This window comes from Ruegeria sp. CDSC068, from assembly GCF_059610545.1.
This window is the reverse complement of record NZ_JBXWNV010000011.1, coordinates 56571-113847: the sequence shown is the minus strand read 5'-3', so window position 1 is coordinate 113847 and position 57277 is coordinate 56571. Positions and strand designations below refer to the sequence as shown.

General features: G+C 57.7%; 56 protein-coding genes and 1 riboswitch (2 of these 57 only partly in view). Of the genes, 20 read left to right on the top strand and 36 right to left on the bottom strand.

What is annotated here, in order from left to right; translation table 11 throughout:
• From AC2FID_RS19590 to AC2FID_RS19580, 3 genes are all read right to left on the bottom strand, one after another.
• On the bottom strand, positions 1-374 hold the 5' portion of the coding sequence (locus tag AC2FID_RS19590; RefSeq protein ID WP_496838300.1) for a DUF1007 family protein. It extends 226 nt beyond the left edge of the window; only the first 374 of its 600 coding nucleotides appear in the window; its start codon is at positions 372-374; its stop codon lies beyond the left edge, outside the window.
• Between the two features lie 122 nt (positions 375-496).
• Entirely contained in the window at positions 497-1300 is an 804-nt protein-coding gene (locus tag AC2FID_RS19585) for a thioesterase family protein (RefSeq protein WP_496757552.1), read from the bottom strand.
• A gap of 11 nt (positions 1301-1311) precedes the next feature.
• On the bottom strand, positions 1312-2547 hold the full coding sequence (locus tag AC2FID_RS19580; RefSeq protein WP_282170775.1) for an acyl-CoA dehydrogenase family protein: 1236 nt from the start codon (positions 2545-2547) through the stop codon (positions 1312-1314).
• Between the two features lie 127 nt (positions 2548-2674).
• On the opposite strand from AC2FID_RS19580, the gene AC2FID_RS19575 reads away from it, so the two are divergent.
• Entirely contained in the window at positions 2675-3610 is a 936-nt protein-coding gene (locus tag AC2FID_RS19575; protein WP_496838297.1) for a 2-hydroxyacid dehydrogenase, read from the top strand.
• A 7-nt stretch (positions 3611-3617) separates the two neighbouring features.
• Here the strand turns inward: AC2FID_RS19575 and AC2FID_RS19570 are convergent, their stop codons facing one another.
• Positions 3618-3974, bottom strand: coding sequence for a hypothetical protein (locus AC2FID_RS19570; protein ID WP_058273195.1), 357 nt, complete (start codon positions 3972-3974; stop codon positions 3618-3620).
• 175 nt (positions 3975-4149) lie between these two features.
• On the opposite strand from AC2FID_RS19570, the gene AC2FID_RS19565 reads away from it, so the two are divergent.
• The 3 genes from AC2FID_RS19565 to AC2FID_RS19555 all read left to right on the top strand — a co-directional run bounded on the left by AC2FID_RS19565 (position 4150) and on the right by AC2FID_RS19555 (position 6437).
• Positions 4150-4983, top strand: a complete 834-nt coding sequence (locus tag AC2FID_RS19565; protein ID WP_496838295.1) for a bifunctional allantoicase/(S)-ureidoglycine aminohydrolase — start codon at positions 4150-4152, stop codon at positions 4981-4983.
• Between the two features lie 89 nt (positions 4984-5072).
• Entirely contained in the window at positions 5073-5396 is a 324-nt protein-coding gene (locus AC2FID_RS19560) for a hypothetical protein (protein ID WP_058273193.1), read from the top strand.
• 54 nt (positions 5397-5450) lie between these two features.
• Complete coding sequence (locus AC2FID_RS19555; RefSeq protein ID WP_496838293.1) at positions 5451-6437, top strand: type I glyceraldehyde-3-phosphate dehydrogenase; 987 nt, start codon at positions 5451-5453, stop codon at positions 6435-6437.
• A 94-nt stretch (positions 6438-6531) separates the two neighbouring features.
• Here AC2FID_RS19555 and AC2FID_RS19550 read toward each other — a convergent pair whose 3' ends face one another.
• Entirely contained in the window at positions 6532-7020 is a 489-nt protein-coding gene (locus AC2FID_RS19550) for an ureidoglycolate lyase (RefSeq protein WP_496838291.1), read from the bottom strand.
• Positions 7017-8435, bottom strand: a complete 1419-nt coding sequence (puuE, locus tag AC2FID_RS19545) for an allantoinase PuuE (RefSeq protein WP_496838334.1) — start codon at positions 8433-8435, stop codon at positions 7017-7019. The genes AC2FID_RS19550 and puuE overlap by 4 nt, the downstream gene beginning before the upstream one ends.
• 161 nt (positions 8436-8596) lie before the next feature.
• Between puuE and uraH the strand changes: the two genes are divergently transcribed.
• A complete protein-coding gene (gene uraH / locus AC2FID_RS19540) occupies positions 8597-8953 on the top strand; it encodes a hydroxyisourate hydrolase (protein ID WP_058273190.1) in 357 nt (118 codons plus the stop codon).
• 33 nt (positions 8954-8986) lie between these two features.
• Here the strand turns inward: uraH and AC2FID_RS19535 are convergent, their stop codons facing one another.
• Complete coding sequence (locus AC2FID_RS19535; RefSeq protein WP_496838290.1) at positions 8987-9910, bottom strand: LysR family transcriptional regulator; 924 nt, start codon at positions 9908-9910, stop codon at positions 8987-8989.
• A gap of 96 nt (positions 9911-10006) precedes the next feature.
• Here AC2FID_RS19535 and AC2FID_RS19530 point away from each other — a divergent pair, with 96 nt between their 5' ends.
• The 3 genes from AC2FID_RS19530 (at position 10007) to AC2FID_RS19520 (ending at position 17270) form a co-directional block, all read left to right on the top strand.
• On the top strand, positions 10007-11230 hold the full coding sequence (locus AC2FID_RS19530) for a urate hydroxylase PuuD (protein ID WP_113791601.1): 1224 nt from the start codon (positions 10007-10009) through the stop codon (positions 11228-11230).
• 215 nt (positions 11231-11445) lie between these two features.
• A complete protein-coding gene (locus AC2FID_RS19525; RefSeq protein WP_496838288.1) occupies positions 11446-13194 on the top strand; it encodes an autotransporter assembly complex protein TamA in 1749 nt (582 codons plus the stop codon).
• Positions 13191-17270 (top strand): translocation/assembly module TamB domain-containing protein, encoded by a 4080-nt coding sequence (locus AC2FID_RS19520; protein WP_496838286.1) that lies wholly within the window; start codon positions 13191-13193, stop codon positions 17268-17270. Before AC2FID_RS19525 ends, AC2FID_RS19520 begins: the two co-directional genes overlap by 4 nt.
• 12 nt (positions 17271-17282) lie before the next feature.
• On the opposite strand, the gene AC2FID_RS19515 is transcribed toward AC2FID_RS19520, so the two are convergent.
• From AC2FID_RS19515 to ychF, 7 genes are all read right to left on the bottom strand, one after another.
• Positions 17283-17804, bottom strand: a complete 522-nt coding sequence (locus AC2FID_RS19515; protein WP_496838284.1) for a thioesterase family protein — start codon at positions 17802-17804, stop codon at positions 17283-17285.
• On the bottom strand, positions 17788-18594 hold the full coding sequence (locus AC2FID_RS19510; RefSeq protein WP_496838282.1) for a cyclase family protein: 807 nt from the start codon (positions 18592-18594) through the stop codon (positions 17788-17790). The genes AC2FID_RS19515 and AC2FID_RS19510 overlap by 17 nt, the downstream gene beginning before the upstream one ends.
• A 111-nt stretch (positions 18595-18705) precedes the next feature.
• Positions 18706-21489 (bottom strand): formate dehydrogenase subunit alpha, encoded by a 2784-nt coding sequence (fdhF, locus tag AC2FID_RS19505; protein ID WP_496740177.1) that lies wholly within the window; start codon positions 21487-21489, stop codon positions 18706-18708.
• Positions 21490-21502: 13 nt separating this feature from the next.
• Positions 21503-23206 (bottom strand): NAD(P)H-dependent oxidoreductase subunit E, encoded by a 1704-nt coding sequence (locus tag AC2FID_RS19500; RefSeq protein WP_496838280.1) that lies wholly within the window; start codon positions 23204-23206, stop codon positions 21503-21505.
• An 85-nt stretch (positions 23207-23291) separates the two neighbouring features.
• Entirely contained in the window at positions 23292-24173 is an 882-nt protein-coding gene (locus AC2FID_RS19495) for a LysR family transcriptional regulator (RefSeq protein ID WP_282170763.1), read from the bottom strand.
• A 69-nt stretch (positions 24174-24242) separates the two neighbouring features.
• Entirely contained in the window at positions 24243-24752 is a 510-nt protein-coding gene (locus tag AC2FID_RS19490) for a GNAT family N-acetyltransferase (RefSeq protein WP_496757577.1), read from the bottom strand.
• 7 nt (positions 24753-24759) lie between these two features.
• Complete coding sequence (gene ychF, locus AC2FID_RS19485) at positions 24760-25857, bottom strand: redox-regulated ATPase YchF (RefSeq protein ID WP_108860977.1); 1098 nt, start codon at positions 25855-25857, stop codon at positions 24760-24762.
• A 199-nt stretch (positions 25858-26056) separates the two neighbouring features.
• Between ychF and AC2FID_RS19480 the strand changes: the two genes are divergently transcribed.
• From AC2FID_RS19480 to hmuQ, 8 genes are all read left to right on the top strand, one after another.
• Positions 26057-26542: an acyloxyacyl hydrolase gene (locus AC2FID_RS19480; RefSeq protein WP_496838277.1), complete on the top strand. Its 486-nt coding sequence runs from the start codon at positions 26057-26059 to the stop codon at positions 26540-26542.
• Between the two features lie 78 nt (positions 26543-26620).
• On the top strand, positions 26621-27412 hold the full coding sequence (trpA, locus tag AC2FID_RS19475) for a tryptophan synthase subunit alpha (protein WP_058279481.1): 792 nt from the start codon (positions 26621-26623) through the stop codon (positions 27410-27412).
• A gap of 153 nt (positions 27413-27565) precedes the next feature.
• On the top strand, positions 27566-28732 hold the full coding sequence (locus tag AC2FID_RS19470) for an alpha-hydroxy acid oxidase (RefSeq protein WP_496838275.1): 1167 nt from the start codon (positions 27566-27568) through the stop codon (positions 28730-28732).
• Between the two features lie 267 nt (positions 28733-28999).
• Positions 29000-29656 carry a 50S ribosomal protein L25/general stress protein Ctc gene (locus tag AC2FID_RS19465; protein ID WP_058279479.1) on the top strand — a complete coding sequence of 219 codons (657 nt, stop codon included), beginning with the start codon at positions 29000-29002 and terminating at the stop codon, positions 29654-29656.
• Between the two features lie 256 nt (positions 29657-29912).
• On the top strand, positions 29913-30593 hold the full coding sequence (pth, locus tag AC2FID_RS19460) for an aminoacyl-tRNA hydrolase (RefSeq protein ID WP_109312568.1): 681 nt from the start codon (positions 29913-29915) through the stop codon (positions 30591-30593).
• Between the two features lie 82 nt (positions 30594-30675).
• Complete coding sequence (locus AC2FID_RS19455) at positions 30676-31839, top strand: serine hydrolase domain-containing protein (protein ID WP_496838273.1); 1164 nt, start codon at positions 30676-30678, stop codon at positions 31837-31839.
• A gap of 9 nt (positions 31840-31848) precedes the next feature.
• A complete protein-coding gene (locus AC2FID_RS19450) occupies positions 31849-32226 on the top strand; it encodes a DUF2237 family protein (RefSeq protein ID WP_109312566.1) in 378 nt (125 codons plus the stop codon).
• Positions 32227-32311: 85 nt separating this feature from the next.
• Entirely contained in the window at positions 32312-32632 is a 321-nt protein-coding gene (gene hmuQ, locus AC2FID_RS19445) for a heme-degrading protein HmuQ (RefSeq protein WP_058273175.1), read from the top strand.
• A gap of 31 nt (positions 32633-32663) precedes the next feature.
• Here hmuQ and AC2FID_RS19440 read toward each other — a convergent pair whose 3' ends face one another.
• From AC2FID_RS19440 to AC2FID_RS19405, 8 genes are all read right to left on the bottom strand, one after another.
• Positions 32664-33287, bottom strand: coding sequence for a class I SAM-dependent methyltransferase (locus AC2FID_RS19440; protein WP_496838271.1), 624 nt, complete (start codon positions 33285-33287; stop codon positions 32664-32666).
• A gap of 50 nt (positions 33288-33337) precedes the next feature.
• Positions 33338-34585 (bottom strand): tryptophan synthase subunit beta, encoded by a 1248-nt coding sequence (trpB, locus tag AC2FID_RS19435; protein WP_058273173.1) that lies wholly within the window; start codon positions 34583-34585, stop codon positions 33338-33340.
• Between the two features lie 67 nt (positions 34586-34652).
• Positions 34653-34988, bottom strand: a complete 336-nt coding sequence (locus AC2FID_RS19430; protein ID WP_282170754.1) for a hypothetical protein — start codon at positions 34986-34988, stop codon at positions 34653-34655.
• 46 nt (positions 34989-35034) lie between these two features.
• Positions 35035-35676, bottom strand: a complete 642-nt coding sequence (locus AC2FID_RS19425) for a phosphoribosylanthranilate isomerase (RefSeq protein WP_496735412.1) — start codon at positions 35674-35676, stop codon at positions 35035-35037.
• A gap of 9 nt (positions 35677-35685) precedes the next feature.
• A complete protein-coding gene (locus AC2FID_RS19420) occupies positions 35686-36036 on the bottom strand; it encodes a lipopolysaccharide assembly protein LapA domain-containing protein (protein WP_058279540.1) in 351 nt (116 codons plus the stop codon).
• Between the two features lie 7 nt (positions 36037-36043).
• Entirely contained in the window at positions 36044-36328 is a 285-nt protein-coding gene (gene ihfB, locus AC2FID_RS19415; protein ID WP_037310872.1) for an integration host factor subunit beta, read from the bottom strand.
• Between the two features lie 271 nt (positions 36329-36599).
• Positions 36600-38276 carry a 30S ribosomal protein S1 gene (rpsA, locus tag AC2FID_RS19410; RefSeq protein WP_058279471.1) on the bottom strand — a complete coding sequence of 559 codons (1677 nt, stop codon included), beginning with the start codon at positions 38274-38276 and terminating at the stop codon, positions 36600-36602.
• Between the two features lie 248 nt (positions 38277-38524).
• Positions 38525-38800, bottom strand: a complete 276-nt coding sequence (locus AC2FID_RS19405) for a DUF6525 family protein (RefSeq protein ID WP_496838269.1) — start codon at positions 38798-38800, stop codon at positions 38525-38527.
• Positions 38801-39015: 215 nt separating this feature from the next.
• Between AC2FID_RS19405 and AC2FID_RS19400 the strand changes: the two genes are divergently transcribed.
• Positions 39016-40491, top strand: coding sequence for a sulfatase family protein (locus AC2FID_RS19400; protein ID WP_496838268.1), 1476 nt, complete (start codon positions 39016-39018; stop codon positions 40489-40491).
• Positions 40492-40586: 95 nt separating this feature from the next.
• On the opposite strand, the gene AC2FID_RS19395 is transcribed toward AC2FID_RS19400, so the two are convergent.
• Both AC2FID_RS19395 and AC2FID_RS19390 read right to left on the bottom strand, forming a co-directional pair.
• Positions 40587-42275, bottom strand: a complete 1689-nt coding sequence (locus AC2FID_RS19395) for a tryptophan halogenase family protein (protein WP_282120713.1) — start codon at positions 42273-42275, stop codon at positions 40587-40589.
• A gap of 306 nt (positions 42276-42581) precedes the next feature.
• Positions 42582-43106, bottom strand: coding sequence for a hypothetical protein (locus AC2FID_RS19390; protein WP_496838265.1), 525 nt, complete (start codon positions 43104-43106; stop codon positions 42582-42584).
• Positions 43107-43324: 218 nt separating this feature from the next.
• Here AC2FID_RS19390 and AC2FID_RS19385 point away from each other — a divergent pair, with 218 nt between their 5' ends.
• Positions 43325-43804, top strand: coding sequence for a YHS domain-containing (seleno)protein (locus AC2FID_RS19385; RefSeq protein WP_496757597.1), 480 nt, complete (start codon positions 43325-43327; stop codon positions 43802-43804).
• A 30-nt stretch (positions 43805-43834) separates the two neighbouring features.
• Here AC2FID_RS19385 and cmk read toward each other — a convergent pair whose 3' ends face one another.
• From cmk to miaB, 10 genes are all read right to left on the bottom strand, one after another.
• Positions 43835-44461 carry a (d)CMP kinase gene (gene cmk / locus AC2FID_RS19380; RefSeq protein WP_496838263.1) on the bottom strand — a complete coding sequence of 209 codons (627 nt, stop codon included), beginning with the start codon at positions 44459-44461 and terminating at the stop codon, positions 43835-43837.
• Between the two features lie 5 nt (positions 44462-44466).
• A complete protein-coding gene (aroA, locus tag AC2FID_RS19375) occupies positions 44467-45819 on the bottom strand; it encodes a 3-phosphoshikimate 1-carboxyvinyltransferase (protein ID WP_282170746.1) in 1353 nt (450 codons plus the stop codon).
• Positions 45820-45887: 68 nt separating this feature from the next.
• Positions 45888-46598 (bottom strand): tRNA (guanine(46)-N(7))-methyltransferase TrmB, encoded by a 711-nt coding sequence (gene trmB, locus AC2FID_RS19370; RefSeq protein ID WP_496838262.1) that lies wholly within the window; start codon positions 46596-46598, stop codon positions 45888-45890.
• A gap of 103 nt (positions 46599-46701) precedes the next feature.
• Complete coding sequence (gene metK / locus AC2FID_RS19365; protein ID WP_496838260.1) at positions 46702-47883, bottom strand: methionine adenosyltransferase; 1182 nt, start codon at positions 47881-47883, stop codon at positions 46702-46704.
• A gap of 5 nt (positions 47884-47888) precedes the next feature.
• Positions 47889-47937: riboswitch (SAM-SAH riboswitch) on the bottom strand.
• A gap of 42 nt (positions 47938-47979) precedes the next feature.
• Positions 47980-49476, bottom strand: a complete 1497-nt coding sequence (gene lnt, locus AC2FID_RS19360; RefSeq protein ID WP_496838259.1) for an apolipoprotein N-acyltransferase — start codon at positions 49474-49476, stop codon at positions 47980-47982.
• Positions 49473-50360: a hemolysin family protein gene (locus AC2FID_RS19355; protein WP_108860955.1), complete on the bottom strand. Its 888-nt coding sequence runs from the start codon at positions 50358-50360 to the stop codon at positions 49473-49475. The genes lnt and AC2FID_RS19355 overlap by 4 nt, the downstream gene beginning before the upstream one ends.
• A 36-nt stretch (positions 50361-50396) precedes the next feature.
• Positions 50397-50891 carry an rRNA maturation RNase YbeY gene (gene ybeY / locus AC2FID_RS19350; RefSeq protein ID WP_282170742.1) on the bottom strand — a complete coding sequence of 165 codons (495 nt, stop codon included), beginning with the start codon at positions 50889-50891 and terminating at the stop codon, positions 50397-50399.
• A gap of 39 nt (positions 50892-50930) precedes the next feature.
• Positions 50931-51953 (bottom strand): PhoH family protein, encoded by a 1023-nt coding sequence (locus AC2FID_RS19345; protein WP_058273235.1) that lies wholly within the window; start codon positions 51951-51953, stop codon positions 50931-50933.
• Between the two features lie 154 nt (positions 51954-52107).
• Complete coding sequence (locus AC2FID_RS19340; protein ID WP_496838258.1) at positions 52108-52863, bottom strand: outer membrane protein; 756 nt, start codon at positions 52861-52863, stop codon at positions 52108-52110.
• A gap of 193 nt (positions 52864-53056) precedes the next feature.
• A complete protein-coding gene (gene miaB, locus AC2FID_RS19335; RefSeq protein WP_058273157.1) occupies positions 53057-54376 on the bottom strand; it encodes a tRNA (N6-isopentenyl adenosine(37)-C2)-methylthiotransferase MiaB in 1320 nt (439 codons plus the stop codon).
• A 120-nt stretch (positions 54377-54496) separates the two neighbouring features.
• Between miaB and AC2FID_RS19330 the strand changes: the two genes are divergently transcribed.
• The gene (locus AC2FID_RS19330) at positions 54497-55360 is read left to right on the top strand and encodes a hypothetical protein (protein WP_496838256.1); all 864 of its coding nucleotides are present in this window, start codon (positions 54497-54499) and stop codon (positions 55358-55360) included.
• Between the two features lie 29 nt (positions 55361-55389).
• Here the strand turns inward: AC2FID_RS19330 and AC2FID_RS19325 are convergent, their stop codons facing one another.
• The gene (locus tag AC2FID_RS19325) at positions 55390-56187 is read right to left on the bottom strand and encodes a phytanoyl-CoA dioxygenase family protein (RefSeq protein WP_496838254.1); all 798 of its coding nucleotides are present in this window, start codon (positions 56185-56187) and stop codon (positions 55390-55392) included.
• A gap of 86 nt (positions 56188-56273) precedes the next feature.
• On the opposite strand from AC2FID_RS19325, the gene AC2FID_RS19320 reads away from it, so the two are divergent.
• A complete protein-coding gene (locus AC2FID_RS19320; protein ID WP_496838252.1) occupies positions 56274-57164 on the top strand; it encodes a LysR family transcriptional regulator in 891 nt (296 codons plus the stop codon).
• Position 57165: 1 nt separating this feature from the next.
• Here the strand turns inward: AC2FID_RS19320 and irrA are convergent, their stop codons facing one another.
• Positions 57166-57277: the 3' portion of an iron response transcriptional regulator IrrA gene (gene irrA, locus AC2FID_RS19315; protein ID WP_058273233.1), read on the bottom strand. Its footprint extends 305 nt past the window's final position; only the last 112 of its 417 coding nucleotides appear in the window; the start codon falls outside the window, past its right edge — the gene reads right to left on this strand; it ends in the stop codon at positions 57166-57168.

Below are 57277 nucleotides of genomic sequence, written 5' to 3'. Positions count from 1 at the left end.
TATGCTTTGGCGACGACCTCGGTTGCCGGCACTCCACCGCCTTCCACCGCGCGCAGGTGGGTTGTCACGATACGGCCATCCTCGGTGGTCGCTTTGGCCTCCATCGGCCCTGACAAATCGACCGGCGCGCCATCGGCGAACACCACGATATCGCCATTATATCCTTCGACCCACTGGGCATCAAAGCCGGACAGAAACTTTTCTTCGCTCTCGGTCAGAATGCCATCAGAATCCTGATCCAGTTTCATGTCTTCCAACTGAAACAAAGAGAAAAGCTCATCATACGCCCAGGTTACCCTGACATGGGTCAACTGGCCGCTGTCGTCCACAATGAATTCCAGCCCGGTGTCGATAAAGACATGCGGGTGGGCCAATGCCGGAACCGGCAGGCAACAGGAGAAAAGGGTAATGAGCCATCGCATAGGCGAAAGATAGGGGCTTGGCCCGTGCCCGGCAACGTGTTTCGGCGGGCCTATGCAGGAACTGGCCAAACCAATCACTTCGGCGGGAACAAAACCAGTGTCTGCAACGCTGTTCCAACCGGGCCTTCGGTGTCGAACAGAACCGATTGCGACATCCCTATTCCTGACGGTTGCCAATGAGATACGGACTGCGAGGCCAACCAGTCCGATTTGGGTTCACGATGAATCTGCACCGTCAGGTCGGTGTTCATGAACCCCATCTCAGACGTCGGTGCATTCCACGAGATCCCGTTGCCACAATCCGCCAGCGGGCATAGCGCCTGAATCGGCGATTGCGCCTCGCCCTCCAACAGCTTCGGGGTGCGCATCCAGATCGTCTTTGGACCGGCTTTCTGGTTGCCACCCTTGGGGTAGAGAATGTCCGAATGGTTTGCGAACCCCGGCAAGTCGTGACGCGTTTCGCCAATCGGAAACGGGCCCGTCACCGCGTCCTCAAAGCCGGGTGTCGCAAGCGAGACGTTGGGAACCGCCCCCAAATCGCGACGCACCATATGCATCGTGGTGGCCGTAGCGCATAGTGTATCGTCCAGATCGTGCACAGTGACGCGGGTTGTGGCTAGCGTCTTGGTGTGTCGCGTCGTCTCCGCCGCCACACGCAGACCTGTCAGCGGCAGAGGGCGCAGCAAGTCCACGGTCAGCCGTGTCAGCATCTTTTCCGGCCCAACCTCTGTTTCAGCTGAACGAACGATCAGCCCCGCGACCGGGCCCGCATGACAATGATCCGCAGACCACGGCCCGCGTGCGGGATCATTGCCGACAAAAGCGCCGTCAGCCCGAACGTGGAAATAGGTCTGTTCCTTCAGATCCGGTTTCAACACCACCTAAAACCTCAGACTTTTTCCTGCGTGTGCTTTTTCAACTCGGCCCGCGCCACCTGACGGCGGTGTACCGCATCAGGCCCATCGGCCAACCGCAAAGTACGCACATGGGTCCAGGCCGTCGCCAGCGGCGTGTCCTGACTGACCCCCTGCCCGCCGAACATCTGAACGGCCTCATCGATGACTTTGAGTGCGACACGCGGGGCGACGACCTTGATCTGGCTGATCCAGGGTGCCGCTGCACGGGCATCGCCTTGATCCATGTACCAGGCAGCCTTCAGGCACAGCAAGCGCGCCATTTCAATCTCCATCCGGCATTCGGCAATGATATCGAAATTGGCCCCGAGTTGCGCCAGTTTCTTGCCGAAGGCTTCGCGCTGCAGCGACCGTTTGCACATCTGTTCCAGCGCCGATTCAGCCTGCCCAATTGCGCGCATACAATGGTGGATACGACCGGGCCCGAGACGGCCTTGCGCGATCTCGAACCCGCGGCCTTCGCCCAACAGGATGCTCTCAGCTGGCACCCGGACGTTGGTAAAGCGGATATGCATGTGGCCGTGCGGGGCATCATCGTGGCCGTAAACCTGCATTGGGCGCAGAACCTCGATCCCCGGCGCATCAGCAGGCACAACAATCATCGACTGCCGCTTGTGTTTGGGTTGCTCGTCGCCTGCCGTCTTGACCATGACGATATAGACCTTGCACCGTGGATCACCCGCCCCCGATGACCACCATTTTTCTCCGTTCAGAACAAAATCATCCCCATCTTGCAAACAGGACATCGACACGTTCGTGGCATCCGATGACGCCACATCCGGTTCCGTCATTAAATACGCGGACCGGATATCGCCGTTCAGCAGGGGTTTCAGCCACTGCTCTTTCATCTGGTCCGTGCCGTAGCGCTCGAACACTTCCATATTACCGGTATCGGGGGCCGAGCAGTTGAACACCTCGGCCCCAAGAGGCGTTTTGCCCATCTCTTCGGCGAAGTAAGCATACTCGACCGTGGTCAAACCGAAGCCCTTGTCGCTGTCGGTCAGCCAGAAGTTCCATAATCCGGCAGCCTTGGCCTTGGTTTTCAGCCCTTCCAGGATTTCAGCCTGACGTTCGGTGTATTGCCAGCGGTCGCCTTTATCGATTTCGGCCTGATATTCTTCTTCCAGCGGCATGATCTCATCCCGGATCATATCTGCCACACGTTGCAGCAGCGCGCGGTTTTCTTCGCGCAGACCGAATGACATGTTCATGAGCTTTCCTCCTCAGGCCCAAAGAGCGGGCTTTACCTTTGAACAGAGAATGACTTAGCTGCCGATAGAATGTCTAGCTGTGTGACGGAACGTCAACTCAATCAAAATGAAATTGCGAGGGTGATTCATGGCGCTACTGATCGAAACCGGTCTAACCGACTGGATAAGCGATGATGACATCGCCAAAACGATCCGAAACATAAACCCCGGTGCGGATGTGCGCACCCGGGAAACGATTGGAGATGCAAGCGAAATCACCATGGTCGCTGTTGTCGGCCTGAACAACGACCACCCCAAACGGCTGCCGAACCTGCAACTGGTCCAGAAACTGGGCGCGGGCGTTGAAACGATTGTTGGCAACCCGAGCCTGCCCGATCACGTCCGTATCGCACGACTCAAGCCCGATGCGCCGGCGCAAGGTATTGCCGAGTGGTTCGTCGCCTATGTCCTTCACCACCAACGGAATATGGCCTTTCACGAAGCCGCCCAGCGCAAGGCAGAATGGGTACCCAAAGCGCCGGTATTCACGCCGGACACCGTAGTGGGCGTTCTGGGTCTGGGCCATATCGGCGCCCGCAGCGCCAGAATGCTGCGCGCCATCGGTTTTCAGGTCATGGGATGGAGCCGATCCCCGAAAGAGATCGAGGGCGTGACCTGCCTGCATGGCGAGGATGCGCTGCCGAGGTTGCTAGGCCAATGCGACCACGTTTGCGCCATTCTGCCTTCCACGCCGCAAACACTCGGCTTGTTCGATGTGCAGATGCTGGCAGCCATGAAGCCCGGCAGTCAGCTGTTGAACGCAGGGCGTGGTGATCTGATTGACGAAAATGCGCTGATCGAAGCCTTGGACCGTGGAACGCCCGGCCACGCCGTTCTGGACGTAACCAGTACAGAACCCTTACCGTCAGACAGTCCGCTCTGGGCACACCCGGGCGTCACAATCACTCCGCATGTTTCTGGCTGGCACTTAGGTGAAGCATTGGCCGACGTTGCCGAGAATTTCCAACGGTTGTCCGCAGGGAAGCCCTTACTGCACGAAGTCGACCGCACACGCGGCTACTGAGTCGAAATCAGGGCGTCAGAACCCAGTTCCCGCCGGCGTCCCGGCAGTTGCGGGTTCTGACTTCGCGTGATTGTTCGGCCCCGGCGGGCACGATGAAATGCTGGAGATGCACGCAATTGTCCCGGACCTCGCGCACTCGGACAGTGCCTTTTGATCCGGTGTCGTCGTTCGACCAGTTGCGTTCGGTTCCGACCTGAGGCGTTCCATCTGCCAACATCGCATTGGTCGTGGCGTTGACGACACTGTAGTCCTCGGGGCTCAACCCCATTTCAGCGATGATTCTCGAAAGTGGCTTGGCCTGTGCCAGTGAAATCGCGCCGATCACAACGGCTGCTGCAAAAAAGGGTGAAATCCAGGCTTTCATGATCTTCTCGCCTTGCTGAAATAAGTTTGGTCACAAGACTATACCGCCGGGGAACGGGGGCCAAGCCCCTCTGGCCGACCTTCAAATAATACCGAACAAACCTATCGCGACTCGGGTGCTAGGACCGCCGCGCCAATCGCCTCATAGTGCCTCAAACACGAACCAGAGGCATGAAATGGCACAGCCCACCTATTACGCGCCCACAGGCGGACACCCCGGACAAGACCAACTGTTGACCGACCGCGCCATGTTTACCGACGCCTATGCGGTTATCCCTAAAGGCACCATGCGCGACATCGTAACCAGCAACCTGCCGTTCTGGGAAGGCACCCGGCTTTGGGTCCTGTCCCGCCCCCTCAGCGGATTTGCCGAGACGTTTTCGCAATACATCATGGAGGTCCAGCCCGGTGGCGGCAGCGACCACCCAGAAACAGACGCCAAGGCGCAGGGTGTTCTCTTTGTGGTCGAAGGCGAGGTGACCCTGACATTAGGTGGCACTATTCATGTTCTCGAAACCGGCGGATACGCCTATATCCCGCCCGGATCAGATTGGACCTTGCGCAACCGCGCCGAAAAAACCGCCCGATTCCACTGGGTTCGCAAAGCCTATGAAGCCGTTCCCGGCCTGCCCGCACCAGATCCGATCATCACCAACGAACGTGATGTATCGCCCGTCGAGATGCCCGGCACCGAGGGGCGCTGGTCCACAACTCGCTTCACAGATCCGCAAGATCTGCGTCATGACATGCATGTCAATATCGTCAATTTCGAACCCGGCGGCGTGATTCCCTTTGCCGAAACCCATGTCATGGAACACGGTTTGTACGTGCTGGAAGGCAAGGCGGTCTATCGGCTCAACCAGGATTGGGTCGAGGTAGAGGCCGGCGATTACATGTGGTTGCGCGCCTTCTGCCCGCAGGCCTGCTATGCGGGTGGGCCGGGGCGCTTTCGCTATCTGCTTTACAAGGATGTGAACCGGCACATGCCGTTGACACTGTCCAAACGCTAGGCTTTTAAACGCTTTATTTCGGTCAGGGGTTCACAGAAGCCTGTGAATCTGGTGAAATAACAGCAGTTTTTAGCACTGGAGATTGTTCAATGGTACTGCGTGTAACGATGCTGGCACTGGCAGCTGCAATTGGTTTGACGGCATTTGATGCAACACCTGTCGCCGCGAAGGAAGAAACAAAACAGGTTTCTGTCATGAGCCGTACCTGGGCGGTGACACAGGTCTCGGACGCTCCGGTCGTGTACCGTGCGACGCGCGACAACAACAACCTGAACCCCTTTGGCCCACCGCCGCGCTTGCGCACCATTCAGGCCATAGCCGCCTTTCAGCAAGCGACTGGGTGCAGACCGATCGTGGCCAGCATGTACCAGAACATTTCGGGTCAGTTCTTTTCGCAGGTCAGCTGCAACTGACCATAGGTCACAACGGGCATTGAGCTATTGGCAGCGCGCTGCCATAGCTTGCGCATGAAACTTGCAATCAACGGATTCGGCCGTATTGGCCGCACAATCCTGCGGCAGCTGCTGGCTTTGCCGCAGGATACAGATATTGAGCTGGTTCTGATCAACGACATCGCCCCGCTTGAGACCTGCGCCTACCTGTTCAAATATGACAGCACCTTTGGCCCCTTCGCCGGAGCAGTAGAACAGGGCGACGCGGCGATCGTCGTCGATGGGCGCAAAATCCCAATGACACACAGCCCCAATCTGGCACATGTCGATCTATCCGGTGTCGACGTTCTGATGGATTGCACTGGCGTTGCTCGTACCTCGGATGTGGCCAGTCAGGGCCTGACCGCCGGGGCTCGCAAGGTGCTGATCTCTGGCCCCTCGCCCGCGACCGAAATCACTATTGTTCTGGGCGCCAACGAAGATCAGTTGGGCAATGCTCGCATCGTGTCCAACGCGTCTTGCACAACCAACGGGCTTGCGCCCTTGGTCAAAGTGCTGGACCAGATTGGCGGGATTGCGTCAGCCCATATGACAACAATTCACTGCTATACGAACAGCCAGCCTATGGTGGACGCGCCACGCGGCGATTTGGCCCGTTCGCGCGCGGGCGCGCTGTCTATGGTGCCGACCACGTCAAGCGCCACTCATCTGATAGACGAAGTCATGCCGCATTTGGCCGGCCGCATCTCGGGCGCTGCTGTTCGGGTCCCGACAGCCAGTGTATCCGCCATTGATCTGGTGTTGACGCTGGATCGCGGAATGTCGCCTGGGTTGTTCGAAGCCGAACTGCGCGCGGCCGTCCAGACATCGCCTGTGCTGGGCTGGACCGATTCCCCTCTGGTCTCGTCAGACCTGCGTACACGCCCAGAGTCGCTGGTTATAGCGGGACCCGAAACACGCATGGTCGGCGAACATCAGGTCCGTGTTTTCGGCTGGTATGACAATGAATGGGGATTTTCGGCACGCATGTTGGATGTTGCCCGCCTTATGACAGATGGCTGAATTTGCGCGGGCGCAGCGGGCGGGCTTGCCCGCGCGCTGCTTGGCCAAACGGTTCACAAGCATCTTTGATGCGCATTGACCGGGCGGGATAGCCCTATCCGCCTATGATCTCAAACGAGGTGTCAAACCAAAACTCCTCCAGATTAGCCCCCCCACCAATCCGATCAATCACAGCGAATAAGCCGGGCCCGTGCAATGGGGTCAGCACCCCATGCCATGTGCCGCGAAAATAGTTCACACCCTGTCCGGGCTTGGTCACAAATGCCCGCGGATGTCCGGGCCGCCCGCCCTCATCCGGGGCCACGACAACCAGAAAGGGCTGGTGTGTCATCGGTATGAATGCCTGACTGCCCTCGGGGTGACGCTCAACCATATCCAGTTGATAGGGCAAGGATCGCGGATTGGCGTTGAAAAGGCTGATACCGGCGCGCCCGTCTGTGAAATCCAGTCGCGCCAGATCATGGTAGCGACCACATTGCCCCTGATTGATGATCTTGTCCGGATCACCGGTCACTTCGATGACATCACCAAACGGGGCAAATGCCTTGGCCGTCAATGGCGCAGTTCTGACTTGCGCGCTCATGAGGGTAAAACGTCCCGCAACCGGAATTCGGCGATTCGCTCGACCTGACGGCAAGCCTCGGCGAATTCGGTGTCCTTATCCTGATCGCTCCGCCGTTGAAACGCCTGAAGGATAGACGTTTTGTCGTGATCACGTACGGCGATGATAAACGGAAAGCCGAATTTCTCAGTGTATTTCTGGTTCAACTCGGTGAACGTCACACGCTCTTCATCTGTCAGGGCATCCAACCCGGCCGAAGCCTGCTCGGACGTGCTTTCCTGTGTCAACCGTTTGGCCTGCGCCAGCTTTCCGGCAAGATCCGGGTGCGCGGTCAGGACACCCATCCTTTCGTCCGCAGAGGCGGAACGGAACATGCGGGTCAGTGCATTGTGCAGCCCACCTGCCGTGTCATTGGCCGGTCCCAATTCCAGCTCATACGCCCGTTCGGCAATCCAGGCGGAATGCTCGAAGATGCCGCCATACGTCGCGACAAACGCGTCCCGATCCATCTGAGCAGGCTTCGGATGCGGCACCGCCGGATGGTGTTCCGCCCAGTGTTCGGCGATCTGCAACCGTGTCGCAAACCAGACATCGGAAAAGCCGCGCGCGTATTCCAGGAAACGTTTCAACGCCATCACCCGGCCAGGTCGTCCGATCAGGCGGCAGTGCAAGCCGATCGACAGCATCTTGGGCGCTCCGCCCTCGCCCTCGGCGTATAGCGCATCAAAGCTGTCTTTCAGGTAGGAATAGAACTGGTCACCCGCATTGAATCCCTGCGGCGTGGCAAAGCGCATATCGTTGCAATCCAACGTGTAGGGTACGATCAACTGATCCCGCCCACCCGCTTGCACCCAATAGGGCAAGTCGTCCGCATATGTATCGGCCACATAGGCAAATCCGCCCTCTTCTGCCACCAACTGAACAGTATTCTCGGAACAGCGCCCTGTGTACCAACCACGCGGGCGTTCTCCGACGACCTCGGTGTGAAGACGGATAGCCTCGGCAATTTGTGCGCGCTCTTCATCTGCGGGCATGTCTTTATGTTCGACCCATTTCAGACCATGGCTGGCAATCTCCCACCCCGCTGCCTTCATCGCAGCCACCTGATCCGGCGAGCGGGCCAGAGCAGTCGCGACACCGTAGACCGTGATCGGCAGATCCTGCATCAACCGGTGCAACCTCCAGAATCCGGCGCGCGCGCCGTACTCATAGATCGATTCCATGTTCCAATGGCGCTGGGCCGGCCATTGGGCGGCCCCCACGATTTCGGACAGAAACGCCTCGGACGCGGCATCGCCGTGCAGCACGCAATTTTCACCGCCCTCTTCGTAGTTCAGTACGATCTGAACGGCCAGCTTCGCGCCGCCCGGCCATTTGGCATCTGGCGGGTTGGCACCATATCCGATCATGTCACGAGGATAGCGAGAGGGCTGCATGGCATCTTCCATTCTTGATCTTTTGAATAGCCTTACCCCAGAAACACACCGATGATTATCAAATCAATCCGAACGCTGTTTCCGGTTCTTTCGGCATTTCCACTGTTTCAAACTTTGCGTCAGACTGTGACAAAGCAAAAGACAAATCAAAGGAGAGACCCGTGGCTGGCTATCTGACGACCCATGTTCTGGACACTGCACGCGGCTGCCCGGCTGAAGGATTGAAAATCGCACTCTATCGGGTGTCGGGGAACTCGCATCGCAAAATCGCCGAGATGGAGACCAATTCGGACGGGCGCACTGACAGCCCAATCTTGCCACAAGACTCTTTCAAAACTGGTACTTACGAGCTGGTATTCTTCGCAGGAGACTATCTGCGCGCATCGGGTCAGGCAGCTGATGACCCGCTGTTTCTGGATCAGGTGCCGCTCCGGTTTGGCATGTCTGATGCCGAGGCACATTACCATGTACCTCTGCTGCTGTCCCCTTACGGCTATTCGACCTACCGGGGCAGTTGAACCACGGGATGGGGTTACCGTTAAGCGGCAGCTCTATGTGTCAGCAGATTCCGACCCACGCACGACCTTGCCGATCCGCGCAATCATGAAATCCATGAACAAACGCGCCTTGGGGTCCTGATGGCGGCGATGTGTGTATAGGCAGGCCATTTGAACAGATACCGGCGGCGTTTCGACCGCTACGGGGACCAGACGCCCCGAACTGAGGTGTTCGGCCACTTCAAAAACCGGTTTCATCGCGATCCCCTGCCCCGACAGCGCCCAGTCAGTCAGCACGTCACCGTCGTCACATTCGAACCGGCCAGAGACTGCGAACCGCTGGGGACCGTCAGGCGTTTCCAATTGCCACTGAAACTCGGTCGCGCCGGGAAACCTCAGATTCAGGCATTCATGGCGCTGCGACACCAGGTCCGCGCCCGTTGCTGGCATGCCCCTGCGTTCAACATAGGCCGGAGCGGCACAAAGCACGCGCTGGCAGTCAGCGATCTTTCGAATACGCAGGGTACTGTCTTCAGGTTGGCCGATGAAAAAGGCTAGATCCAAACCTTCGGTCGTCAGATCAACGGATCTGTCGGTCAACCGCAGGCGCACGTCGATCTCGGGATATTCCGCAAGAAAATCGGGCACATGCGGTGCCAAAACCCTGCGCCCCACCCCTAGTGGAGCAGCCACAAACAACGATCCCCGCGGGGCCTCGGTCAGATGGACGACCTGCGCTTCGGCATCGTCCACCGCATCCAGAACGGCCACAGCACCGGGATAGAATGCCCGCCCCTGCTCTGTCGGGCTGAGGTTGCGCGTCGTTCTTTGAAACAGGCGCACGCCCAGATGATCTTCAAGCTGAGATATCCGCGCCGACGTCACCGCAGGCGAGATTCGCAGGTCTCGCCCAGCAGCGGACATGCTGCCAAGGTCATAAACCCTGACAAAGGTACGGATGTTGTCTAGATAGGACATCTTTTCGTTTTTTTTGATACAGTTTGACAATATCAGGGAATACCGAAGAAAGTGCCCTTTGCCTAGTGTGACGGCAACCAATCGGAGAGCTTTCTCATGTACGACTTCGCCGTGTTCTGGGACTGGATGGCTTTTGCCGTGCGCTGGCTGCACGTTATTACCGCCATTGCCTGGATCGGATCCTCATTTTATTTCATCGCACTGGACCTTGGTCTGAACCGCGACATCCCCGGCCCGGCGGATGGCGAGGAATGGCAAGTACATGGCGGCGGCTTTTACCACATTCAGAAATACCTAGTTGCGCCCGAACGGATGCCGGAACACCTGGTTTGGTTCAAATGGGAAAGCTACGCGACCTGGCTCAGCGGGGCCGGGTTGCTGATGATCGTGTACTGGGTGGGCGGAGAGCTTTATCTGATCGACGCACAAAAAGCCGATCTGGCGCTGTGGCAAGGCATTCTGATTTCGGCCGCCTCGCTGACTGTCGGTTGGCTGATCTATGATTTCCTATGCAAATCGGGTTTGGGTGAACGTCCTACCCTGCTGATGGTGCTGTTGTTTGTGCTGCTGGTTGTTATGGGATGGGGCTATAATCAGGTATTTACCGGTCGTGCGATGATGCTGCATCTGGGGGCATTCACGGCCACGATCATGACAGCCAACGTGTTTTTCATCATCATGCCGAACCAACGCATCGTGGTAGACGATCTGAAGAACGGCCGTACACCTGACCCAAAGTACGGCAAAATCGCCAAGCTGCGCTCGACGCATAACAACTACCTGACATTGCCGGTGGTGTTCCTTATGTTGTCGAACCACTACCCGCTGGCCTTTGCGACAGAATACAACTGGATCATCGCGGCTCTGGTCTTCCTGATGGGCGTGACCATCCGACACTACTTCAACACGCGCCACGCACGGGCAGGCGATCCGACCTGGACGTGGTTGGTCACGGCACTGTTGTTCATCGCAATCATGTGGTTGTCTACTGCCCCTATGTACAAACCTCTGGAAGAGGCCGAAGCACAGCCACTGACACCGTTTGAACAGAAATATGCTGCCGCCGATGGCTTTGAAGAGGCCCATGACGTTGTTCTTGGACGCTGTTCGATGTGCCACGCGCGCGAACCGGTGTGGGAGGGCATTTTGTGGGCGCCAAAGGGCGTATTGCTGGAAACTGAAGGCGACATTGCCCGCAACGCCCAGCAAATCTATCTGCAGGCGGGGGTCAGCCACGCGATGCCCCCCGCAAACGTCACCTACATGGAGCCCGAGGACCGAGAGGCAATCATCCGCTGGTTTCGCAACGCAGGTTCCTGATCCCGAGACCGATCAATCACACAGGTCGCAAAATTCAGGCGACGCTGGATTTAGTCTTTTCCTGCAAGGACTCTGATGCTCTAACATGAATGTAATCAGCCGTTGCTTTGCAAAAAACGGCAAATGTGATTTCGAGTTGGGGCAGTTGGAGCTATCAGATGCCGGGGAGCAGGCCGCGCGCCTTTTTGAAGAGATGCCTTCTCGGCGCGATTGCAATGACCCTGCCGACCGCATTGGCCGCGCTGGAAACCACCTTAACAGCTCCGGGTGCTTCAAAAGAGCTTGTCGAGCGGATGGAGGAAACCTCCTCGGTTACGACGGCCGAATCTCGCGGGCTGGACACGCCGCTTGAGATCTTGTCGGCGGCGCTTTCGGATTATCGCACTCTAGTCCAAATTCTTTATGACGAAGGGTATTTCAGCCCAGTCGTAAGCATCAAACTGGACGGAAAAGAAGCAGCTGAGATCAGCTCGCTCAGCGTACCAGCGCAGATCAATAGCGCGGTAATCACGGTCAACACCGGCCCCAAGTTCACCTTTGGCGAAGCCATCGTACAACCGATAACGCCCGAAACAGTTCTGCCCGAGGAGTTTGCGGTCGGCAAACTCGCGACCACCGGCGCGATCCAACAAGCCGCGTCAGCTGGCGTGCAGGGTTGGCGCAACGCGGGTCATGCCAAGGCCGAAGTCGAAGGCCAGAAAGTCATTGCCCGCCATGCCGAGGCCAAGCTGGATGCCGAGATCGACCTTACCCCCGGCCCGCGCCTGAGATTTGGCAAAATGATCATCAAGGGCGACACCGATGTGCGCCACCGGTCAATAGAAAAGATCGCCGGGTTTCCGGCAGGCGAAGTATATTCGCCCGAGAAAATCCAGAAGGTCGGCACACGGTTGCGGCGGACGGGGACCTTCAACGTTGTTTCGATTGAAGAGAGGGACACTCCGAACCCGGACGGCACATTGGATTTCGACGCGACGTTTGAAGATTTACCCAAGCGCCGACTGACCTTTGGCGCCGAGATCGCGTCGCGCGACGGGGTAGACGTGACCGCGACCTGGACGCATCGCAACGTATTCCGGCGTGCCGAACGCCTGCGGTTCGAGGCGGCAGTCCGTAATATCGGCGGTGCCGAGGATATCGACGGCCGGATCGGCTTGCGTCTGGATCAGCCCGACCGGCTTGGTCCCGATGACAACACTTTCTGGAACGCGCTTCTGGAACGGCGCAACACAGAAAACTACAACGTCACCGTTGCGTCGCTGGCCTACGGTGCCCGGCGCACGTTCTCTGATCGGCTATATGCCGAAGCCTCAGCCGGGTTTCAGTGGTCCAGCGCGGACGACGCCTATGGCGATGACCGCAGGTTCCGATATTTCATCCTTCCCTTGCGGTCGGAATGGGACGAGCGCGACAGTAAGGTCAGCGCAACGCGCGGCTTTTATCTGGACGCGCAGATCACGCCCTTTGCTGGTCTGTCCGAAACCGAAAGCGGCATACGCATGTTTTTTGACGGGCGCAGCTATACCAGCCTCGGCACCGGCGGACGGCTGGTTCTGGCCGGTCGCGTACAGCTGGGATCAGTGCTCGGGCCATCACCGGACGGTGTAACACCAGACTTCCTGTTTTTCTCGGGCGGTGCCGGAACGGTTCGCGGCCAACCTTACGAGAGTCTTGGCATCCCTATCGGCACTGGTATTGCAGGGGGCAAATCTTTCCTTGGTCTTTCCGCCGAGGTGCGTGGCAAAGTCACCGAAGCCATATCTCTGGTCGGGTTTTATGACTACGGTACGGTGGACACATCCTCATTCATCGGCAGCGGCGCAGAATATCACGCGGGTGCCGGGCTTGGGGTTCGGTATGATCTGGGCGGATTTGGTCCGTTGCGGCTGGATCTGGCCGTTCCAGTGCAGGGTGACACCGGCGACGGCTTGCAGTTTTATATCGGGATCGGACAGGCATTTTGATTGGACGTCGCGCATATCCGTTATTGTTTTCGGGGCTGATGCTGTCTGCCCCTCTGCCACTTGCCGCGCAGGAGGAAGGCGGCAGCATGCTGGAGAACTTCCTGCAGGATACGCTCTCTGGCGACGACCAAAACGTGACCGTTAAGGGCCTGCAAGGCGCGCTGAGCGCGCGCGCGACGATTGAAGAGATCACAGTTGCCGATGATGAAGGTGTTTGGCTGACCATCAAGGACGCCGAACTTGACTGGAACCGTCTGGCGCTTATCCGCGGCCGGTTTTCGGTCAACTCTCTGACCGCGCAGGAAATCGATATTGCCCGTGCACCGGGCACAACGACCAAGGAAGAACCACCTGCTTCGGCGGAAACGCAACCGTTTCAACTGCCCGAACTGCCAGTTTCCATCGAAATCGGTGAAATCCGAGTGGATGAACTGTCTCTTGGTGAGCCATTGATCGGTGTCGCCGCTGATCTGAGCGTGACAGGCAACCTGTCGCTGGCAGATGGGGCGCTGGACACCAATCTAGACGTGATCCGACTGGACCGCGCAGGGGATGAGATCAAGCTGGCGGCCGGGTTCCAGAACTCTACAAGTGAGATCAACCTGGATTTACAGGTGAACGAAGCCTCTGGTGGTCTGATTTCAACCGCGCTGAAGATCCCCGACAGCCCGCCGATCGGCCTGGCAGCCAAGGGCGCGGGTCCTCTGACGGATTTTACCGCCGATATTGGGCTGAGCAGCGACAACCAGATGCGCGTCACTGGGCAGGTTCAGCTGCAGGCGGCCGAGGGTGGCGCAGCGGACGGCATTGCGTTCACCGCTGATCTGAACGGCGATCTGACACCCTTTCTGGGGGAGGACATCGATCCGTTCTTCGGCCCAAAATCACGGCTTTATGTCGATGGCCAGACCAAGCCCGAGGGCGCGCTGGACATCTCGGATTTGGAACTCACCACGCAGGCACTGGATCTGAAGGGTGAGCTTCAATTGGCCGAAGGTGGTGAATTGCAACTGGCGGCCCTGCAAGGGCGCATCACTCCGCCGGATGGGGAAGCCGTCGTTCTTCCGGTCGCGGGGGGCGATACCTCTATCAAGGCGGCGCAGGTGTCGGCACTGTTTGACCGCCAGAACGGCAACCTTTGGGACCTAAGCCTGACTGCCAATGAATTCGCGTCCCCGCAGGCCAAGCTGGGTGATGCCCGGATCACCGCACAAGGCAACCTGGATCAGGGCGAGGTTCTGACTGTCGACGGCGACGTTCAAATCGCGGTCGGCGGAATAGAGATGGCCGATGACGCGCTGACCACAGCTTTGGGCGATCGCATCACACTTGATGGCCAGTTCGACTATAGCAGCGACCAGTCACTGAACCTATCGGGGTTCGAGCTTGTGGGCTCTGACTACACGCTGGCGCTGGACGCGCTGATCTCAGGTCTGACCAGCGGCTTGACGGTCGACGGTACGGCCAAGCTGGACGCAACTGACCTGTCGCGCTTTTCGGATCTTGCCAAGCTGGACCTTGGCGGGCAGGTCTCGGCCAGCGTGACCGGAAAAGGTTCACCGCTGGAACGCAGCTTTGACGGCAAAGTCATGGTTCAGGGCCGCGACTTGTCTACTGGCCGTGACGATATCGACCCGGTTATCACCGGAGAGACCACGATCACTCTGGACGCAAGCCGCGGCACAGACGGCATAACTATCCGTGAATTCGATCTGGACAGTAAGGCCGCCAAAGCCGTGGCCAGCGGTGTTGTGACGACGCCCGACGGCAACCTGACCATTGATGGGCAGGCCCGGGTCAACGCATCGGATTTGTCGGTCTTCTCTGGCTTGGCAAAACGCGACCTTGGCGGTTCCCTACAGGCGACCGTGAACGGTACAGGCACGGTACAAACGCTGGAATTTGACGGCACGGCCAGCGTGATAGGTCAGAACATCAAGACTGGTATGGCCGATATCGACCCTCTGCTGACCGGCAGAACCGAGATCGAATGGGACGGCGCCAGAACCGCAGACAGTATCGACATCCGCAGCGCCTCGGTGAATGGGCGCGCCCTCACTGCGCAAGTACAAGCGGTTGTAGACGATCCCACCGGAGATCTGTCGGCAGATGGCCAAGCGCAATTGAATGTGCCGGACCTGTCCCTGTTTTCCGGGTTGGCCGGGCGTGATCTTGCCGGTTCGGTCGCAGCAAACGTGCAAGGCAACGGTACCCTGTCCACCCGGGCATTCGATGTTCAGGGCAACCTCGATGCCAACAACATCCAAACCGGCATTGAGGCCGTGGACAAACTGATTCAGGGCCAGACGACCCTGTCCGTAGATGCCCAGAATGAGGAAGATGGCCTTAGCATTGAAACGTTCCGCCTGAACGGCACGGCCATCACCGCAACGGCTTCGGGTAAGCTGGACCGTCAAGCGGGCGGGCTGGATTTCTCGGTCAAACTGGACGATCTGGCGCGGGTGTTGAACACGATGTCCGGTCCACTGACGTTGGATGGAAACGTGGCCCCGACATCCAAGGGCGTGGAAGGCACGGTCAACCTGAATGGCCCAGACAGCTCATACGCCAAGCTTGCCGGGACGGTGGACAGCGATGGGTCGGCGGATCTGGATTTTGACGCTAAATTTAACCGGATCGAGCGTTTTGTACCTGAGTTTCCGGGTACAGTGGCCGCCAATGGCAGCGCTAAGCGCAATAAGGGTGTCTGGACAATCGACGCCCAGGCCGACGGGCCTGCGGAGATTAGCGGCAAAGTCTCTGGTACCTTCGACGAAAGCACCGGAGAAGCGGACATGAAAGCCGTTGGCGGCGTCAATCTTGGCATTGCCAATACATTTATCACGCCCAACAAGATCGACGGCAGCGCGCGATATGACTTGACCCTGTCGGGCAAACCCGCACTGGAATCCCTGTCCGGATCAATCACTACGTCAGGTACTTCGCTGGCAATTCCCGGCGCGGGACAGACAATCACCGGCATCAGCGGATCGGTCCAACTTGCGAATAGCCGCGCCACGATTTCCCTAAGTGGCGGACCACGGGCAGGCGGCAATTTTACCGTCAGCGGGCCTGTAGACCTTTCACCACCATTCAATGCCAATATCACGACCGCCCTTAACAGCCTCGTACTGACCGATCAGTTGCTGTATGAAACCACGCTGAACGGGCAAATTGCGATGACCGGGGCGCTGGCGGGTAACAGCTCGATCGCTGGACAGATCACGTTTGGCGAAACCAATATCAACCTAGCGGCCGCATCAGGTGCCGTGGGGGCGGCCCCTATCCCAGACATCGTTCACGTGAATGAAAGCGGGTCAGGCTATGTGACCCGTGAACGCGCGGGCCTCGTCCAAAGTGAAGACGGCAATAAAAGCGATTCTCGTATCGCCCTGGATGTCAGTCTTTTGGCACCCAAGGCCGTGTTTGTCCGCGGGCGCGGCGTCAACGCAGAGCTGGGTGGAAGAATAAACATCGGCGGCACCACGTCCTCGGTCATCCCATCGGGCCAGATCGAACTGATCCGTGGTAACTTTGACATTCTGGGGCGCAGGCTGGCCCTGACCAAGGGCATTGTGACGCTGCAAGGGGACCTGACGCCCTATATCGAATTTGAATCCTCAACCAGCACCTCTGATGGTACGGCAACGATCGAGATCGCCGGACCACTGGACTCGCCCGAGGTCAACGTCTTTTCCGACCCGGAGCGCCCAGCTGAGGAAGCGCTGGCAATGCTGTTGTTCGGTAATCGCTTCTCAGAGTTGTCACCGTTCGTAATCGCTCAGATGGCGGCCTCGCTGGCGCAACTCAGCGGCGCCGGCGGAGACGCGACCAAAGGCCTGCGCGAGTCAACGGGCGTCGATACCGTGGACATCGGCGTGTCCGAAGGTGGCGCGGGCCGGCTCGGCGCCGGGGCGTATCTGAGCGACAACCTTTACACCGATTTCACCGTCAACACCGAAGGCGACACCGAGGTGAATCTGAACTTGGATGTCACCGACAGTTTCACCGTGAAAGGCACTGTAGATGGCCGGGGTGAGACCGGTGTTGGGGTCTTCTTTTCGCGCGACTACTAAGCAGGCCTCAGTTCACTTTCTGCGGATGCCTATCGGGTGGCCGACCTCTGGGGCCGGGTCGATCGCCGCATGATCCCTCACCATGCTCTGAAGACGCGCGACGGCCCAGTCCGGATAGGGAACCGACCGGCCGGTCGTATGGCTGACATTCATGAACAACGCTTCCTGAGTGGCGCAGATAGCACCGTCTTTTTCAGACACCATCTGCGCAAAATAGTGACCACGTTTGTGATCTGCGTCCAGCATCCGAAACCGGATGCTGAAGGCCTCACCTTCCAGTACTTCGCGTAGGAAATTCATGTGGGATTGCAAAATGTAAGGTCCCTGCCTCATCGCATTTACCTGCGCCTCACCCAGCCCAAGATGATCCACCATCAACAGCTCCAGCGCATTGTCGAAGGCGACGCCGTAATAGCCCACGTTCATGTGACCGTTATAGTCAATCCACTCGGGGCGCGCCTTGAACCCGCGGAAAACAAGCGGGGCGTCATAGGGTCCGCCATGACCGGCCAGCGTTTCAGGCGACGGTTGCATCAGGTGCTCCTTCTTGGGTCTCAAAGATCGCAACCGCGCGGATGAATCCAGCTGAAGCCCCTTTTATCTTGAACGGGAAACAGGAAATCTCGAACCCAGTCGGCGGCAAGGTTTCAAGGTTCGTCAGTTTTTCCATGTGACAATAGCCAACCTCCATCGAGGCCCGGTGCCCTTCCCATATAATCGATGCATCTTGCGTTTCAGCATATTCCTGCGCGGTCAATGGAAACGGTGCGTCCCAGCTCCAGGCGTCAGTTCCTGTCACGCGAACCCCGCGTTTGGTCAAATACAGCGTTGCTTCGCGCCCTATGCCGCATCCTTTGGCCAGATAGTCCGGATGCCCATAACGCGTGCCAGCCGAGGTATTCACGACGACGATATCCAACGGCTGCAATTCGTGACCAATCCGTTTCAATTCGGCTTCGACATCGGCAGCGGTCGCCACATAACCATCGTCGAAATGGCGAAAATCCAGTTTCACGCCGGGGTTCATGCACCATTCCAGCGGCACCTCGTCGATGGTGATCGCCCTCTCACCTTTGTTCATGGTCGAATGGTGATGGTAAGGCGCGTCCAGATGGGTGCCATTGTGCGTGGCGATCTGAAGGCGTTCGATGGCCCAGCCCTCACCGCCGGGCAGGTCATCTTTCTGCAGGCCCGGAAAAAAGGACATGACTTGTTCGGCGGTCTGGTCATGGGCCAGATATTCGATTTCGGGTAACATGATCGGCGGATCCGACACGATGCCGGTTTCCAACGGAACTGACAGATCGACGAAGCGGCGCGCCATGTAAAACTCCTCCACTAAGAACGGTGACAGGGTTGGCCGCAGGTAAGCTGCTGTCAAGGAAAGAAAAAGGCGACCCAATGGGCCGCCTTTCCAAGACTGTATGTGACGGATTCACTCGGCCGCGATGGCGTCTTCGATCTTTTCGACGCGAATGGCCGAGAACTTGAACTCGGGGATCTTGCCGTAAGGGTCGATGGCCGAGTTGGTCAGAATGTTCGCCGCCGCCTCGACATAGGCGAACGGGATGAACACCATATCTTCGGCGATCGCCCGGTCGGCTCGAACCATGATCTCGATCGAGCCACGACGGGTGGTGAGACGGATCATTTCGCCCGGCTCGATCCCCATCAGCTTCAGCTGGCGCGGGTTCATCGAACAGTTTGCTTCCGGTTCCACAGCATCCAGAACGTTGGACCGGCGAGTCATCGACCCGGTGTGCCAGTGTTCCAGCTGACGGCCGGTTGTTGCAATCATCGGGTATTCCTCATCCGGCGCTTCATCCGGCGGGATGACACTGGCCGGGGTGAACTTGGCCCGTCCGTCTGTCCGCGGGAAGCCATCACCGAACACGATCGCCTGTCCCGGATCGGTTTCACTGAGCGACGGATAGGTGATCGTCTCGGTCTCAAGCCGCTCCCAGGTGATGTTGTCGAGTGACGCCATAGTCAGCTTCATCTCATCAAACACCTGGCTTACATCGGTGTAATCCCAGTTCAGCCCGATGCGCTGCGCAAGCTCAACGGTGATTTTCCAGTCCTCACGCGCCTCACCCGGAGGTGCCACAGCCGGACGCACACGCTGAACCTGACGGTTGGTGTTCGACACGGTGCCGTTCTTTTCATACAACGCCGAGGCAGGCAGGATGATGTCGGCATAGTTGGCCGTTTCGGTCAGGAAGATATCCTGCACGATCATCAGCTCCAACTTTGCCAAAGCTTCCCGTGCGTGACCAACATCAGGGTCGGACATAGCCGGGTTTTCACCCTGAATATACATGCCCTTGATGTTACCCGCGTAGGCCTGATCAATGATCTCGGTGACGGTCAGGCCCTTCTCGTTAGAGAAGTCGTCCGAGTTCCAGACGTTGTTGAATTTGGCCCGAATGCCGTCATCCATAACCGACTGATAATCTGGCAGGAACATCGGGATCAGACCCGCGTCAGACGCGCCCTGCACGTTGTTCTGGCCACGCAGCGGGTGCAGACCCGCGCCGGGTTTACCAACATTGCCGGTCATCAATGCCAGCGAGATCAGGCATCGCGAGTTATCGGTGCCGTGAATGTGCTGACTGACGCCCATACCCCAGAAGATCAGACCAGCCTTAGCCTGCGCGAAGGTACGCGCGACACGGCGCAGCTGTTCTGGCTCAATGCCACAAATGGGCGCCATTGCCTCGGGCGTGAAGGCGCGCAGATGCTCTTTTTCAGCTTCCCAGTTCTCGGTCCAGCGGTGGATGTACTGGCTGTCGTACAGTTCCTCTTCGACGATCACGTTCATGATCGCGTTGAGCATCGAAACATCGGCACCGGGGCGGAACTGCAGCATTTCGTCTGCGAACTTGCGCATACCGACGCCGCGCGGGTCCATCACGATCAGCTTGCCACCGCGCTTGGTGAACTGCTTGAAGTAGGTTGCCGCCACGGGGTGGTTTTCGATTGGGTTGGCCCCGATGATGATAACCACATCCGAGTTCTCGACCTCGTTAAAGGTGGCCGTCACCGCGCCTGAGCCCACGTTCTCGATCAGCGCCGCCACGGACGAGGCATGGCACAGACGGGTGCAGTGGTCGACGTTGTTGTGCTTGAAGCCCTGACGAATGAACTTCTGGAAAAGATAAGCTTCTTCGTTGGTGCATTTGGCCGAACCAAAGCCAGCAACGTTGCGCGGATCTTCATCACGCAGCGCCTTCAGCTTGGTGGCCGCCAGATCCATTGCCTCTTCCCAAGTCGTCTCGCGGAAATGAGTGCCCAGATTGCCCGGATCGACATTCAACCCTTTTGCAGGCGCATCCTCACGCCGGATCAGCGGTTTGGTCAGGCGGTGTGGGTGGTGGATATAGTCGAAACCAAAGCGGCCTTTGACGCATAAGCGGCCTTCGTTGGCCGGGCCGTTGATGCCCTCGACATACTTGACCTTGCCGTCCTTGACCTTCAGCGAGACTTTGCAGCCGACGCCGCAGAACGGGCAGACGCTTTCGGTCTCGGAATCGTAGTCTTTGCTGTCGCCCTGCTGCTTTTCGTCCAACACAGTGGCTGGCATCAACGCACCGGTCGGGCAGGCTTGAACACATTCACCACAGGCGACACAGGTCGAATCCCCCATCGGGTCGTTCTGGTCAAACACCACCTGCGCGGTGTGTCCGCGACCGGCCATGCCGATCACGTCATTGACCTGCACGTCGCGACAAGCACGGACACAAAGGTTGCAGTTGATGCAGGCGTCCAGATTGACGCGCATTGCAACGTGGCTGTCATCCAGCAGAGGGATCTTCTCGGCCTCTTTCGCCGGGAAACGGCTGTCGCTGACATCGTTCAGCTTGGCCATATCCCAGAAGTGGCTGGATTTATCGTGCGCCTCTTCGGGTTGGTCGGCGACCAGCAATTCCATGACCATTGCGCGCGATTTCTCGGCCCTGTCGCTATCGGTTATTACCACCATTCCGTCCGCAGCCGGACGGATGCACGAGGCGACCAGAGTGCGCTCGCCTTCCACCTCGACCATACAGGCGCGGCAATTGCCGTCCGGTTTGTAACCCGGCTGCGGCTTGTGGCAGAGGTGCGGAATGGTAAATCCCTGCCCCTTGGCGGCTTCCCAGATGGTCCACCCTTCGGGCACGGTGACGTCATCGCCGTTCAGGTTGAAGGTGACGGTCTTGGTTGGGCTTGCATCAAGCATGGCTATGTCTCCCTCAGATTTCGTCGGCGAAGTGTTTCATGACCAGGCGGATCGGGTTCGGGGCCGCCTGCCCCAGACCGCAGATCGAGGCATCGCCCATGACCTGGCACAGATCTTCCAGAAGATCCTGATCCCACTTGTCAGCCTGCATCAGCTTCACAGCCTTTTCGCAGCCCGCCCGGCAAGGCGTGCACTGGCCACAGCTCTCATCTTCGAAGAAGCGCAGCATGTTCAGCGCGGCATCGCGTGCGGTGTCCTGATCGGACAGAACCACCACAGCGGCTGATCCAATAAAGGTGCCATGTGGCTGCAGCGTGTCAAAGTCCAATGGGATATCGTCCATCGACGCAGGCAGCAGACCCGAGGACGGACCGCCGGGCTGATACGCCTTGAAGGTCTGACCTTCGATCATGCCGCCAGCGGCCTCAATCACGTCCAAAATGGTCGAACCCGCCGGCAGCAGGTAAACACCCGGCTTGGCCACCCGCCCCGAGATTGAATAGCTGCGCAGGCCCTTGCGACCATTTTTTTCGACAGAGTTCAGAATCTGCGGCCCTTCGCGGCAGATCTTTGAGACCCAATACAGCGTCTCGACATTGTGCACCAAGGTCGGACGATTAAAGACCCCAACCTGCGCCACAAACGGAGGACGGTGGCGCGGCAGGCCCTTCTTACCCTCGATCGACTCGATCATCGCGGATTCTTCACCGCAGATGTAAGCACCAGCACCCCGGCGCAGGTCAATGTAACCCTTTTCGACGATCCCGGCCTCTTCCAACGCGGCAATCTCGCGGGCGAGGATTTCCAGCACCGCCGGGTATTCGTCACGCATGTAGATGAAGCACGTCTCTGCCTCGACCGCCCAAGCAGCGATCAGCATACCCTCAAGGAAAACATGCGGCGCACGCTCTAGATAATAACGGTCTTTGAAGGTACCGGGTTCGCCCTCGTCACCGTTCACGGCCAGATAGCGGGTGCCTTCGTTCATGCGTACAAAGCCCCATTTCTTGCCGGACGGGAAGCCAGCACCACCCAAACCGCGCAGGCCTGAGGACAAAACGTCTTCTTGTACTTTCTCCCAGTCGCCGCTCTCGCGCAGCTCTTTCAGCTTGGCGTAGCCACCGTTTGCCTCATAGGCGGCAAAGGTTTCGTAATCGGGCAGATGGGCGTGAGTATCACCAGCGGCAATTGCGGCCTGCACCTTTTCAGGGGTCGCATAGTCGATGTGGTTGTGACCAATCTCAAGCACCGGGGCCGTATCGCAACGCCCCATGCAGGGCGCGCGCACTACACGCACTTCGGATGCGTCCAAGCCATCTTCCAGGGCCTTTTGCAACTGCTGGGCACCGGCCATTTCGCAGGAGAGAGAGTCGCAGACACGGATCGTCAAGGCAGGCGGCGGCACCTCGCCTTCTTTCACTACGTCGAAATGGGCATAAAACGTCGCGGTCTCGTAGATCTCGGCCTGACCGATCCGCATCTCAACCGCCAGCGCGGCGATATGGTCGGCGCTGATATGGCCGTGCTCATCCTGGATCAAATGCAGGAATTCGATCAACAGATCGCGACGACGCGGGCGGTCGCCCAGTAGGCGCGCAATCTCGGCCTGCGCCTCATCCGTGAACTGACGGCCTTTGGGCGTATGCCGCCCTTTGCCTTTACCTGACTTCCAGACGCCCTTGGGTGCGCCTGATGGCTTGGTATCTAATGGTGCCATGATGCCCTCCGATTAAGGCTCCGTGTCTCATCAGAATAGTATATCGTCAAATCGCTTATCGCTATCGCACGATAACGACACCTTATCACCGCAAAGACGTCACAACAGCGCGCAAAGCCCCAACCGTTGGCAATTCCGGGTCTCGGCTTAAGGTGGCCAGACAAATCGGTTTACTTACAACAGGATCGACCAGAGGCAGCACTTTTGTACCCTTAAGTTCACCCAGCGCCCGAACCAGAACGCGGGGGACAACGGTGGCTGCCAGCCCTTCACGCGCCATGACCATTGAGGCGGTAAAGCCACTGGTTTCAGCGACCACTTGGGGGTGGAGGCCCTGCTCAGCAAAGATGCGGTCCAGAATGCGACGGTTCTGCATCTGCGGCTCAAGCAGGCTGAGTGGAAACTCGGCGACCTGTGTCCACGGGATCGGCCCGGTTTCTTCGGTCATATGTGACGGGATCAACAGCACGTAAGTCTCTTCGTACAACGGCTGCACCTGCCGCAGATCGGTGCCAATGCTGTCGCCATAAGTGATCCCCGCATCCAGACTACCCTCATCCAACCGGTGCTGAATGGACGAGGCCGACATGGTTTCGATCCGTGTGACAACGCGCGGATGCGCCTGATGCAGCCGCTTGATCAGCCGACCGGTAAAGGCAATCGCGGTTGGGATCACCCCCAGTTTGAGTGTCCCGGTAATCTCACCCTTCGAGGCCAGAACCTGCTGTTCCAGCGCCTTTGTCTCATCCAGAATGCGTCGTGCACGTTGGACGATCATCTCGCCTTCTTCAGTCAGACCCTGAAACCTGTTGGCGCGGCGCACGATGGAGACACCCAGCCGGTCCTCGAGATTCCGAATGCGCATGGAAAACGCTGGCTGAGAAATCCCGCATTCTTCGGCCGCCTTGGCAAAATGACGATGCCGCGCCAAGGCGCTAAGCAATTGCAGGTCGCGGATTTCGATCATTTTTCGGTATCCCAAGGTGAGGCCAGAAACCCAGATTAGCGCCTTTTACGTTGGGGGAAAGCGATGTGTTCAGGTCAAAGACAAGGCATAGACATTGTTGAGATAGCCCTGATCCGCAATCTGGAACTGGGTTTCGCCAATCTGTACAAAACCATTGGCCAGATAGAAGGCGATGGCCGGATCGTTTTCTGCATTGGTGGTCAACCAGACGGAACCGGCCCGTTGCTCTCGGCAATGCGTCAGTGCTGCCGTAAGCAGGCGCGTGCCGATCCCTTTGCCGTGATGACGCGGCTGAACATAGAATGTCGAAATTTCCATACCCGACCACCCCGCGACGGGGGCATCACAGCCCGGAGAGACGCGAATGAACCCGTCGATCCCCTGTGAATTATTCGACACCAGAATGAACTCTTCCGGATCGCTGATCAGGGCAGCGATACGCGCTGGCGTGAACTCGGTCAGCGCGTAATCCGCGAAAAAACCGCTAACCCCGCGTTTGAGATAGGTGCCGATCCAGACTTCAATCGAGATCGCAGCGATGCTCGACGCATCTGAATGGTCCGCTTCACGCAGGGTCAATCGGCGCTCAGGTATTGAACAAGAAGTGCATCACATCGCCGTCTTTGACGATATAGCCCTTGCCTTCGGCCCGCATCTTACCCGCCTCTTTCGCGCCCTGTTCGCCATTCGCAGCGATGTAGTCGTCATAGGCGATCGTCTCAGCGCGAATGAAACCTTTTTCGAAATCGCCATGGATCACACCAGCGGCCTGTGGCGCAGCGGTGCCGGTGCGGATGGTCCAGGCGCGGGCCTCTTTCGGGCCGACTGTGAAATAGGTTTCCAGCTTGAGCAGGTCATAGCCGGCACGGATTAGACGGTCGAGGCCTGGCTCTTCCAGACCCATTTCCTCCAGGAACATCTGCGCCTCGTCTTCTTCCAGCAGGCTAATCTCTTCTTCGATCTTGGCGCTGATGATGACGTGGGAATTGCCCTGAGCCGCGGCCATTTCAGCCACGCGGGCGGAATATTCGTTACCCTCGGCGGCTTCTTCCTCGGACACGTTGCAGACATAGAGAACCGGTTTTGTGGTCAGCAGCTGCAGCATCGTCCATGCCTTGGCGTCTTCGTCAGAGACTTCGACCAGACGCGCGGGTTTGCCGTCTTCCAGCATCGCCTGCGCTTCAGCCAGTAAACGTTCCTGCTGCTGCGCCTCTTTGTCATTGCCTTTCAGCTTTCGCACCAGATTGGCGCGGCGCTTTTCGATGCTTTCCAGATCGGCCAACATCAACTCGGTCTCGATGGTGTCGGCATCGGCCACAGGATCGACACGGCCGTCCACGTGGGTCACATCGCCATCTTCGAAACAGCGCAGCACGTGGGCAATGGCGTCGGTTTCACGGATGTTGGCCAGAAACTGGTTGCCCAGCCCCTCGCCCTTCGAGGCGCCCTTCACCAGACCAGCGATATCAACAAAGGTCATCCGCGTGGGAATGATCTGTTTCGAGCTTGCGATCGCCGCCAACTTGTCGAGCCGATCATCGGGCACGGCAACATCACCCACATTGGGTTCGATTGTGCAGAACGGGAAATTCGCCGCCTGAGCAGCTGCGGTCTTGGTCAGCGCGTTGAAGAGGGTCGACTTACCCACATTCGGCAGACCCACGATTCCCATTTTAAAGCCCATGACGGCCTCCTGCATACCATTCGAGCGCTGCTTCTATGCAGGTCCGAGGCAATGCGCAAGCCGGACTGCAAAAGGCGCCGCCGATCCGAATTACAACATCACGACCCAGTTGCGCATTCGTGATCTTGCCCGGATTGAAACCAACACACTAAGCTCACCATGTAAGACTTTGTGAACAAACAAATAGTGAATATGAGATATGAAGTATTTAACTGCTACCGTTGCGCTGTTTTTAGCTGCCCAAGCGGCGCACGCTCAATCCGTTGTCTTTGGCGCCGGGTTCTCGGATTTTTCTGACAGCGTTTCTGACGATGAAGCCGTAATCTCGCTCGAATACCATCACCGTCCCTTTCACGAGGCCACGCGTTTTTCCGCCACATGGGGTGGTGCCCTGACCATAGATACCGCCGCCGACGTTCATATCGGGATTGGCCTGATCGGGACATACACCTTTGCCGACCGTTGGTTCGTCGAAGGAAGCGTTATGCCCGGGTATTTTTCAGAAGGTGACGCACTCAACGATCTGGGTGGTGAATTCCAGATTCGTAGCTTGCTGGGCCTCGGTTACACATTGAACAACGGCAACAGCGTGTCCCTGGCAATTACTCACAAATCGAACGCAAGCACACAGGACGATAACCCGGGCGTCAACTCCGTTTTGCTGCGGTATCATTACGCGTTCTGAAGCAATCTGCCCCGGCGGGATTGATTTCCCCTCAAAGTTTCTGCACATCAGGCCTGAACCTGATTGCAAGGACAGCTTATGACCCGTATCGACGCCAAGTTCGCCGCTCTGAAAGAACAGGGAAAGAAGGCGTTCGTCGCCTACATCATGGCCGGTGACCCGGATTTCGAAACCTCGCTTGAAATCGTAAAGGGCCTGCCCGGCGCAGGTGTCGATGTCATCGAACTGGGTCTGCCCTTTACCGATCCGATGGCAGACGGCCCGACGATCCAAGCCGCCGGTCAACGCGCACTGGACAGCGGCATGACTTTGCAGCGGACTTTGGATCTGGCCCGAGCTTTCCGCGAGACCGACGACACCACTCCGATTGTGCTGATGGGCTACTACAATCCGATCTACAGCCGCGGCGTCGATAAGTTCCTTGCAGATGCCAAAGAGGTCGGAATTGACGGTCTGATCGTCGTCGACCTGCCGCCCGAGGAAGACGAAGAACTGTGCTTGCCTGCGCAGGCTGCTGGATTGAACTTCATTCGTCTGGCCACGCCAACCACCGATGACAAACGCCTGCCCCGCGTTCTGCAGAACACTTCGGGTTTTGTGTATTACGTGTCAATCACCGGCATTACCGGTGCGGCCGAAGCCCAAGCTACAAATGTTGGCCCCGAGGTCGCCCGCATCAAATCCGCAACCGATTTACCAGTGATCGTCGGGTTCGGGATCAATACACCTGAAAAATCACAGGCAATCGCAACTGTTGCTGATGGTGCAGTGGTCGGCTCCGCTATCGTCAGCCAGATCGCTGCGGGCAAGCCCACCGGCGAAGTTTTGGATTTCGTGAAATCTCTGGCTGACGGCGCCCACTCGGCCTGAGCGAGGCCTGATCAAATTTCAACGTGGTCGGCCCTGTCCGGCCGCGTTTTTTTCTTGCCCGGAATTCGTGGCGTCGCATCGCAAAGTCCCGACGTTGCGAGGGCCTCAAATGGTTGGTAACAAAAAGAACCAATTCCGCGAAGGCCGAAACAAATGCCCGTTATTACCAATATCGACGACCTGAAACGCATCTACGAACGCCGCGTGCCGCGCATGTTTTTCGACTATGCCGAAAGCGGCAGTTGGACCGAACAAACCTTCCGCGAGAACAGCTCGGATTTCGAAGATATCAGGCTGCGCCAGCGGGTCGCCGTGGACATGGACGGACGCTCGACTGCAACGCAGATGATCGGGCAGGATGTTGCGATGCCGGTGGCTCTGGCCCCAGTTGGCCTGACAGGCATGCAGCACGCGGACGGTGAGATGAAGGCCGCAAAGGCTGCCGAGGAGTTCGGCGTGCCCTTCACCCTGTCGACCATGTCGATCAACTCGATCGAGGATGTCGCAGGGCATACAAGCAAACCCTTTTGGTTTCAGCTTTATGCAATGAAGGATCAGGATTACGTCGGTCGCCTGATACAGCGCGCCAAGGATGCCAATTGTTCCGCATTGGTGATCACCCTGGACCTGCAAATTCTGGGGCAGCGCCATAAAGATCTGAAAAATGGCTTGTCCGCGCCTCCGAAACTGACTGCCAAGACAATCGCAAACCTCATGACTAAATGGGCTTGGGGGATAGAAATGCTGGGCGCACATCGGCGCGAATTTGGCAATATCGTTGGTCATGCCGAAGGCGTTTCTGACGCCTCATCGCTGGGCGCGTGGACGGCCGAGCAATTCGACCCCAGCCTCGATTGGAAAAAGGTCGAAAAGCTGATGGAAAAATGGGGCGGCAAGGTGATCCTGAAAGGCATTCTGGATGCCGAAGACGCGAAGATGGCGGCTAAGCTGGGCGCAGATGCCATCGTTGTTTCAAACCACGGCGGGCGACAGTTGGACGGGGCGCTCAGTTCGATCCGCGTTTTGCCTGAAATCATGGACGCAGTTGGTGACGACGTCGAAGTCCATCTGGACAGCGGCATCCGGTCCGGGCAGGACGTTCTCAAAGCGCTGGCACTTGGGGCCAAAGGCACTTACATCGGTCGCGCTTTTGTCTATGGGCTGGGTGCGATGGGCCAACAAGGTGTCACCACCGCGCTGGATATCATCCACAAAGAGCTGGATACCACGATGGCCCTGTGCGGCGAGCGGGATGTGAGTAGTCTGGGTCGTCACAACCTGCTGATCCCCGAGGATTTCGGCGGTCGTTGGCAGGCCTGATCTCGCAAAACCTTGCAGCAAACCATGTTAAACGGGGCTCTACGCCCACTGCAGCAAACTGCGAATCCCCTGGGATATTTTTTGCCAGATGAAGCTGGGGATCAGCTCTTCATCTGGCCCCAAATATCCCGGAGCGCGAGGCAGAGCCTCGCAAAGTATGAAGACCGCTAAAAACCCCTTTTCAAACCTGACAATTCAAGCTAAGGACGCGGCTTCACGCGGGCATACAGCCTTGGAGGATGCCCGCCCTAACATTGGAGAATTATCATGGCTGGAGAGATTCCTGATCTCGTAGCTCTGGAACGGACGGGGACAGGCAAGGGCGCCGCTCGTCAGGCACGCCGCGACGGCATGGTTCCGGGCATTGTATTTGGTGGCGACAAAGAACCGCTGCCGATTCAGATCCCGTTCAACGAACTGTTCAAGCGCCTGAAAGCTGGCCGGTTCAAGTCGACCCTGTGGAACCTGAAAGTTGAAGGCCAGGAAGACGTTCGCGTCATCTGCCGCGACGTTCAGCGTGACGTCGTCAAAGACCTGCCGACCCACCTGGATCTGATGCGCCTGCGTCGCACCACCAAGATCGCGCTGTTTATCCCGGTTGAGTTCATCAACGAGGAAGAAGCACCCGGCATCAAGAAGGGCGGCGTTCTGACCGTTGTCCGTCCGGAAGTCGAACTGCTGTGCACCGCAGGTGATATTCCTGAGAAGATCACTGTTGACGTGACCGGCATGAACATCAACGACGTTGCCACCATTTCGTCGGTCGACCTGCCCGAAGGCACCAAGCCGACCATCGATCGTGACTTCGTGATCGCGAACATCTCGGCACCGACCGGTCTGGTAACGGATGATGACGAAGAGGGTGAAGAGGGCGAAGTGGCCGTAGACGAAGTTGAAGTCGTCGGTCAGGAAGCCGAAGAATAAGTTCAGGTTTCAGTACCTTGAATTTGAAACGGGGCTCCTTTGGAGCCCCGTTTTTTTGTCGAATGCGGATCTTCGCGCTAGCTTGCCGCCGGCTCCGGCATTCACTCTGGCGGATTGAAATCACGGCCCCTACTGGCCAGGCGCGCCTCACCTGCTGCTGTTAGCGACAGGCAATGGCAGACGAAGTCTCACTGGAATTCCGATCCAATTCGAGGCATGAGGAAACAAGTCGTACAATGACGCGCGGAGCAGAACCATGAAACTTTTTGTCGGACTGGGCAATCCGGGGCAGAAATATGCCCGGAACCGGCACAATATCGGCTTTATGGCACTGGACAGGATTGCCGGCGATCACGGTTTCGGCCCGTGGAAATCAAAGTTTCAGGCAGAAATCGCCGAAGGGCGGTTAGGCTCGGAAAAGGTGCTGCTGGTCAAGCCGCAAACCTTCATGAACCGCTCGGGTCAATCCGTGGGTGAGGCCATGCGCTTCTATAAGCTGGACTCGACAGATGTGACCGTTTTTCATGACGAGCTGGATCTTGCGCCCGGTAAGGTGCGTGCGAAAGCAGGTGGAGGTCACGCTGGGCATAACGGTCTGCGGTCGATTCATGACCATATCAGCCCGGCCTATGATCGAGTTCGTCTGGGCATTGGGCATCCGGGCCGTAAGGAACTGGTCTCGCCTTATGTCCTGAGTGACTTTGCTAAGGCAGATTCGGATTGGCTGGAAGACGTCTTACGGGGGGTTTCCGACGGTGCCGGTCATTTGGCAGATGGCGATGGTGGCAAATTCATGAACGCGGTCGCATTACGCACCGCACCGCCACGGTCATCAAAAACCGCTGCGGCCTCCTCGAAATCGGTCGCTGCAGCTACCCCTGAACCCGAGGCGGACACCAGGTCCGCCATGCAAAAACTGATGGACAAGTTCAAGTAAGGCCAACGATGTTGCCGCTACGTCTCAATTGCGAACTGCGCCAGTCCGCGCTCCAATGCACACCAAAAGCGGGAGGTAACATATGCGAACCCTGATGAAATGGGTGCTGCGCATCGTTTTGATGTTGGTGCTGGCAGCAGTGGTTGTAGGCTATTGGAAGCGCGAAGAGATTCAGCGCCTGATGGCAGTGAACTCTTTGTTTTCCAAAGAAAAGATCATTTACAACTTCTCTCACATGGATGACGCCTTCCTGACTGTCGACCTGCCAAGGGGGGAAGGTGCGACATTCGAACTGCCCTACGGCCCCGGTTTTGACCTGCCCGAGGGCACGGACAAATGGGTCGAAGACCGGGCTGTAACCTCTTTGCTGGTGATGCAGGACGGGCAGATCAGGTTCGAAGAATACTATTTGGGGACCGCCCCCGAGGATCGCCGGATATCCTGGTCGGTCGCCAAAAGCTATCTGTCCGCCCTGTTCGGCATCCTGATGGCCGAAGGCGCCATCGACTCGCTGGACGATCCGGTGGTCAAATACGCCCCGAAACTGCAGGGCACCGCTTATGACGGCGCAACGATCCGCAATGTTCTGAACATGGCCAGCGGTGTGACCTTCGACGAGGACTATCTGGACTACAACTCCGACATCAACCGAATGGGTCGCGTCGTCGCCCTGGGTGGAGAGCTGGATGACTTTGCCGCCGCGCTGAACGAAACCTTCGTCGAGCCCGGCGAGACATGGCAATATGTCTCGATCGACACACACGTTATCGGCATGGTTGTTCGCGGTGCGACGGATCGGTCTGTGGCTGACTTGCTGACCGAAAAGATCATTGAACCTCTGGGCCTTGAACGCGACGGCTACTATGTCACCGACGGTGCTGGCGTGGCTTTCGTCTTGGGCGGGTTGAACTTCACTACTCGCGACTTTGCCCGGTTTGGACAGATGATCCTGCAAAACGGCGAGCATAATGGCCAGCAGATCGTGCCCGCCGAATGGATTGCGGAATCCGTTTTTCCGAGCGCCCCGACCGAAGCCGGAGAGATCGGGTATGGCTACCAGTGGTGGATCCCCGTCGGCGCGCATGAAGGCGAGTTTCTGGCCCGTGGTGTTTATGGTCAGTACATCTATTTCGACCAACCGCGCGGTGTTGTTATCGTTTCAACCGGGGCTGATCGCAGTTTCCGTGACGATGGCGTCAACGAAACAAACATAGAAATGTTCCGCACAATCGCCCAAAGCCTGTAAGGTGTGCCCATGCAAAAACTGGACAGCATAAACGTTCTGGGGGGCGTCCTTGCCCCCTGCTCCCGCGATCCACAGACCGGTTTTTTTCGGGACGGGGCCTGTAACACCTGCGCCGAAGATCAGGGCAGTCACACGGTCTGCGCCGTAATGACGGCCGAGTTTCTGGCCTATTCCAAGTATGTCGGCAATGACCTGAGCACACCGCGCCCCGAGTTCGATTTTCCCGGTCTCAAGCCCGGTGACAACTGGTGCCTGTGTGCCGGGCGCTTCCTGCAGGCCCATGACGAGGGCTGCGCGCCCAAGGTTGATCTGGAGGCCACGCATCAGCGGGCACTGGACATCGTCCCTATTGGAATCTTACGCGAAAATGCCGTCGAACCTGATTGACCTCAGGGGTAAAAAGACATCAAAGAAACCCGCCAGCCGACACTTTGTTTAGCAAGCGCGAAACCGTCAAAAAACGAGGTAGGCTATGAGCTTTATCGCCATGAACCGCTTCAAAGTCCGTTTGGGCAGCGAAGCCGATTTCGAATCCGTTTGGAAAGACCGCGAAAGCCGGTTGAAAGAACTGCAAGGATTTCAGGAGTTCCGCCTTCTGAAAGGCCCCGAGGGCGACGGGTATCGGCTGTATTCCAGCCACGTGATTTGGGACAATCGCAGCGATTTCGCGGCCTGGACCAAATCCCAACAATTCCGGGACGCGCACAAAAACGCTGGCAACGGCAAGACGCAGTCGGCTCTGATCGGACCACCTCAGTTCGAGGGGTTCGAAACGGTTTTGTATCAGAACTGATCAATCCATGTCGCCAACACCGGATTGATGATTACACGGCGCGCGCCAGATAGCCGCGCGATGTGCGCGAGGGCGGACCAGTTGGAAAACTGTGCTCCGCCTCCAACACCCACCCCGCCTCCTTAAGCATCTTGGCCACCTGTTGCGGTCTGTACGACCGGTGACGCCATTGAAGCCAAATAATCGCGTTGCACCAGTGTGGTTTACTGACGACCAACCACAGCTTTGCCGCTGGCGCGGCCTGCCTGCGCATGTGGCGCAGGGCATCGGTAGGGTTATCGCAATGTTCAAGGACATGGGCTGCCAGAACGCAATCAAAAGGCTGGGCTGGTGGAAAATCCTCCAACCGGGATCGCGCGGTATGGGTTGTAACGCCCCTTAGGGCCAGCGCACCCTCGGCCTGTTTCAGCATTTTCCCGGACGGCTCGAGCAGTGTGACCATACCTTCGGGCTGAATGACCGCCCGTGCCTCGGCAAAAGCACCTGTCCCGCACCCCACATCCAGCCCGTTCCGGCCTAGATCATCCGCTGAACCGATCGATAGAAACCCCAGATAGGCATCAAAATAGCCCAGCAGACGCATCTTATCCGCCCAGCCGGGGGCTGCGGCATCGTACTTTTGAGCGAGTTTATCTGAACTGGACGCGTCCTGCATACCACGCAGCGTGGCATGAAAGACCCGGGGCGCAAAGCCCCGGGCGCGCGTTATCCGGCCGAACGGCCTTCGGTGTCGGACATATCAAAGTTCAGGTATTTGGCGACCGTCTGAACGTCCTTGTCGCCGCGACCACACATATTCATGCAGATCAGGTGATCCTTGGGCAGTTCCGGCGCGATCTTCATGACATGCGCCAACGCGTGGCTGGGCTCCAACGCGGGGATGATACCTTCGGTTGCACAGCACAGCTGGAACGCTTCCAGCGCCTCTTTATCGGTGATCGAGACATAGTTCGCGCGACCGATATCATTCAGCCAAGAATGCTCGGGGCCAATACCAGGGTAATCCAGACCGGCCGAGATCGAATAGCCTTCGAGGATCTGGCCGTCATCATCCTGCAGCAGGTAGGTACGGTTTCCGTGCAGCACACCCGGACGACCACCGGTCAGCGAGGCGCAATGTTCCATCTTTTCATTCACGCCTTTACCGCCAGCCTCGACGCCAATGATGTTGACGCTCTTGTCATCGAGGAAGGGATAAAACAGGCCCATTGCGTTCGATCCGCCACCTATGGCGGCGATAAGCGTGTCGGGCAAACGGCCTTCGGCCTTTTGCATCTGTTCCTTGGCTTCCTTGCCGATGATCGACTGGAAATCACGCACCATCGCCGGATACGGGTGCGGGCCCGCCACGGTACCGATGCAATAGAACGTATCACGTACATTGGTCACCCAGTCACGCAGCGCGTCGTTCATCGCGTCTTTAAGAGTTCCACGACCTGAGGTGACCGGAATAACTTCGGCACCCAACAGGCGCATACGGAAGACGTTCGGTGCCTGACGCTGCACGTCATGCGCGCCCATGTAGACCACGCACTTAAGGCCAAACTTGGCGCAGACGGTGGCGGTGGCCACACCGTGCTGCCCTGCCCCGGTTTCCGCGATGATCCGGGTTTTGCCCATACGCCGCGCCAGAATGATCTGGCCCAACACGTTGTTGATCTTATGCGCGCCCGTGTGGTTCAGTTCGTCGCGTTTCAGATAGATTTTCGCGCCACCCAGATGCTCGGTCAGGCGTTCCGCGTAATACAGCGGCGAGGGGCGACCCACATAGTTCGCCCACAGATCGTCCATCTCGGCCCAGAAGGTCGGATCATCCTTGGCCTTCTCATATTCCTCTTCCAGCGACAGGATCAGCGGCATCAGCGTTTCGCTGACAAACCGTCCGCCGAAGATGCCAAACCGGCCTTGCTCGTCGGGACCGGACATGAAGGAATTGAAAAGATCGTTGGCCATGGGTGTCTCCCTCGTCGTACCCGTTGTTCATAGGAGGTAGTGGATGGTTTTGCCATGGCAAAACGTATCATTTCGCGGGTCTGTATCGATGCTTCCAGATCCGCAGGGCCTGTTCTTCGGTTGGAACTGCGATGCATGAGAAATGATGGAACTCATGCGTGATGGACAACCGGTCCGATGCCTCAAGAACACGCCTGTGTGGTCCCGAATGGGCAAATGTCAGCATGGCCTCGGCGTCTTGCCAAACACTGAGTGAAAAGTAGAGCCCACCGTGAGGGAACATCTGCGCATGCTCGCATAATGGATCCCCTCGCGCCTGCTTCAACGCTTGCCCGGCCCGCCAAAAGAACTCTGGCGCGTTGTACCAATGTTGCAGGGAAACCCCACCAATCGCTGCAATCATCTTTGTTCCTCCCCAGCGTTATATACGGGGGAGGTCAGCATGCAGATCAATGAGTGGCGGATACGAATTCGGAAATCTTAATGGTATCTTTAACTCCCGGCGCGCTTTCGACACCCGAAGACACATCGACTTGTTTTGCACCGGTCATCCGGATCGCCTCGGCAACGTTGTCTGGCGTCAGTCCCCCGGCCAGCATCCATGGCTTTTGCCAGTATTTCCGGCCGGCCAGCAACCGCCAATCAAAGGCCAACCCATTCCCGCCCGGCAGTTCGGATGTACGCGGAGGTTTCGCGTCGATCAGCAACTGATCTGCAACCTCGGAATACAGGTCAATTGCGCTCAGATCCTCGGCCTCGGCGATGCCGATTGCTTTCATCACCGGCAAGCCAAACCTGTCGCGAACCTCAGAAACACGCTGCGGTGTTTCTTTGCCGTGCAGTTGCAACATGTCCAAGGGCACGCTTGCGACGACGCGGTCCAGTTCAGCGTCCGTCGCATTCACGGTTAGGGCAACCTTTGCCACGCCTGCCGGCACCAGCTGTGCCAGTGACGAGGCTTCATCAATGCCCAGATGCCGTGGCGATTTTTGGAAGAAGACAAACCCGACATATCGCGCGCCAGCGTCAGCCGCAGCGCGCACGTGATCAGGTGCGGTCAGCCCGCAGATTTTTACAGCTACGTTCGTCATAAAGGTGCCTTAGCTGGCTTCGTCCAGCAGAGCCAGAACGTCGTCCTTGCCCTCGTTCTGCTTTTTCTTGAGCTTCTTGACCTCACGCTCAAGCTTGCGCACTTCTCCGGTCTTGGTCGAGGCATCGCGGCGGTGTTTATGCTCGCGCAGCCATTCCCACAGGAAGCCGATGATCAAACCGGCCACGACGCCGCCCAGCACCACGATGAACAGTGGCAAAGACGTTGAGAAATTGAGCCCCAGCAACTCGGCCAGGGCATCCGGCATCAGTTTCAACTCGACCATCTGGCGATTGGCCAGCGAGATTGACACAAGAACGATCCCGAGGATCGCCAGGAAAGCATATCGAAGGTAACGCATCATGGTGTCAGGCTTTACCGTTCAATCGGTCCCTTAGCAACTTGCCAGTTTTGAAGAATGGAACACATTTTTCTTCGACCTGCACGGTTTCACCCGTACGAGGATTGCGGCCAACACGCGCGTCCCGTTGTTTGACCGAGAACGCACCGAAGCCGCGCAGTTCAACACGGTCGCCACGCGCCATGGCATCTGTCACTTCTTCGAACACGGTATTCACAATCCGCTCGACATCACGCTGATAGAGATGCGGGTTTTCGTCGGCGATTTTCTGAATCAGTTCTGAACGGATCATGAGTGTTACCCTCCCAGGCGACCGGTTAACCATGTCTATACTTCTGGACAGTATAGGAAAAAACCGTGATCGGGGGAACGTAAACTCTGTGTGCAAAGCATTCATTTTACAGAAAAGTCGCGCGATTTTTTGCTTGTTCAGGCAAAATCCGCTCTTAAAGCGTGAACGACGGCCGTAATAAGCCCAAATTTTGGAACATATTGATTCGCAACAAAAACGGCCCCGCGCGTCTGCACGGGGCCGTAAATTCGGCTGAAAATCCAACCTGAGCTTAGTCGCCGGATTTCAGCGCTGCACCCAGGATATCGCCCAGCGATGCGCCCGAGTCGGAAGAACCGTACTGTTCCACGGCCTCTTTCTCTTCGGCGATCTCACGTGCCTTGATCGACAGACCCAGACGGCGAGTCTTGCTGTCGACATTGGTGACGCGGACGTCGATCTTGTCGTTAACCGAGAAACGCTCGGGGCGCTGCTCTGCACGGTCACGCGACAGGTCGGAACGACGGATGAAGGACTTCATGCCTTCGTATTCTACCTCGATGCCGCCATCTTCGATCGCAGTGACTTCGACAGTGATGATCGAACCGCGCTTCACGCCGCCAACGGCTTCTGCGAACTTGTCACCACCCAGGGCTTTGATCGACAGCGAGATACGCTCTTTTTCCACGTCAACTTCCGAGACAACGGCCGAAACCATGTCGCCTTTGCGGTAGTTCTGGATCGCATCTTCGCCACGTTCGTCCCACGACAGGTCGGACAGGTGAACCATGCCGTCGATGTCGCCTTCGAGGCCAATGAACAGACCAAATTCGGTGATGTTCTTGACTTCGCCTTCGACTTCGGTGCCCTCGGGGTGTGTTTCTGCAAACACTTCCCACGGGTTGCGCATGGTCTGCTTCAGGCCCAGAGACACACGACGCTTGGCGCCGTCGATTTCCAGAACCATGACGTCGACTTCCTGGCTGGTCGAAACGATCTTGCCGGGGTGGACGTTTTTCTTGGTCCAGGACATCTCGGACACGTGCACCAGACCTTCGACACCGGCTTCCAGCTCGACGAACGCGCCGTAGTCGGTGATGTTGGTGACGCGACCCTGATGGACCGAGCTCAGCGGATACTTGGCAGCAACCAGATCCCATGGATCTTCCTGCAGCTGCTTCATGCCCAAGCTGATGCGGTGGGTCTCTTTGTTGATCTTGATGACCTGAACCTTGATGGTTTCGCCGATCGTCAGGATCTCGGACGGGTGATTCACACGACGCCATGCCATGTCGGTGACGTGCAGCAGGCCATCAACGCCGCCCAGGTCAACAAACGCACCGTATTCGGTGATGTTCTTGACCACGCCTTCGACGGTCTGACCTTCGGTCAGGTTGCCAATGACTTCGGCACGCTGTTCGGCGCGTGATTCTTCCAGGATAGCGCGGCGCGAAACAACGATGTTGCCACGACGGCGGTCCATTTTCAGAATCTGGAACGGCTGCTTCAGACCCATCAGCGGGCCAGCGTCGCGCACGGGGCGGACGTCAACCTGCGAGCCGGGCAGGAACGCAACTGCGCCACCCAGATCGACGGTGAAGCCACCTTTGACGCGGCCAAAGATTGCACCTTCGACGCGCTGGTCGTCGGCATATGCTTTTTCCAGACGGTCCCATGCCTCTTCACGGCGGGCCATCTCGCGCGAGATGACAGCTTCGCCACGGGCGTTCTCTGCGGCACGCAGGTAGACTTCGACCTCGTCACCAACAGCGATTTCAGGAGCTTCGCCGGGATTCGCGAATTCTTTCAGATCAACGCGGCCTTCCATTTTGTAGCCGACGTCGATGATGGCTTGGCCGGCTTCGATCGCCAGTACCTTGCCTTTGACAACAGAACCCTCTTCGGGCGTGTCCATTTCGAAGCTTTCGTTCAGGAGGGCTTCGAATTCCTCCATGGTTGTATCAGCCATCTGGCAGTGTTTTCCTTTACATACGTTTTTACTGGCCGAGCGGTTGTCTCCGCCGGTCTTGTTTCATGGTGTCATCGGACGTGATCCGGTGCGCCCCTGAGCAAACAAACACAAAGGGCCGAGGTGACCCGGCCCTGCTCAGTAACGTCATCCGGACGTTGACCGCCCTTGTGTTGACAGCGCGCGTATATGCGGAATTCCCGACATGTGCAAGAGGAAAGCCTTGAAATACAGGGCATCGGCCGCCGTCACACCAGGCACGCCATGTCCCAAACGCGCCGGTCCCGTTGCAACATGGATTGCTCAATCGCATTCAAACGCAAATAGGCATCATCGGGATCATTCGCTCCGCCTACCTTATCCCAAATGCGCAACGCCGAGGCCGGGCTCCACGGCAAACAAGCCGAGGCAAGCCACAATCGCAATTCGGCAGGCAACGCGTCATAGGCCTGCATTGGTGATCCCGTCCGCCGGCGGCGTTTGATCCGGCTGCGCAGGTTTCGGTTCTTTCGGCGGTCAGTCATTGTGCGCTCCATTCATCGGCGCGCACGTACCTAGACTGTCGGGTGTCAACGGATATTGTCATGCTCGCTCGATAGTTTTGCTATGTTATTACATTATAATAAACCATGTGCAACCACTCTCGTTAGGCGCAACTCCCGATTCCTGCGAAGAATGTCGTGTTTCGAACAGCAAAGTCTGCGCCACTTGCGAAGCTTTGAAAAAGTCGGAGGATCTCATGCGTCAAGACCTGAACTTTCTCGTCATCATTTCAGACGAACACCGCAAAGACGCAATGGGATGCGCTGGCCATCCGATTGTCAAAACGCCCAATCTGGATGCACTGGCCGCGCGCGGAACGATGTTTGAGTCCGCCTACACGCCTTCACCCATGTGCGTACCCGCACGGGCGGCGCTTGCGACCGGAGACTGGGTTCACACGACAGGAAACTGGGACAGCGCAACCCCCTATGACGGGCACCCGCGCAGCTGGATGAGGCAGGTGCGCGACGCCGGGCGCGAGGTCGTCGCTATTGGAAAACTGCACTTCAGGTCCAACCAAGACGACAATGGCTTCTCCGAGGAGATCCTGCCGATGCACGTGGTCGGAGGTGTCGGCTGGGCCGTTGGGCTTTTGCGCGAAAACCCACCAGACTATGATTCGGCATCCGAGCTGGCAGGCGATGTGGGCGTCGGGCCCAGCACCTACACCGATTACGATCTGGACATTACCGCAGCAGCCGAGGCCTGGCTGGCCGATCCCACCCGCCAGGACAAACCCTGGGCAGCATTTGTGTCGCTGGTCAGTCCGCACTATCCCCTGACCTGTCCCAAGGAATGGTACGACCTTTACGACCCTGCTCAGATGGATTTGCCGGTCGGGTATGGCAAAGGGCTGCCGGATCATGAAGAGCTTCGCAACATCGCCGCGTTCTTCAACTACGATGACTATTTTGACGAACAGAAAATGTGCGAAGCCAAGGCGGCTTATTATGGCCTGACCTCACTGATGGATGATTGCATGGGGCGCATCCTGAAAGCCTTGTCCGACAGTGGTCATGCTGAAAATACGGTCGTGATCTATGTATCCGACCACGGTGACATGATGGGGGATCAGGGGTTTTGGACCAAACAGGTAATGTATGAGGCCAGTGCAGGAATTCCGATGATCGCGGCCGGCCCGGGTATCCCGTCGGGGCGACGCGTCACCACATGTACCAATCTGACCGATATCGCTGCAACCGCCCGGGACGTCTGCGGCGCCGAAGCCGACGAGGGCAACGCGGGTCAACCCGGCTTGTCTCTGATCGAGTTGGCCAATGCGCCGGACGACCCCGACCGAACCGGCTTCAGCGAATACCACGATGGTGGGTCAAGAACCGGCAGTTTCATGGTGCGATGGGACGAATGGAAATACGTCTATTATGTCGGACAGCCCCCGCAATTGTTCGACCTGTCAACCGATCCTCAAGAACAGACCAACCGCGCGCTGGATCGGGTAAATGACCCGCAGGTTAAGGCTGCGCTGGTCGAAGGGGAACGCCGTCTGCGAGAAATCTGCGACCCCGAAGAGGTCAACTCCTGCGCCTTTGCCGATCAACGCAAGAAAATCGAAGACCTAGGCGGAGAAGAAGCCTGCCGCACGGCCTTTGTCTTCAATCACACGCCGACCCCGTCCGAGCAGGAAAAGCTGCGTGAAGGACCCGCGCTTTAGCGCAGGTATTTTGCATTTCTCCAGTGGGTCCTCGGTCCGCGCAGCGCAGTTCAATGCTGCCACCACCGCAAAGCTGCGCCGAGCGCTAGGACCTTCTAGAACAGTTGCAGGTCCTTCTTGCCGCTTTGGATTTCGGCAAGGTTCGGCATGTTCTGGATTGCCACGGGTGCAAGTTGTTCGCCCGGCATCGCGACGGTCGGTTGCATCGCAGCCGCCATACCAAAGGCTGGGGGCTGCTCCAGCTCTCCTCGGATATCGCGCAACAGTGTTTTGTGATCCGGCATCGCCTTGAGGATCTGCGCAAGATCCACCTTCGCGCCCTTCCACCACTGGAACCAAATCGGTTTCTTCAACGGCCGCAGACGATCACGGATGCCGGTCCCATAGCCGGTGTCATAGACCTGCTTGCCCAAAAGAACCGTCTGATAAACGCGGAAATTAAACAGTGTGGCGAATTCGATATCGTGTTCCATGGGCAGGCGGTGCTGCCACAATTCCAGGTTTTCGGCCAAACGATCCGGTATCTTCATCTCTGTGCGCGCATCGATCCAATATTGATCATCCGTGCGGTTGCCCAGGCGATAGTGCAGACAGATGAAATCCAGGACCTCATCATACATCTGGTTCATTTGCCGGTTATATCTTGCCCGCAGCGATGGTTCGATGTCGCGTGTAGGCAGGTGTTCTGCGAACCAGCGCACCGCGTGATCAACCATATGGATTGCGGTACTTTCCAACGGTTCAATGAACCCGCCAGACAAACCGATTGCCAGACAGTTCTTGACCCAGGCATTGCGCACGCGCCCGATGCGCATCGGGATCACGCGCGGTGTCAAACCTTTGCCGCTGTCGCCTAGCCATTCGAGATATTCATCTGCCGCCTGATCATCCGTGCGATGCGCCGATGAATACACATATCCTGTGCCCACACGGTTGTAGAGCGGCACCCGCCATGTCCAACCGGCGCCCAGCGCGGTAGACCGGGTGACGCTTTCGATTTTCTCTGGGTCGGGATGTTCAATCTGCAACGCCATGGCGCGGTCGTTGGGCAGGTAATCCGAGTAATCCATAAACGGCTCACCCAGTGCTTTGTTGATGATCAAACCGCGGAACCCGGTGCAATCTATGACCATCTCGATGTCGTGGCGGCCCTTACGCTCTAACATCAGATGGCTGACATTACCCTGTTCATCCAGCTCAACCGCCTGCACCTCATCCTGAATGTGCTCCACCCCGCGCTTGGTGCAGACCTTGGTCAGCATGCCCGCAAATTTCACGGCGTCCAGATGATATGCGTAGCCAAACCGTTGTTCGAACTCGGGCTGACCCAGCGGTCGCCCGCCCTTGCACAGGCGGGCCAGATCGTCGTGCGGCGAGATGGATTGCGTAAAGTCCCGATCGCCATTGCCAAAGCGCAAGAAGTATTCGGCGGCTTCCAATCCTTCCAACAACTGACCGTGGGCAAAAGGGTTCACGTAGTCGATGCGATTGCCCTTTGCGTCCTTATTCCAATTGCAGAACTTCACGCCCAGCTTGAACGACGCATTGGTCTCGCGGAAAAAATCCCGCTCGGAAATGCCCGCTTGGCGCAGTGTGACCGGCATACGCGGTACCGTGGCCTCACCGACGCCAACGGTGGCGATATTGGGGCTTTCGATCAGGCAGATGCGCGGGCGATCCTTGGGGGCCGAGGTGCGTGAAAACACCATGTCCAGTATCAGCGCGGTCATCCAACCCGCCGTGCCACCACCCACGATAGTGATCTTACGCAAACGATTATTCATATTATTCTGTCCCTGTTGGCTTGAGGGATTTTTTGGCTGCTTCCCCTTTTTGTTTTTGAGGATTGTTTGGCAGCCTTCCCTTCTGGCATGGGCAAAGCATAGCAGGTTTCCTGCGTCCAGCTAGGGTCTAGCGCGCCCTGACCTGAATGTACTTTCCTTCTTTCGGCAAAGCGACGCTCGGTCACGGCACCCTACCCCGGGCAGTACAAGTAACCGCGATGCGTTAAAGGCAAACCGGGCCGCCGATGGACCGCAGCTTCTGCGCGGCAACTTGAAATCAGAGCAAGCGCAATTCCCGGGCGCGTGTCAGATTTCCTCACCTTTTTTCAGAAGCTCTTCGATCAGATCGCGCTGCAAATCCTGGCTGTCGCCCCCTCCGAATTCCGCCGCGCCACCGGTGTACAAGGTGCCATAAGTCTTGGCGATATTCACTGTCTGGGCCAGCCCCGAGATCAGTTGGTTCTTGTCCAGCCGGGATAGCGGATGGATGTACGCAGCCCACAAGATACCATTCGCGAGCGCGTAACGCGCGTCTAGCGTACTGTCAAAATTCGCCTGCATCACGCGTTCAAGGTCAGCGGACGACAATTCTTCGGCGCTGCCAATCGCGACCATGGCCCGCATCCGGTCTGCATTGATATCCGTAACGACCAGCACCGTTACGTCCCCAACCTTCAGCTCAAACCCCGGTCCAAACGGTTTCGCGTCAGAATCGAGCGCAAAGATGATCTTTCCCAACCGTTCATACGTCATTGGGGGTTCCGGCTCAGCCGTCTCTTGAGCCAGTGCACTTCCGGCAAGGAAAATCATCAATAAGGCTAGTCGGATCATGGCATCACTCCTGCAGGCTATAGACCGACAATAGGGTCGGGGCGCAGACCTGACCAAACAAAGCTTGGTGAACAGTATTTCGAAGGCACCGACAGCTTTGAACGATCTGCAAGATACTCAGGGCTTTCTGCGATAGCTCGTTCAGAACCTAGTTCCTAGCTTTGGTTCAGCGGCTGGCGGACCTGCTGGCCGGACTCTGAACCGGAAAGGAAATACAAATGAAGTCTCTCGTTCTTACCACCCTGATCGCCACATTGCCCCTGATCGCAGCCCCGGCCTTTGCTGCGGATGAGATCAACGTATCAAACGGTATTTCTGCCGCAGGTGCGCCACTTGCCGCGCATGGGGTCGATCTGGTGACTCTCGTTAACGACGGCAACCCGGTCGATGGCTTTGCCACCCACTCGGCCACTTATGACGGCGCATCCTATTACTTCACGAGCGCCGCCAATCTCGAAGCGTTCGAGGCCAACCCGACGGCCTACCTGCCGCAGCATGGCGGGTTTTGTTCGTTCGGCGTTTCTGTCGGCAAAAAATTCGACGGCGATCCGGATCAATACTTGGTGGCTGACGGAAAGCTGTATCTGTTCCTGAACGCAGATACTCGCGCGGCGTTCCTTGAAGATGTCTCTGCCACATCCGAAACCGCTGACAATCAGTGGTCCAAGATCAAAAGCATCGCGGTCGGAGAACTGTAATCTGGCCACAAAAGACCAAGGCCTGCACGGTTACGACCGTGCAGGCTTTTTTGCTTCAATGACCTTGATAGCTTTTTCCAACGCGGCTTCGACGCTCAAATCTGACGTGTCCAGCAGGACTGCATCCTCTGCCGGCTTCATCGGCGCAGTGCTACGTTCCGTATCCCGCGCGTCGCGCTCTTTTACGTCCGACAGCACCTGTTCACGCGTGATATCATTGCCCTTCGCGCAGAGCTCAAGGAACCGACGCTCGGCCCGAACTTCGGGACTGGCGGTGACGAACAGTTTCACCTCGGCCTCGGGGCAAATCACTGTACCGATGTCGCGACCATCCAGCACAGCGCCCCCGCTGCGGCGCGCAAACGCCCGTTGGAAGTCAACCAACGCGGCCCGAACCTCGGGAATCACGGCTACTTTTGAGGCTGCTTGCGCAATCTCGGCCGTGCGCAAATCGCCCTGCTCCAACTCTTCGGGGGTCAATGCTTGTGCTGCCGCAATCGGCTCCAGTCCTTGCAAGGTCCGTCTGCCGACCGCGCGGTACAAAAGCCCGGTGTCCAGATGCGCGAACCCAAACCGGGCAGCGACCGCTTTTGAGATCGTGCCCTTGCCCGCTGCAGCTGGTCCGTCAATGGCGATTGTGAACTTTGAATCCGACATCAAATCTACCGATTATTTCGCTGCAGTTTCGCACCCAACGTGGCCATCAAAGGTTCAAAAATCGGGAACGAAGTGGCGATCGGGCCCGCATCGTCGACGGTTACACCCTTTTTGGCCCCCATCCCCAAAATCATGAACGACATGGCGATCCGGTGGTCCAGAAAGCTTTCGCAGGTGCCGCCACCGGGGACGTTGCCGATGCCCAGCCCTTCAACCGACCACCATTCATCACCTTCTTCGACAGTTACACCATTGGCGCGCAGGCCCTGGGCCATTGCGTCGATCCGGTCGCTTTCCTTTACGCGCAGTTCTTTTACGCCGCCCATCATCGTGACACCGGTGGCATTTGCCGCAATCACGGACAAAACCGGGTATTCATCAATCATCGAGGCCGCGCGTTCCGGTGGAACATCGATCCCCTTCATATCCGGCGAGTACTTTGCGCGCAGATCGGCGACAGGTTCGCCGCCCTCTTCGCGCTCATTCTCATAGGTCAGGTCTGCACCCATCTCGCGCAGCGTAGTGAACAACCCCGCACGGGTGGGGTTCAGGCCGATGCCCGGCACCAAAACGTCCGACCCAGGCGTGAGCAGCGCCGCGCAGACCGGAAAGGCCGCGCTGGACGGGTCGCGTGGCACGGCGATGACCTGCGGTTTCAACTCGGGGCGACCAGTCAAAGTGATAACCCGGCCCTCATCGGTGTCCTCAACGGTGATTTCCGCACCAAAGCCCGCCAGCATCCGCTCGGAATGGTCCCGTGTGGCCTCTTTCTCGATCACCACAGTTTTGCCGGGGGCATTGAGGCCAGCCAGCAGCACCGCAGATTTTACCTGGGCGGAAGGCACGGGTACCTCGTAGCGCACCGGCGTGGAGTCAGCCGCGCCAACGATAGTCATCGGTAAGCGCCCCCCTGAACGGCCCACCGATTGCGTTCCAAACAGCGCCAGCGGATCTGTGACCCGCGCCATGGGGCGTTTATTCAGGCTAGCGTCGCCCGTAAAAGTCGCCGAAATCGGACAGGTCGCCATCGCGCCCATAATCAAGCGAACACCGGTGCCCGAGTTGCCGCAATCAATCACCTGATCGGGTTCGGCAAAGCCACCGACACCTACACCATGCACAGTCCATTCGCCGCCGCCATGGTCAGTGACCTCAGCCCCGAAGGCGCGCATGGCCTTGGCGGTGTCCAGAACATCTTCACCTTCCAACAGACCCGAGATCCGGGTCTCGCCCACGGCCATCGCACCCAGGATCAGCGACCGGTGCGAAATAGATTTGTCACCGGGCACCTCTGCGGTTCCGGTCAGCGGGCCGCAGGGATGCGAGGTCATCGGGATGGGCGTGCCGTGTCCGGACATGGGGGCTCCTGTTTTCGCTATCAGTTCAAGGCGGATTAGCGAATTGGGGCCGGTTGGTCCAGCCGCAATCAGTCTTTGCGGCGGAAGGTCAGGTAGTGTGGCGTACGGCCTTCACGCAGGGCCTTCTGTTCATAGCGGGTGGAAATCCAGTCATCCCAGGGCTCGCGCCAGTCAGCAGGACGCTCGGACAGCCATTCGAACCCGGCGCGCGGCACCTCTTCCAATGTCTGGCGCACATAGTCGGGAATGTCCGTAGCAACGCGAAAAATAGACCCCGGCTTCAGGGCACGGGCCAAAGGCTCCAGATGTTCCTGCGTCACGAAACGGCGACGGTGGTGCCGTGTCTTGGGCCATGGGTCGGGATACAGTAGGAAGGCGCGAGAGATGCTGGCCTCGGGCAGAACATCGAACAGATCGCGCACATCGCCCGGATGCACCGCCAGATTTTCAACCCCGGCTTGACGAATCTTACCCAACAGCATCGCGACGCCGTTAATATACGGTTCGGCCCCAATAATGCCGATATCGGGGTTGCTGGCAGCCTGGTGCACAAGATGCTCACCCCCACCAAAGCCGACCTCAAGCCAGACGTCCCTGCCATCGAACAGCGCCTGCAGGTCCAGCGGATGCCGCTCGGGGTTGGTTTCCCAGTCGACAGCACCCGGTGACAGTGCATCAAGGTCTTCGTTCAGATAGGTCTTTTGGCTGGGCTTCAGGGTTTTCCCTTTGAAGCGGCCATAGAAGTTTCTGCGCGGGCGTTGTGGAGTCTCGGTGCTCATGGCGGTGGCCATACTGCGACGCCGAGGTTGGTTCAAGAGGGGCGTAGTAATCACCGGCCAACAAAAAAAGCGCGCCGTTGTCGGCGCGCTTTGATAATTCGGATCAGACCGTGGCTTTCAGCGCATCGGCCAGATCGGTCCGTTCCCAGCTAAAACCGCCATCCGCCTCGGGTTCGCGGCCAAAGTGGCCGTAAGCCGCCGTGCGCTGATAGATAGGCTTGTTCATCTGCAGGTGCTGCCGGATACCGCGCGGGGTTAGATCCATGACCTGACCAACAGCCTTTTCGATTTCTGCGTCCGGGATTTCACCAGTGCCGTGAGTGTCGGCATAGATAGACAGCGGCTTGGACACACCAATCGCATAGCTTAGCTGGATCGTGCAGCGTTCTGCCATTCCGGCGGCCACAACATTCTTGGCTAGGTAACGCGCGGCATACGCGGCCGAACGGTCCACCTTGGTCGGGTCCTTACCCGAGAACGCGCCGCCGCCGTGCGGGGCTGCGCCACCATAAGTGTCTACGATGATCTTGCGCCCGGTCAGACCTGCGTCACCATCCGGGCCACCGATCACGAATTTGCCAGTGGGGTTCACGTGCCACTCGGTTTCGTCGCTCAGCCACCCTTCGGGCAGAGATTCACGAATGTAAGGTTCGACAATCGCGCGGATGTCGGCCGAGCTCAACGCTTCGTCCAGGTGTTGTGTCGACAACACGATCGAGCTGACACCGACTGGCTTTCCGTCACGGTAAACGACCGACAATTGAGATTTTGCGTCAGGACCCAGCGCGGGCTCGCTGCCATTCTTGCGCACTTCGGCAAGACGGCGCAGGATCGCGTGAGAATACTGGATTGGTGCCGGCATCAGCGCAGGCGTTTCCGTGGTCGCATAACCGAACATGATGCCCTGGTCACCGGCACCTTCGTCCTTGTCTGCGGCGGCATCAACACCTTGGGCGATATGTGCGGACTGTTCGTGCAGCAGGTTCGTTACCTCGACGGTTTCGTGGTGGAACTTGTCCTGCTCGTATCCGATGTCTTTGATGCAGGCGCGCGCAATCTCGTCGATGCGGCCCATGTAGTCGTGCAGCTTTTCCTGATCAGACAGACCTACTTCGCCACCGATGACGACCCGGTCAGTCGTAGCAAAGGTTTCGCACGCCACGCGCGCTTCGGGTTCTTCATTCAGAAATGCGTCAAGCACGGCATCAGAAATCCGGTCACAAACCTTATCCGGATGCCCTTCGGAAACGGACTCCGAAGTAAATGTGTAGTTCTGTCGGGACATGAAAGTGCTCCATTAAGGTTTTCCCATCACGCCAGGAAGCCGTTGTGATGAGCATGCAAGGGGATACGCACCATGAAACACAGCGTCAATCCGAAATTACCGTTGTTGTCTTCTCGCGTTGCGTGAAAGCAGCGCATAGAGCGCCAACAGCGCGACGAAGACCGGTGCATCACCCAGCCGGGCGTACACTGTCGGAGCCAGCCCGTTGGGCAATGTCGCATCGACAAAACCGGCCTGCCCCAACGGCAAAGCTTCTGTAACCCGACCCAGCGGGTCAATCATCGCCGACACTCCGGTATTTGCCGACCGCATCATTGGCAACCCTTGCTCGATGGCGCGCATTTGCGCCTGAGCCAGGTGCTGGTAAGGTCCCGAGCGCGTACCGAACCAAGCGTCATTGGTGATCTGCAGCAGAAAATCGGCACGACCCGGTGCAGACAAGACGTCCTGAGTGAAAACCGCCTCATAGCAAATAAGCGGCAAGGCTTTCCCCAGCTTGCCAGCTCCCATCAGCGAAGCCCCCGGTCCGGCGCTAAAGCCATTACCGGTGGTGGCAGCCATTCCGTAAATTCCGAACTGAGCCAAGATGTCACCAAATGGGACATATTCGCCAAAGGGCGCCAGATGATGCTTGTCATAAAGCCCCTGCTGCCGGCCATCTTCATCCAGATAGATCATCGAATTGTAAATGCGCGGGCCGTCCCCTCTCTGAATACCCAGAAATACGGGCGTCCCCTGCGCGGCATCGGCGATTGCGGTCAGATAAGGCTGCGCACTGCCCAGCCATGCAGGAACCGAGGTTTCCGGCCAGACAATCAAATCCGGTCGCGGGGCCGCCGCCGTAAACTCTAGTTGTCGGGCAAAAAACAGCGGGGCGTAATCCGGATCCCATTTCTGATGCTGGGGTGCATTTGGTTGAATGAGGCGGACAACATTGTCAGTGTCCGTAACAACCGGGCGCGACATGGCATAAATCAATGCGAAACACGCGGTTCCAACGGTCAGGACTGACGGAACCACATAGCCATCGCGCCGCGACAGCGCGGCCCCGAGCGGCAAAGTCGCCAGCAAAGTCACCGCGCCCAGCCCATATGGCCCGAACAGAGACAATAGCTGCGCGACCTGTGTATTCACCCAGACCTGCGCCAGCCCCGCCCAGGGAAACCCCGTCAGGACATACCCTCGGGCAAATTCCAGCAGTGAGATTGAAATCGCCAGAAACACGGCCTGTGATACGCCATCGCTGTCGGGACGCCGCACCAGCCAAAAGGCAAGCCCCCAAAACAGAGCGAGGCCGCCTGCCATGAATGTCAGGGCAAAAGGCGCCATCCATCCGTGACGCTGGACATCAACAAGGAACGGCTCGACAATCCAACTGAGTGCATGCGCGAAATATCCGGTCGCAAAGGCCCAGCCCAACCACGCCGCCTTCACCCGCGTCTCAGTCGTAAGAAACAGAGGCGACAGCAGGACCAATGCGATCATTGTTGCCGGCCAAATGCCGAACGGAGCAAGCCCAAACGCCGCGATCGCGCCCAGCAGAGCTGCGGATATTAACCGCAACCAAAACGGCCAGCCCTGTGCAGGGTTCATTCAACGCGATCCGGCAACATGACACGCAGACGTTTGATCCGGCGCGGGTCGGCGTCAATCACCTCGAACTCGGGACCTTCGGGATGCAACACGACCTCGCCCCGTGCTGGGACGCGACCAGACAGCATGAAGACCAATCCGCCCAAGGTGTCGATTTCTTCCTCGTCCACGTCCTCGTGACTTGTCAGAGAACGCCCTATCTCGGCCTCAAATTCCTCCAAGGGGACGCGGGCTTGCACGACATAGTAGCCGGGCTTTTCCTGTATCCAAAGCTGGCCTTCGTCGGCATCGTGCTCATCCGCAATCTCACCGACCACCTGTTCGATCAGATCCTCGATCGACACCAGACCATCAACACCGCCGTATTCGTCAATCACCAGCGCCATATGGCGGCGTTCGGTCTGCATCTTCGTCAACAACACGCCAATAGGCATCGACGGCGGCACAAACAGCAAAGTGCGCAGCATCGAGACCAGATCAAACTCTGAACCCGTGCCATTAAATCCGTGCGTAAGCGCAAAATCCTTGAGGTGCACAAACCCCAAAGGCGTATCAAGCGTTCCCTCGTAGACGGGGATCCGGGACAGGCCGCTGTCGCGGAAAACCTGGGCCAGCTCATCCTTGCTGATTGTCGAGGGCACAGACACGATTTCCGCCGTCGGAATAGCCACATCTTCGACCCGCATTCGCCGCAGATTGATCATGCCGCGAGGCTGAACCATGTCGACCTCATGTCCATTGGTCGCGCTGACCTCTTCGTCGCTCTGCGGCGAGAACGCGTCCACTATTCGAGAAAAGAAGCCAGCATTTTTGCTGGCATTTTCACCGCTGTCCTTCGGTTGCGCGCTCTGCGCCGCCATAGAACTGCCGTCTGTATCGCCCATAATCCTGTTCCAAATGATCGGCCAATGCGGCCACTATTACATACTATATGGGTCATCTATACCCATTTTGCCAAGTATCTCGACTTCGACCTCTTCCATCAAAGTGGCGTCGGGGTCACGGATGTGGTCATAGCCCAGCAAGTGTAACACTCCGTGAATGATCAGATGCGTGACGTGATCGTCCATAGTTGTGTTGGCGTCGGCCGCTTCGCGTGCGCAAGTATCAAAGGAAATCGCAATGTCGCCTAGCGCGATTTCGCCCGTAAAGTCTGGCGCGGGTCGGGCAGGTCTCTGCCCCGCTTCGTCAGCGGTCAGCTCTTCGGCTGGCCAACTCAGCACATTGGTCGGAGTGGGCTTTTCCCTAAATTCCGCGTTCAGATCAGCAATTCGCGCATCATCGCAGGCCAGCAGGCTGACTTCGCACAGCTCGGCGTCCAGATCGCAAAAGTCCAAAACAGCCTTTATCGCGCGCGCAGCCAACGGTTCAAGCTGTTGCCAGCGCGCATCTTCGATCGTCACTTCCAGGTTCATCTCACCGTGTCCAAAGCCCTGTGTCCGCAACCGGGACGACTATGCTTTCTCGCGGCCCGAGTCGGCCTCATACGCTTCGATAATGGCGGCCACAAGCGGGTGGCGCACAACATCCTTGGACGTGAAGTAGTTGAAGCTGATGTTTGGTATCGTATTCAACAAACGCTCGGCATCGGCCAGCCCTGACTGAACACCGCGCGGCAGGTCAACCTGAGAGCGGTCACCGGTGATCACCATTCGGCTTCCTTCACCCAGACGCGTCAGGAACATTTTCATCTGCATGGTCGTGGCGTTCTGAGCTTCATCCAGCACAACAAACGCGTTCGCCAGCGTACGTCCTCGCATGAAGGCCAGCGGCGCAATTTCGATTCGCTTTTCTTCGATCAGCTTGGCCAGCTGCTTTCCGGGAAGAAAGTCATTCAATGCGTCGTAAAGCGGCTGCATGTAAGGATCGACCTTGTCTTTCATGTCACCGGGCAGATAGCCCAGCTTTTCGCCAGCTTCGACTGCAGGCCGGCTGAGAATGATCCGATCAACATGGCCTCCGATAAACATCGACACGCCAGCGGCCACGGCAAGATAGGTCTTACCTGTACCGGCAGGGCCAATTCCAAAGGCCAGTTCGTTCTGGAACAGCGACTGGACATAAGCCTTTTGCGCATCCGTGCGCGGCTCGACCAGTTTCTTGCGCGTCTTGATTTCGACCGTGCCGCCTCTGAACATCTCAAGCTGATCACCGTCGCGGCTGCCGGTTCCCGTCTCCGAGCCACCCATCCGCAACTCGCGGTCCACATCGGCCGCTTCGACGTCACGTCCGCCTTCCAGGCGTGTGTACAGCGCCTGCAAAACCTCGATGGCTTGCTTCTGGGCGTCTTCGTCACCCATAACGGCCAGCTGATTCCCGCGGCGCACAATTTGAACAGATAGCTTTTGCTCAATATCTGTCAGATTGCGGTCATATTCCCCGCACAGGTCTATTAACAATCGGTTGTCTGGAAACTCAACAAACGCTTCGCGCTGAGGCATTTCATCTTGCGGTGGGTTTAGGGCACCGATGGCCAATCCGCTCTCCTGTCTTGGCGTTTCACCTTGAGCGTAGACAGGAAGTCTTAGTGGGCGCAAGCCACAGTTTCATTTTTTCCGCCCAAATGGCAAAACCGCCAATGCGCCCGGCCCGTGCGCGGCACCTGTTGGCGCCGCTGTTTTAGTCGGCGTGTCAGAACCGATAGTTCAAACCCAGCTTCAGTCCGCGATATTTTGGTGTCGATCTGGTTGAGGTTCCATTGCCGAAATCCACGTTTTCAGCGCTGAACTGAACGTATTCCAACTCACCCGTGATCGACCAGTGTTCGGTCAGGTTATGTTCGGCTCCGATGCTGGCGGTAAAGCCGCTGCGTCGGCCGCCACTTTCGAAGAATTGAGAGCCCCCCTGGACGGCCTGTCTGCTTGTTGTGTTGATGTCGCCATTCACATATCCAGCCGACACAAAATACAACACTGTACCGCTTTTATTGGTCAGGCCATTGCGCAGCCGAATCGAGAACACGTCCGATATTTCGGACCCGCCCGTGACCGTCTGGCCGTTGATCTGGTTGGAGGCGTCATCGCTAAGCGAGCCGAACTCGTACCCAAGCTCAAACCCGTAAACATAGTCGCGCCCGCCGCGCGCAGGTAAAACACCGCGCCACCCGGCACGCACGCCACCCAACGAACCGCTCAGGTCCAGGTCGCCTACTTCCGAGGTTCCGCCGGGTCCAGTCAGTCCAAATCGATCGTCGCCCCCGAAAGCGTACGCGCCCGTAGCACCCAGATAAAAAGCGCTGACGTCACTGCCGAACCGTTTTGGGTTGACGACAGGAGGGTCAGAGAGACCTTGATCCAGATTGCCTGCAGCGGTCACGCCGGGAAGCACCGAAACAGCGATCGCGGTTGTAAGGGCGGATCTCAACAGCCGCCCAGAAAAACGTTTCAAAGTCTTCACTCGTACCCTTTCCATTCACCGACCTGCCCATCCCGTCGGCAAGAGATGAGGTTTCCCAAAGGCACAAAACACTCGACCCCTAAGCAACCTGATTTTTCTCGGAACATAATTCCGAGTAATAAATCAAGGGTAAATTTGGAATTAACAAATCCGTATGGTTTCCAAAATCCAAATAACGGACGCGTTAGCGCAACGCACCCGCCAGTGAATTTGCGCCCGATGACATGATCCGGACATCGCGCAATTCGCCCACCGCAACATCAGCGTCAGATACGTGAACCGAATGAAGATACTCGGATTTTCCGACCATCTGACCTGGCAGACGACCCGGTTTTTCAAACAGAACTTTCACGTCCCGACCAACCATCGCGTCCTGAATCTCGCGCTGGTGACGGGTAATCAACCCCTGAAGCCGCTGCAGACGGTCATCCGCAGCCTTGGGATCAACCTGAGACCGCTCAGCCGCCGGTGTTCCGGGGCGGGTCGAATATTTGAACGAATACGCATATCCGTATTTGACCTCTTCCACCAAATCCATGGTGGCCTGAAAATCCTCTTCGGTCTCTTCAGGGAAGCCGACGATGAAGTCGCCGGACATCACGATATCCGGGCGCGCGGCGCGAATGCGCTCGATCAGGCGCAGATAGCTCTCGGCGGTGTGGCTGCGGTTCATTCGCTTAAGAATGCGATCCGAACCCGACTGAACCGGCAGATGCAGATAAGGCATCAGCTTGTCGCACGTCCCGTGCGCCTCGATCAGGTCGTCGGCCATGTCGTTCGGATGCGAAGTGGTGAACCGGATCCGCTCCAGCCCGTCGACCTTGTTCAGCTCCCAGATCAGACCGGCCAGCGTCATGTCACCATTCGGACCAGCGCCGTGATAGGCGTTGACGTTCTGCCCCAGCAGAGTGATTTCGCGCACCCCGCGTTCGACCAGATCGTTCGCCTCGCGCAGGATACGATCGGCGGGACGGCTGACTTCGGCACCGCGCGTATACGGCACCACGCAGAAGGCACAGAACTTGTCGCAGCCTTCCTGCACCGTCAGAAATGCGGTCGGTCCGCGTTTTGCCTTGGGGCGGTTTTTTAGTTTTTCGAATTTGTCTTCTTCGGGGAATTCCGTGTCCAGCGCCTTGGCACCGGTGCGCGTCTTCGCCTCCATCTCGGGCAGGCGGTGATAGCTTTGCGGACCGACAACAAGGTCAACAATCGGCTGGCGGCGCATAATCTCTTCGCCTTCTGCCTGTGCAACACATCCAGCAACACCGATCTTGAGGTCGGGCTTTTCGGTCTTCAAACCTTTGAACCGGCCAAGCTCGGAATAGATTTTTTCCGCAGCTTTTTCCCGAATATGGCAGGTGTTCAGCAGGATCATATCCGCATCATCGGGGCTCTTGGTTTCCACGTAACCCTGACCGCCCAGCGTTTCCGCCATACGCTCGCTGTCGTATACGTTCATCTGGCAACCATAGGTCTTGATGTACAGCTTTTTGGGTTCTGACATGAAAACGGCCTTTGCATTCGCGGGATCGGCGTCGTCTATACCCTACGAACGCCGCTTGCAATGGCGACGCGATTACCCGATTTTGACCCGAAACTCCAGCAAGGCGGCAGCGGACAGGCAATGCAATACGAATCTCTCGACTCTTTCCTGCAAACGGGCAAGTCCGCTTTGGCAAAGGGACCCCTCGCGTTGGTTTTTGTCGAAGATGACGTTGAAACTGATAGCACTATCCGTCACCATCTGAATCTGGGCTTCAAGTCCCTGATCGTTTTCATGCCGCAGGAGTTTGCGCTGGACCCCGAGCTTGAGGACCGAGTTCACCGCGTCTCTCTCAGCTGCGTCCCGCGCACCGTCGTGTTTGAGACGATCAACAGGATCATTCAGGCGGCGCCAAGTTTGTGGATGTATTACTGCTTCAACGCCGAGTACCTCTTTTTTCCCTTTTGCGAGACGCGCACAATCGGTGAAATGCTGGCGTTTCACACCGAAGAACGCCGCGACTCGATGCTGAGCCATGTTATCGATCTTTATGCCGAGGATCTGAACGAATTCCCGAACGGCGTCGCACCTGAACACGCGATGATGGATCGCACCGGGTATTTCGCCCAGGCGCGGCTGGATTCGATAAAGCACCCGAAGGAGCGCCAGCTGGATATGTCTGGTGGTTTGCGATGGCGGTTCGAAGAACACGTTCCCGCTCAAAGCCGCCGAATTGATCGGATCGCCCTATTCAAATCCAAGCAAGGATTGTCATTGCGGCCGGATCACACGTTCAACGACGAAGAATACAACACGTATTCCTGCCCGTGGCACCACAACCTAACGGCTGCGGTGTGTTCGTTCCGGGCAGCCAAAGCCTTGAAAACCAACGCAGGATCTACTTTCGACATTCCGACATTCCGCTGGCGCAATTCGATTCCGTTCGAATGGTCGTCAAATCAGTTGCTTGAGATGGGGTTGATCGAAACGGGCCAGTGGTTCTGACCCGCCTCAATGACCTATCCGGTGTCTGATCACCGCCGCAGCAACATCGGAAACCAATCCTCGCGCAAGCGCTGGCCCGGAACCATGTCATGCCCCGGAAACGGCGGCGATGTCCGGCCTGGCCGCTCGACATATCGCGCATCGTCACCAACCAGACGCAGTGAAAACGCGCGGCGGCGGCTGTCGGATTGATTTCCTCGCGCACCGTGAAGCGTGCGATAGTTGAAAGCAACCGCGTCGCCCGGATCCATCTCAAACTCGACAACCCGCATCCCTTCGGCATCCGGGTCCGGGGCCGGGATGTACTGGCCTTCGTCGGGAAAGAACCCATCTTCCGACACCCAGCGAGTCGGCAAGACCTCTTTCTCCCACCGGTGCGAGCCTGCCACACAGCGCAGTGTGGCTTGCGTGACCGGATCAAGCGGCGACCAAAAGCTGATCGTTTGCTGCCCTTCAACAAAGTAATAGGGCCCATCCTGATGCCACGGCGTCGCCATCGAGGTTCCGGGCTCTTTGACCAAAACGTGGTCGTGGAACATCTGCACTGTATCCGACTGCATCAAATCTGCTGCGACTTCTGCCGCCGGGGATTCGTGAATTACCGTCTGAAATTGTTCAATGCGCGACCAATTGCAATAATCGTCGAAAAACCGACCCGTCTGGCCTTTTTTCTTGTTCTCGGATGCATAAGGTCCGGGATCCGCCATATTCGCTGCCACCCCTTCGCGGAGGGCCTCAATGTGATCGGCAAATAGCCCTTTGATCAGGACCACGCCGTCCCGTTGATAGGTGTCGATCATTTCGTGAGTAACCAGGGGGTGCGTCATGTCTGTCTCCGTGCCGGTGGTACGACGATCTGCACATGGATGACCCCTCTGTTCAAATAATATCTTTCTAAGGTAGATTTAATTTCATGTTATATATTTCACTTCGCCAATACGAATATGTCTGTGCTATCGGCCGCTTCGGCAGCTTGTCTGCCGCCGCGCAGCAGCTGAACGTGTCACAACCGGCACTGTCCACCGCTCTGACGCGCGTCGAATCGCATCTTGGCCATCCGCTATTTTCGCGAAAACGCGGGGCCGCGCTGGCGCTGACCCCGCAAGGACGCAGATTTATCGAAGACGCGGAAAACTTGCTGACCAATGCGGCCCGGCTTGAGAAAGCGGATCAAGTCAGTGCAACCAGGGCACAGTTGCGATTGGGGTGTTTCGTGGATTTGGCCCCGTTTTTGCTGGCCAAGGCGCTGCGCCCACTGCGCATGACACTGCCGGATTTGACCGTTTCGTACAAGGTAGACGGGTTCGAAGGGCTAATTACCGACCTGATCGACGGGCGCATAGATTTGGCGCTGACTTACGGCCTGAGCATGGATGCCGGATTTCAACAGCAGACCCTTTTCCCAAGCAGACCAAACGCCATCATGGCCCCGGACCACCCATTGGTGCGCGCGCCGTCTGTTTCGCTGAGCGAGCTGGCCGCCCATCCGCTGATCCTGTCAAACGAAGGCCTCTCATCACAGCACGTGCTTGGACTGTTTCGGCAGATCGGATTGCGACCTTCAGTGGCACACCGGGCGGCAACGCTGGAAATCCAACGCAGTCTTGCCGCGCATCACGAGGGGGTTGCGATCAGCTATGCCACCTCGCCCTCGGACCTCAGCTATGACGGAATGCCCCTGGTCAGTCGTCGAATCCTGGATGACATCGCTGCGGAACCTGTGGTTCTGGCCCGTCATGGCACCGGCCCTACAGAGCCACACATCGCGCAGGCGGAACAGATTCTGATGGAGTTTTTGGCCTGAGTTATTTTTTCCGCAGACGGATCACCACATCGACCGACGCGATCTCAACGCCCTCGGGCGCTTCGGGCAGGCGTTGAATCACCAATTGATCCGACGGCGCATCGCTCAGGCGG

Coding starts and splice junctions, on each gene's coding strand:
- AC2FID_RS19450 (WP_109312566.1), top strand. CDS start 31,849: ATGCAAAAACTGGACAGCATAAACGTTCTGGGGGGCGTCCTTGCCCCC.
- ychF (WP_108860977.1), bottom strand. CDS start 25,857: ATGGGCTTTAAAATGGGAATCGTGGGTCTGCCGAATGTGGGTAAGTCG.
- aroA (WP_282170746.1), bottom strand. CDS start 45,819: ATGTCCGGACACGGCACGCCCATCCCGATGACCTCGCATCCCTGCGGC.
- AC2FID_RS19385 (WP_496757597.1), top strand. CDS start 43,325: ATGAAGTCTCTCGTTCTTACCACCCTGATCGCCACATTGCCCCTGATC.
- miaB (WP_058273157.1), bottom strand. CDS start 54,376: ATGTCAGAACCCAAAAAGCTGTACATCAAGACCTATGGTTGCCAGATG.
- AC2FID_RS19425 (WP_496735412.1), bottom strand. CDS start 35,676: ATGACGAACGTAGCTGTAAAAATCTGCGGGCTGACCGCACCTGATCAC.
- trmB (WP_496838262.1), bottom strand. CDS start 46,598: ATGAGCACCGAGACTCCACAACGCCCGCGCAGAAACTTCTATGGCCGC.
- AC2FID_RS19355 (WP_108860955.1), bottom strand. CDS start 50,360: ATGGGCGATACAGACGGCAGTTCTATGGCGGCGCAGAGCGCGCAACCG.
- AC2FID_RS19400 (WP_496838268.1), top strand. CDS start 39,016: ATGCGTCAAGACCTGAACTTTCTCGTCATCATTTCAGACGAACACCGC.
- AC2FID_RS19390 (WP_496838265.1), bottom strand. CDS start 43,106: ATGATCCGACTAGCCTTATTGATGATTTTCCTTGCCGGAAGTGCACTG.
- trpA (WP_058279481.1), top strand. CDS start 26,621: ATGACCCGTATCGACGCCAAGTTCGCCGCTCTGAAAGAACAGGGAAAG.
- AC2FID_RS19465 (WP_058279479.1), top strand. CDS start 29,000: ATGGCTGGAGAGATTCCTGATCTCGTAGCTCTGGAACGGACGGGGACA.
- AC2FID_RS19395 (WP_282120713.1), bottom strand. CDS start 42,275: ATGAATAATCGTTTGCGTAAGATCACTATCGTGGGTGGTGGCACGGCG.
- puuE (WP_496838334.1), bottom strand. CDS start 8,435: ATGCAGCCCTCTCGCTATCCTCGTGACATGATCGGATATGGTGCCAAC.
- AC2FID_RS19470 (WP_496838275.1), top strand. CDS start 27,566: ATGCCCGTTATTACCAATATCGACGACCTGAAACGCATCTACGAACGC.
- ybeY (WP_282170742.1), bottom strand. CDS start 50,891: ATGAACCTGGAAGTGACGATCGAAGATGCGCGCTGGCAACAGCTTGAA.
- AC2FID_RS19500 (WP_496838280.1), bottom strand. CDS start 23,206: ATGGCACCATTAGATACCAAGCCATCAGGCGCACCCAAGGGCGTCTGG.
- AC2FID_RS19510 (WP_496838282.1), bottom strand. CDS start 18,594: ATGGCGCGCCGCTTCGTCGATCTGTCAGTTCCGTTGGAAACCGGCATC.
- AC2FID_RS19525 (WP_496838288.1), top strand. CDS start 11,446: ATGACCCTGCCGACCGCATTGGCCGCGCTGGAAACCACCTTAACAGCT.
- AC2FID_RS19535 (WP_496838290.1), bottom strand. CDS start 9,910: ATGTCCTATCTAGACAACATCCGTACCTTTGTCAGGGTTTATGACCTT.
- trpB (WP_058273173.1), bottom strand. CDS start 34,585: ATGGCCAACGATCTTTTCAATTCCTTCATGTCCGGTCCCGACGAGCAA.
- AC2FID_RS19570 (WP_058273195.1), bottom strand. CDS start 3,974: ATGAAAGCCTGGATTTCACCCTTTTTTGCAGCAGCCGTTGTGATCGGC.
- ihfB (WP_037310872.1), bottom strand. CDS start 36,328: ATGATCCGTTCAGAACTGATTCAGAAAATCGCCGACGAAAACCCGCAT.
- pth (WP_109312568.1), top strand. CDS start 29,913: ATGAAACTTTTTGTCGGACTGGGCAATCCGGGGCAGAAATATGCCCGG.
- AC2FID_RS19320 (WP_496838252.1), top strand. CDS start 56,274: ATGTTATATATTTCACTTCGCCAATACGAATATGTCTGTGCTATCGGC.
- hmuQ (WP_058273175.1), top strand. CDS start 32,312: ATGAGCTTTATCGCCATGAACCGCTTCAAAGTCCGTTTGGGCAGCGAA.
- AC2FID_RS19515 (WP_496838284.1), bottom strand. CDS start 17,804: ATGCAACCGTCGCCTGAAACGCTGGCCGGTCATGGCGGACCCTATGAC.
- AC2FID_RS19455 (WP_496838273.1), top strand. CDS start 30,676: ATGCGAACCCTGATGAAATGGGTGCTGCGCATCGTTTTGATGTTGGTG.
- fdhF (WP_496740177.1), bottom strand. CDS start 21,489: ATGCTTGATGCAAGCCCAACCAAGACCGTCACCTTCAACCTGAACGGC.
- AC2FID_RS19330 (WP_496838256.1), top strand. CDS start 54,497: ATGCAATACGAATCTCTCGACTCTTTCCTGCAAACGGGCAAGTCCGCT.
- AC2FID_RS19440 (WP_496838271.1), bottom strand. CDS start 33,287: ATGCAGGACGCGTCCAGTTCAGATAAACTCGCTCAAAAGTACGATGCC.
- AC2FID_RS19560 (WP_058273193.1), top strand. CDS start 5,073: ATGGTACTGCGTGTAACGATGCTGGCACTGGCAGCTGCAATTGGTTTG.
- AC2FID_RS19555 (WP_496838293.1), top strand. CDS start 5,451: ATGAAACTTGCAATCAACGGATTCGGCCGTATTGGCCGCACAATCCTG.
- AC2FID_RS19430 (WP_282170754.1), bottom strand. CDS start 34,988: ATGATTGCAGCGATTGGTGGGGTTTCCCTGCAACATTGGTACAACGCG.
- cmk (WP_496838263.1), bottom strand. CDS start 44,461: ATGTCGGATTCAAAGTTCACAATCGCCATTGACGGACCAGCTGCAGCG.
- AC2FID_RS19405 (WP_496838269.1), bottom strand. CDS start 38,800: ATGACTGACCGCCGAAAGAACCGAAACCTGCGCAGCCGGATCAAACGC.
- AC2FID_RS19580 (WP_282170775.1), bottom strand. CDS start 2,547: ATGAACATGTCATTCGGTCTGCGCGAAGAAAACCGCGCGCTGCTGCAA.
- AC2FID_RS19420 (WP_058279540.1), bottom strand. CDS start 36,036: ATGCGTTACCTTCGATATGCTTTCCTGGCGATCCTCGGGATCGTTCTT.
- metK (WP_496838260.1), bottom strand. CDS start 47,883: ATGTCCCGACAGAACTACACATTTACTTCGGAGTCCGTTTCCGAAGGG.
- AC2FID_RS19550 (WP_496838291.1), bottom strand. CDS start 7,020: ATGAGCGCGCAAGTCAGAACTGCGCCATTGACGGCCAAGGCATTTGCC.
- AC2FID_RS19575 (WP_496838297.1), top strand. CDS start 2,675: ATGGCGCTACTGATCGAAACCGGTCTAACCGACTGGATAAGCGATGAT.
- AC2FID_RS19495 (WP_282170763.1), bottom strand. CDS start 24,173: ATGATCGAAATCCGCGACCTGCAATTGCTTAGCGCCTTGGCGCGGCAT.
- AC2FID_RS19565 (WP_496838295.1), top strand. CDS start 4,150: ATGGCACAGCCCACCTATTACGCGCCCACAGGCGGACACCCCGGACAA.
- AC2FID_RS19530 (WP_113791601.1), top strand. CDS start 10,007: ATGTACGACTTCGCCGTGTTCTGGGACTGGATGGCTTTTGCCGTGCGC.
- rpsA (WP_058279471.1), bottom strand. CDS start 38,276: ATGGCTGATACAACCATGGAGGAATTCGAAGCCCTCCTGAACGAAAGC.
- AC2FID_RS19325 (WP_496838254.1), bottom strand. CDS start 56,187: ATGACGCACCCCCTGGTTACTCACGAAATGATCGACACCTATCAACGG.
- lnt (WP_496838259.1), bottom strand. CDS start 49,476: ATGAACCCTGCACAGGGCTGGCCGTTTTGGTTGCGGTTAATATCCGCA.
- AC2FID_RS19480 (WP_496838277.1), top strand. CDS start 26,057: ATGAAGTATTTAACTGCTACCGTTGCGCTGTTTTTAGCTGCCCAAGCG.